This window comes from Corynebacterium sp. zg-331 (assembly GCF_014267345.1).
GTDB lineage: Bacteria > Actinomycetota > Actinomycetes > Mycobacteriales > Mycobacteriaceae > Corynebacterium.
In genome coordinates this window covers 1-57,060 of the sequence record NZ_JACMYD010000003.1, presented here as the reverse complement: position 1 = coordinate 57,060, position 57,060 = coordinate 1, and the positions used below count along the sequence as shown (strand labels likewise).

Sequence of the window (57,060 nt, the reverse complement as noted above, 5' to 3'; positions counted from 1 at the left end):
TGGTGGCCCACCAGGATCAGGTGCAGGCCTCGGCCCCCCAGGGATTCGATATTCCGCAGCGCCTGCGCACGTTCGTGGGCGAGGGGCAGGTTTCCACGCAGTTTCACGAGGTGGGGCGCAGCGACGGCACGCGCTACAACGCGCTCATCATCGGCAGCCCCACCAGCGCCGATATCCCCGGGCTCCAGGTGTACCTGGTGCTGTCGATGGAGGACGACGAGGAGACGATGGCGCTCATGCGCGGGCTGATCTCCGCGGCGGCCGTCATCGTGGTGGTGCTGCTCATCGGGATCGCCTGGCTGCTGGCCCAGCAGGTCATCACCCCGGTGCGCTCAGCCTCCCGGATCGCCGAGCGCCTCGCCTCCGGGCACCTGCGCGAGCGAATGTCGGTCGAGGGCGAGGACGAGATGGCGCGCCTGGCCATGAGCTTTAATTCCATGGCGGCGTCCCTGTCCAAGCAGATCCGGCAGCTCAAGGAGTATGGGGACCTGCAACGCCAGTTCACCTCGGACGTCTCCCACGAGCTGCGCACCCCCCTGACCACGGTGCGCATGGCGGCGGACATGATCGCCATGCACGCCGAGGAATTCGACCCCGGCACCCGACGGGCCACCGAGCTGATGACCACCGAGCTCGATCGCTTCGAGGACCTGCTGACCGACCTGCTGGAGATCTCCCGGCACGACGCCGGCGTGGCGGACCTGAGCGAATCGCGCCTAGACATCCGCATGTGCGTCGACGAGGCCTGGAAGCAGGTGGAGCACCTGGCCGCAGAGATCGGCGCGGAGGTCACTATCCACGCCCCGGGCGAGCCGCTGTATCTTACGGCGGATTCCCGCCGGGTGGAGCGGGTGCTGCGCAACCTGCTGGCTAATGCCATCGATCACTCGGAGGGCAACCCGGTGGAGGTGCGCCTGGCGGGCAACGAGGAGGCCGTGGCTGTGACCGTGACCGATCATGGGGTGGGCCTGCGCGAGGGGCAGGAGGAGCTGGTGTTTAACCGCTTCTGGCGGGCCGATCCCTCCCGGAAGCGCCACTCCGGTGGTACCGGGCTGGGGTTGGCGATCGCGCAAGAGGACGTCGCCCTGCATGGCGGGATCCTCGACGCCGCCGGTACCGAGGGTGTGGGCTCGCAGTTCCGGGTGGTGCTGCCGCGCACACCGAAGGCCTCGGTGGAGCACAGTCCCTTGGAATTGGAGGCCCCCACGCCATGAGAACCAGGAAACGCGCCGCCTGCGCGGCCCTAGGCGTCGTCTGCTCGGTGAGCCTGCTGGGCGCGTGCAGCACCTTGCCGCGCAACTCCGAGCCCCGCGCCCTGCGCGCCTTTAGTTCCGCCCCGCAGGAGCCGGAACAAACCATCGTTCCCGAACGCGACGCCGACCCCGGCGTGCTGCTGCGCGATTTCTTCCAGGCCTCCGCGAATCCCTCCCAGAACTACCAGTCCGCCCGGGCCTTTTTGTCCTCCGACCTGGCGGCCTCCTGGCCCAAGCAGCAGAGCATTCGCGTGATCGAGGGGATGGAGACTAGCACCGAACCCGGATCCACCAGCACCAAGCACACGCTGAGAATCCGGGCCAACGTGATCGGGGAGATGGACGCCGAGGGCGCCTTCGTGCCCCTCAACGAGCGCATGGAGACCTCCGTGGTATTCGAGCGCGACGAGGACGACCAGTGGCGCATGACCACCCTTCCCGGGGTGGTCATCATCGAGCGCACGGATCTGCGTAACCACTACGAGCCGCGCACCCTCTACTTCCCCGGCAAAAACGGCAAGACCCTCGTCAGCGACCGCCGCTGGGTCTACCGGGGTCAGGAGGACGTGCGCGATACCCTGCTGGGAATGCTGCTGCACGGTCCCAGCGAGACGGTGCGCCCTGCCGTGCGCAGCGATATTCCGCAGAGCGCCTCGCTCTCGGTGTCCACCAGCGGTGTGCTGCGCTTTGCCGGCATGAGCGGCCTGGATCGGGAACAGCGCATCGCCTTTGCCGCCCAGGTGGCGTGGACGCTGGCCGGGGCGAGCATCGGCGGGCCCTACGCCATCGAGGTCGATGGCGCGCCCGTGGCCGAGGGGCTTGAGGAGATCACCACCGACGACGTGGCCGACTATAACCCCCAGGTCGGCTCCACCACCGTGACCCCGCTCTACGCGGTCTCCGAGGACGGCGCGCTCGTCACGGTCTCCGCCACCACCGCCGAGCCGGTATCGGGTCCGCTCGGCTCCGCGGGGGCCATCGAGCAGGCGGACATCACCGCCGACGGGCACATCGCCTTGACCCGCAGCGCCGGGTCGCGCACCGGCCTGCTGCTGGGCAAGGTGGAGGGGGGAGTCGAGGAGGCCCTGGAGGCCGACCGGATCACCCGCCCCTCCTTCGAGCAGGGCACCTCGGCGGCCTGGGTCGTGATCGACGACTCGGAGGTCGTGCGCGTGGTGCGCTCGTCGAGCACGGGCAAGCTGGTGCACACCACGGTGAATACGGCGTCGCTCTCCGCGATGCGCCGCGCCGAGGCCGTCGGGGAGGCGGAGGCCTCGGAGCCGCCCAAGGCGGCGATGACGGAGTTGCGCCTTTCGCCCTCCGGGGCGCGTGCGGCCATGATTATCGACTCCCGCGTGTACGTGGGCATCGTGGACAAGGCCGAGGCGGGGGGCCGGGCCATCGTCAATCCGATGGAGGTCTCTCCTCAGCTCGCGGGGCGGGTCACCGCCGTGGATTGGAGCACCGACGGCTCGCTGCTGGTGGGCACCAACGAGCCGGGTAGCCCCCTGTTCAGGGTGGAGCAGGACGGCTCGGAGACCGCGCCGATCGCCTCGGCCACCGTCTCCGCCCCGGTGACCGCGGTGGCGGATTCCACGGACAAGCTCTATCTTACCGACGCCCTGGCGATCCGCGTGATGCCCGATGCCCCCTCGGGGGAGGAGGCCTACTGGCGGGAGGTTCCCGGCCTGCAGGGCACCCGCGCCACCCCCATCGTGGCGAGGTAGCCGTGGAGCTCGTGTTGCCGCGCCGCTGTGCCGGTTGCGGGCTGGCCGGGGAGGTACTGTGCGCCCGGTGCCGGTTGGCGTGGGCGAGTCCGCCGCAGCGGGTGACCACCTCCCTCGATCCGCTGGTGCCGGTGTGGTCGATGGGCCCCTACGGTGGGGCGCGCCAGCGGGTGATCCTTGAGCTCAAGGAGCGCGGCAACCGGGCGGTGCGCGGGTATGTGGGGGCGGCGCTGGCGGCCGCCCTCGAGCACCTGCGCGCCCGCGGCGAGCTGCCGGAGGAGGCCGTGGTGTTGCCCGCGCCCGTCAGGGCGCGCGCGGCCCGACTGCGCGGCGGGGATCACGTGGCCGCCTGTTGCCGGGCCGCCGGGATACCCCTGGCCCGCGGCGTGCTGCGTTATCGGGCCGGGGTGCGCGATTCCGTGGGACTGACCGCCGTGCAGCGACGCCGCAACGTCAGCGGTGCGGTGCGGGTACTCGGCCCGCTGCTGTCCCCGGTGGTGCTCGTCGATGACGTCGTGACCACCGGCGCCACCTTGCGCGCCGCGGCGGCCCGGCTGCTGGCCGAGGGCGTGGCGGTGACGGGGGCCGTGACGTGGGCGCACGCCTAAGGGGCGCGCTGGCCCCGGGCATGGCAAGAAAGAATACCCCCGCCTCGCCCCGGATCCGGGTATCATGAGTGGTGGACACATGACGTCCACCACCTACTTCTAGGGAGGTTAAGAAGATGTCCACTGCCGTTCATGGCCACGAATCCCTGAGCCCGGAAGCGCAGGTTTCCATCACCGGGCGCAACGTGGAGGTTCCCGAACACTTCGCCGAGCGGGTGCACGCCAAGCTCGCCAAGATAGAAAAGCTGGACCCCACGCTCACCTCGTTCCACGTGGAATTGCAGCACGAGCCCAATCCGCGCCGGGAGGCTCAGAGTGACCGCATTCAGATCACCGCCTCCGGCAAGGGGCACCTCGCCCGCGCGGAGGCCAAGGAAGATAGCTTCTACGCTGCCTTAGAGACCGCCATCGCCAGGATGCAGCGCTCTCTGCGCAAGGTGAAGGCGCGTCGTTCCATCTCCCGCTCCGGTCACCGCGCTCCCAAGGGCGTGGGGGAGGTGGCCGCGGATCTGGTGGCCGAGGCGGACAAGGCCAAGCAGGAGCAGCGGCGCTTCGACGTGGATCCCTACGCCGATTCCGTGGATGAGGTGCTGCCGGGGCAGGTGGTGCGCACCAAGGAGCACCCGGCCACGCCGATGTCGGTGGACGACGCGCTCTCGGAGATGGAGCTGGTGGGCCACGACTTCTATCTCTTCGTCGATGAGGAGACCGGCCGCCCCTCGGTGGTCTATCGCCGTCACGCCTTCGATTACGGTCTGATCTCGCTCACCCAGGACGAGCAGGATTAGGCGCCGAGCCGTACCGACACCGCCGCCGGCCGAGTGGTCGGCGGCGGTGTTACGCGTATGGGGGTCTCCCGCGTAGACTGTCGGAGGATATTTATCTGTCAACCGCCCTCATCAGAGTAAGGACCGTGGGAAGTGCTAGGACTGTCGAAGTTGCTCCGCGCCGGTGAAGGCCGCACCGTGAAGCGTCTGGCGAAGATCGCCGATGACGTTATTGCCCTGGAGGACACGTACGGCGCCCTCAGCGACGAGGAACTCAAGGCAAAGACCGTCGAGTTCCGGGATCGCCTGAACGAGGGGGCAAGCCTGGACGATATTCTGCTCGACGCCTTTGCCGTGGCGCGCGAGGCCTCCTGGCGGGTGCTGGGGCAGAAGCACTTCCGCGTGCAGATTATGGGCGGTACCGCCCTGCACTTTGGCAACGTGGCCGAGATGCGCACGGGCGAGGGAAAGACGCTGACCTGCGTGCTTCCGGCCTACCTCAACGCGCTTGCGGGCAAGGGAGTGCATGTGGTCACGGTGAACGATTACCTTGCCAAGCGTGACGCCGAGTGGATGGGCCGCGTGCACCGCTTCCTGGGCCTGGAGGTGGGCGTGATCCTCTCCGAGATGCGTCCGGAGGAGCGTCGTCAGGCCTACGCTGCGGACATCACCTACGGCACGAACAACGAATTCGGCTTCGACTACCTGCGCGATAACATGGTGCGCTCCCTCGACGAGGTGGTGCAGCGTGAGCACCATTACGCCATCGTGGACGAGGTGGACTCCATCCTCATCGATGAGGCCCGCACCCCGTTGATTATTTCCGGCCCCGTCACCGGCACCTCCCAGTACTTTAACGTCTTTGCGCAGCTCACCCCGCGCATGCGCGAGGGCATTCACTACGAGGTGGATCACCGCAAGCGCACCGTGGGCGTGCTGGAAGAGGGCGTGGAGTTCGTGGAGGATCAGCTGGGGATCGATAACCTCTATGCCCCCGAGCACTCCCAGCTGGTGAGCTATCTCAACAATGCCATCAAGGCCAAGGAGCTCTTCGAGCGCGATAAGGATTACATCGTGCGCGGTGGAGAGATCCTCATCGTGGACTCCTTCACCGGCCGCGTGCTGGGCGGGCGGCGCTATAACGAGGGTATGCATCAGGCCATCGAGGCCAAGGAAGGGGTGGAGATCAAAAACGAGAACCAGACCCTGGCCACGGTGACCCTGCAGAACTACTTCCGCCTCTACGAGAAGCTGGCGGGGATGACGGGTACCGCCGAGACGGAGGCCGCGGAGCTCAACCAGATCTACAAGCTCAACGTGGTGCCCATCCCCACCAACCGCGAGAATGCCCGCGTGGATCACTCGGATCGCATCTACAAGACCCAGGAGGCCAAGTTCGCCGCCGTGGCGGAGGATATCGGGCAGCGCCAGGCCGCGGGCCAGCCGGTGTTGGTGGGCACCACCTCGGTGGAGCGCTCCGAGTATCTTTCCCAGTTGCTCCAGGCCAAGGGCATCAAGCACAACGTGCTCAACGCCAAGCACCACGAGAAAGAGGCGGAGATCGTGGCCCAGGCGGGCCTGCCCGGCGCGGTGACGGTGGCGACGAATATGGCCGGCCGCGGCACGGATATCGTGCTCGGCGGTAACCCCGATATCCTGCTGGATATTCAGCTGCGCGAGCGCGGCCTGGATCCGGTGGACAACGAGGAGGAGTATCAGGAGGCCTGGGAGCGCGAACTGCCCAAGGTCAAGGAGCGTTCCCAGGAACTCGGCGATGCCGTGCGCGAGGCCGGGGGGCTCTACGTTCTGGGCACCGAGCGCCACGAGTCCCGCCGCATTGATAACCAGCTGCGCGGTCGCTCCGGCCGCCAGGGCGATCCGGGCGAGACGCGCTTTTATCTCTCGATGCGCGATGAGCTCATGGTGCGCTTCGTCGGGCAGACGATGGAGAACATGATGAATCGCCTCAACGTGCCCGACGACGTGCCCATCGAGGCCAAGATGGTGACCAACTCTATTAAGGGTGCCCAGGCGCAGGTGGAGAACCAGAACTTCGAGATGCGCAAGAACGTGCTCAAGTACGATGAGGTGCTCAACGAGCAGCGCAAGGTGATCTACCGCGAGCGCCACGACATCCTGGAGTCCACGGATATCAGCGAGCACATCCAGGCGATGATCGATGAGACGATCGGGGCCTACGTGGACGGGGCCACCGCCCAGGGGTACGTGGAGGACTGGGATCTCACGGCCCTGTGGCATGCCCTGGATGCCCTCTACGGGCCCACGGTCTCCGCCGAGGAGCTGGTGCAGGGCACCGATTATGGTTCCGCGGGGGAGTTGACCGCCGAACAGCTGCGCGAGGCCCTGTGCGCCGATGCCCACGCCCAGTACGCCGACCTGGAGGCCAAGGTGGCCGAGGTGGGCGGGGATAACCAGATGCGCGAGCTGGAGCGCATGGTGATCCTGCCGGTGATTGACCAGAAGTGGCGCGAGCACCTCTACGAGATGGATTACCTCAAGGAGGGCATCGGCCTGCGCGCCATGGCCCAGCGCGACCCCCTGGTGGAGTACCAGAAGGAGGGCGGCGAGATGTTCCAGGCCATGAACGACGCCATCAAGGAGGAGACCGTGCGCCAGCTGTTCATGCTGCGCAAGCAGTTCCTGGAGAGCCAGGAGGCGGCGCGGGAGCCGGAGGCGCAGGCCTAAACCGGGAGCGATTTAGCGCAACACCCGGAACTCGGCGATGCGCCCCCGGCGCAGCCAGCCGGCAAAGCCATAGCGCCGCCCGCCGACCTCGCAGGTGCCGTAGAACTCGGGATTGCCGCGGTCGTGCTCCCGCAGGTGGAGGGAGCGCAGCCGCACGGCCTGCGGCGCCCGGCGCCGTGCGCGGGCTCGGGCGATGACCCCGGGGGCATAGACGTTCGGGGTGAGCTGGCGCGGTGGACGCTGCCCGCAGAGCACTTCCAGGAGCACCAGGACGTGGGCGCGCAGCGGCGGCGGCGCCCCGAGATCGTCGGGCAGGAAGGGCGGTGGTGGGGTCGGGGTGGCGCGCGGCTGCTGTTCGGGCGCGTAGATCTTCAGGTGGCTGTATCCGGGAATGGGGATGAGCATGGGTGCACCGGCCTTCTTGGTCGAGGGCGCGGGACAGGCACGGGCGGGGCTGGGTATCATTGTGGCACGAAAGTGATACCGATAGAAGGGAAACGGCGTGCGAGGACTCATCGTTGATTACGCGGGCGTGCTCGACGGCTCGGAGGAGGATCAGCGCCGCTGGCGCAATCTCTTTGCGGCGGCTAAGAAGAACGGCGTGGCCACGGCCATTTTATCCAACGATCCCGGCGGCCCCGGCGCGGAGCCGATTCGGGAGTGGGAGTATCGCGGGATCGTGGATGCGGTCTTGCTTTCCGGGGAGATCGGGGCGGAAAAGCCCGACGAGCGCGCGCTGAGCATCGCCGCAGACACCCTGGAGCTCCCCATGCGCGATTGCGTGCTCATCGACGATTCCATCGTTCATGTCCGCGCCGCCGTGGAGGCGGGCCTGGTGGGGGTGCTGTATCAGTCCTTCGATCGCACGGTGGTGGAGATCGTGGGTCTCTTCGACATCGAGGGGGAGTTTTAGGTCCATGCGCGTGTATATCCCCGCCACGGTGAGTACCCTGCGCGGTCTCAACGAGTCCCGGGTGGTCACCGCGCGCTCGGGCTGGGCCTTCGCGGTGACGCCGGCGTTGCGGGCCTTTTACGAGCAGGGGGACGAGGAGGAGATCGCGCACGCGGCTTTCCAGGACGCGGCGGAGGCCTCCCTGCGCCTGCTGGCGGTGGGGGATGAGGAGGAGTTTCCCCACCGCCGCGTGGTGATCTCCGCCGATGTGCCGGAGGGCCACGTGACGCCGAGCCCGGAGAACGGGGAATCGGTGGTGCGGCTGAACCCGCCGCAGATCAACCTGGTGGACGTGGCAGCGATGCACGTGGACGTCCCGGAGTCCGAGGGGGCCACGGCCAGGGCCATCGCGGCCATCGACGCCGCCGACCTGGGCGATGAGGACGCCGGGCTGATTGTGGGCGATGCCCTGGATAACTTCCTAGCCTGGTACGATCCCAGCGAGCTGCCCGTCCTGGTGGAGCTGCTTTAATCCCAGTCCACGTTGGTGCGCAGCGCGGCGAGCAGCGAGCGCACCGCCCGGGCGCGCCGCGCGCTGGCCCCGTCGAGGCCGTCGAGGGCGCACTCGGGATCGGACGGCGGGCCCAGATGAGTGCAGCCGCGGGGGCAGTCTTGGGCCACCCGCGCGAGGTCGTCAAAGACGCCCACCACCGCGTCGGGCTCCACGTGGGCGAGGCCGAAGGAGCGGATGCCGGGGGTGTCGATGATCCAGCCGCCGTCGTGACCGGGCAGCCGCAGGGCCACCGACTGGGTGGAGGTGTGGCGCCCCTTGCCCACCTCGGAGACTGCCCCGGTGGCGCGGGCGGCGCGTGGCACCAGGCGATTGACCAGGGTGGATTTGCCCACCCCGGAGTGCCCGATGACGGCGCTGGTGCGGCCGCCGAGGGCGGCCAGGAGGTCGTCGAGGGGGTCGTCGATCCCGCAGGTGAGCACCGGAACCTGGAGGTCGGCGAACTCCGCGGCGAAGGCGCGATGATCCGCCAGATCGGTCTTGGTAAGGCACAGCACCGGGCGCAGCCCGCCGACGAAGGCGGCGATGAGGCTGCGCTCCACGAAGCCCGCGCGCGGCGGGGGGTCGGCCACGGCGCACACGATGAGCAGCAGCTCGGCGTTGGCGACCACGATGCGCTCGTAGGGGTCGGTGTCGTCGGCGGTGCGCCGCAGCACCGAGGAGCGCTCGGCGAGCCGGACGATGCGTGCCAGGCTGCCAAGGGCCCCGCTGGTATCGCCCACCACGCCCACGCGGTCGCCCACCTCGATGGGGGTGCGACCCAGCTCCCGGGCCCGCATGCACACCACTGGCTGCCGGGCGCCGTCGAGGATCACCCCCCACCGGCCGCGATCCTTGGTCACCACCATGCCGAAGAGGGCGTCGCGGTGGGCGGGGCGGTTCTTGGTGCGCGGGCGCGATCCCTTGCCGGGGCGCACGCGCACATCGGATTCGTCGTAACGACGCCTAGCCACGCACCATCGCCTCCCACATGTCGGCGAAGCCGGGCAGCGTCTTGGCGGTGGTGGCCACGTCGTCTACCGTCACTCCCGGCACTCGCAGCCCGATGATGGCCCCGGCGGTGGCCATGCGGTGATCGTCGTAGGCGCGCCATGCCCCGCCGCGTAGCCGCGATGCGGGGCGAATGCGCAGGCCGTCGTCCGTTTCGGTGCAATCGCCGCCGAGCCGGTTGATCTCCGCTGCCAGGGCGGCCAGCCGATCGGTCTCGTGGCCGCGCAGGTGGGCGATGCCGCGCAGGCGGGAGGGGCCCTCGGCCAGGGCGGCCAGGGCGGCCACGGTGGGAGCGAGCTCCCCGATCGCGGCCATGTCCAGGTCGATGCCGCGCAGGCGGCCGCCGCCCGGGCCGGTCACGCACAGCCCGCCGGCGCGGCGGTGGACCGCGCCGCCCATCCGGGTGGCGATGTCGCGGAAGGCGTTCCCGGCCTGGGTGGTGGCGTCGGGCCAGCCGGGGATGGTCACGGTGCCCCCGGTGACCAGCGCCGCGGCGAGAAACGGGGTGGCGTTGGAGAGATCTGGCTCGATTTGCCACGTTCCCCCGGCGATGGGACCGGGGTGCACCGTCCATTGCCCCGGAGCGGTTTCCACCGAGACCCCGGCCCGGCGCAGCATGTCCACGGTCATGTCGATGTGGGGAAGGCTGGGCAGCGCGCCGCCGCGGTGGATCACGGTGATACCGCGGTCAAAGCGGGGGGCGCTGAGCAGCAGCCCGGAGACAAACTGGGAGGAACCGGAGGCATCGACCTCCACGGTGCCGCCGGCGGGGGCGCCGCGGCCGTCCACCCGGAAGGGCAGGGCCTCGCCCTCGACGCCCACGCCGAGGTGGCGCAGCGCATCCAGCAGCGGGCGCATGGGGCGCTGCCGGGCGCGCGGATCGCCGTCGAAGGAGACCGGTTCGGTGGCCAGCGCCGCTACCGGGGGCAGGAAGCGCATGACGGTGCCCGCCAGCCCGCAGTCCACTCGGGCGCCGCGCAGGGCGGCGGGCTCCACGCGGATGGTGGTGGGATTCTCCTCGGCCGGGTGGATGCCGGTGCCCATCGCGCGCAGCGCGGCACACATGAGGTCGGCGTCACGGGAACGCAGCGCCCCATGCACGGTGGAGGGTCCCTCGGCGAGGGCGGCGAGGACGAGCGCCCGGTTGGTCATGGACTTGGAACCGGGAATGGTCTGCGTCCAGGCCACGGGGCCGGTGGCGGTGGGCGCGCTCCACGGGGTGGGCGGGGAGGGGTTGGTATCACGCACACTCCCATCATAGAGATGGCTGTGGCGTGCACAATGCTTACAATGGGCAGAGTTCTTCGGTGTCGCCGCGCGCGGCGGCGGTGCCGTACCACGACCTCTAAGGAAAGGCCGCACCCTGATTATGGCGGATGCCGAGCTGCGCGAGCTGCACCAGCGCTTCGAAGAGGAGGCCCTCCCGCTGTTGGATCAGCTCTACGGCGGCGCGCTGAAGATGACCCGGAACCCTGCGGACGCGGAGGACCTGGTGCAGGAAACGTACATGAAGGCCTTTCAGGCCTTCGAGCGCTTCCAACCCGGCACCAATCTCAAGGCGTGGCTGTACCGGATCATGACCAACACGTACATCAACTCCTACCGCAAGAAGCAGCGTCAGCCGGCTCAAACGCCCACCGAGGAGATCACCGACCACCAGCTGTACACCACCTCCTCGCACGACTCCACGGGGCTGCTCTCCGCCGAGGTGGAGGCGCTCAAGCGTATGCCCAATCAGCAGATCGTCGACGCCCTCGATGAGTTGCGGGAGGACTACCGCATGGTGGTGTACTACTCCGACGTGGAGGGGTTGGCGTACAAGGAGATCGCAGAGATCATGGGCACGCCGCTGGGCACGGTGATGAGCCGTCTGCATCGCGGAAGAAAACAGCTGCGGGGCTTGTTAAAGGAAGTGGCACAGGAGCAGGGGATCGGCCTCGACCACCCCGAGAACAGCACCGAGGCGCAGAAGGTGAACAAATGATGTCCGAGAAAGAACCATGCGGCTGTCAGCGCGAGTCCGTCGAGGAGGCGCTCGCCGCGCTTTTCGACGCCCCGCCCACCCCGCAGGAGTGCGAGCGTCTGCGCGAGCAGCTCTCCCGCTGCCCGGAGTGTTTTTCCCGGTTGGAGCGCGAGGAGGCCATGCGTGCCCTCATGCGTGGTTGTTGCGGTTCGGCCCCCGCCCCGATGGTGCTGCGTAGCAGGATCAGCGCGCAGATCCGCATCGTGCGCGGTGAGGGGCGCCGGGGATGAAGCACGCGGGGTGCCGGGGCGAAAAAGCGGTGCCCGGCGCAGCTCCCCGAGGGGCTGGCGGACACCGCTTGCGCGCGTAAGAGAACTACCGTTAGGAGTTCGGCCGCTTGCCGTGATTAGCGGACTTCTTGCGGCGATCCTTGCGCTTGCGACCACGCTTGCTCATGATGACTCCTTGGGGTCGTATCGGTGTATGGCGGACAACCCCGTCAATTTTAGTGATGGTGAGGCGGGGGAGGAAATTGACCGTGTTCCGCGGGCCTAGACGGTCATGCGCACGCGGCGGCCGCGGTTGTTACGGCGCTTGAGCGCGCGGCGCTCATCCTCGGAGAGTCCGCCCCATACGCCGGCGTCCTGGCCGGTTTCCAGGGCCCAGCGCAGGCACTGCGAGGTGACCGGGCATCGGTTGCAGACGAGCTTGGCCTTGGCGATCTGGGCCAGGGCCGGGCCGGAGTTACCCACGGGGAAGAAGAGCTCGGGGTCCTCATCGCGGCAAACGGCTTCGTGGCGCCAATCCATGGTGGTTCTCCTTATAACTACGTCGGTCGTTCGTTGTGCCTTGCGGGCCGGGGTGGGGCCGTCAGGGCGCACCGGAGGAACCCCACTGCAGGGTTCGGGAAAAGGGGTGTAGCGCCGCCGCCGGGCCGAGGGGCGGCTCGTGCGCTGCGTCCATCCGCGCCGGTGCCTGCGGATGGACGCTCCAGGAACGAACTGGGTCGTTGTGGCTACCAGGAGATCATGGCATGCATCAACAACCTTGGCTAGGGGTTCGGCAAAAAAGTAGTGTAAATCACATATTTTTGTGGATATTTTTCCGGGCCTCGGCGCGGAGGGGAGGGGTAATTTTAGTGAGCCTATCCTTATTCTTGCCGTTATGCTGCGGCGATGGGAGTGGAAGAGAAGGGCCTCGATGAGTCAAATCGGCGGCCTCGGTTCCCGCCTTGCGCGTCGGTGGGAACCGCCGCGATAGAATTGCTGCCGTGAGCATGACACCCCCTGCCCCCGTCCGCTGGGCCGCCTTCGTCGCCCTCGCGCAATCCCTCGTGGGAATCGGATATGCCCTCTTTCTCGTCGTGCGTCAGATTGGTGGTGCACGCGAGGAATCCATCGTCAGCCAGAGCGCGAACGCCTCCTGGGTGGGCCTGGGCACCGCGATCTTTTTCCTTCTCATCTTCGGCACCGTGTTTGCCGGGGCGGTGGCGGTGCTGCGTGCCCGGGGGAGGTGGGGGCGCGGCCCGGTCATCATGCTCAGCCTCATCCTGCTGCCGATCTCCTGCACCATGTGCGGGGCGGGAGCCTGGGTCCTGGGCCTGGCCACGGGGATGTCCGCGGTGGCGGTGCTGGCCATGATGCTGAGCCCCCGGGCCGTGGCCTGGGCCAGCCAGGTCTACGGGGGCTAGGACGTGGGGCGCAGCCCCACGAGCTGATCGTCGCGGCGTTCCACCACGGTCTCGCCCGCCACCGCTAGGGAGATGATCCCGGGGTGGCCCGGGCGCGACAGCCCCAGGGTGCGCTCCACGCGATCGCCCTCGGCGGTGGCCACCGCGATCCCGTCCTCGGTGGGATAGAGCAGGCGATCCGCCGCCGCAGCCCCGGTGCCCACCGCATCCTCGATGATCTGAGCCACGGAGAGATCGTTGGGGTGAAAGAGATAGAGACGTCGGCCGTCGAACCAGCTCATGCGTGAGGGGAGGTCCGCGGTGCGGGGGGAAAAGATATCCCCGGCTTCCTCGGCCAGGGGGGCGGGCTCCACCTCGCGGGAGACCAGCTCCGTGCCCGCGGTGTCAAAGGAAGCAAGGCGCGGCCGCCGCCCGGGGATGTACACCGCCGCGGCCGTCTCGCCCACCGCCACCAGGCGAGCGTGGCGCTCGGGCAGCAGCGCCTCCCCGGTGATCGTCGGTTCGCGGGAGGATTCCGGGGTGGCCTCCAGCATGCGTAGCCACGTGCCCTCGTCGTCGGGGCAGGTCTCGGTCACGGCCAGCACGTCCTTGCGGGTCAGCGCCGAGGTGATCGTGCAGTCCTCGTGGGGCTGCAGCTCGGGTTCCTGCTTGGCCTCCACGTCGCCGTACTCCACGGTGCGGACAAGATCCGAGCGCCACAGCTCTACTCGCTGCGGGCTGACGGTGCCGATTCGGTCGTTGGAGGCCACGGCGGCGGTCTCCGCGCTGCTGAGCGCGGAGCGGGTGTGCTTGTATGCACCGGTCTTGGCGTCCAAGGCCACCACGTCGCCGCAGCCCACACCGGTGCGATAGGTCACCACCACCGAACCCCAGGCCGCGCCCAGGGAACAGATCTCGGCGTCCTGACGCTCGTAGGTCCACAGCGCCTCGCCGCGCTGATCCCGGGCATAGACCGCGTGCGCGTCGCGGCTAAAGACCAGCCCGTAGGCATAAAGCGGCCGATTCACCCCCGGCGTGGGCACATCGGGGGCCGACCACGCCTCGGTCAGCGCGGCGGGGGCCGCCGCCAGCGAGGTGGGCACGGAGTATTCCCCCGCGTAGGGCTGCGGATGCGCGTCGCGGATCGGGGCGGTCAGCGCCACCCCGGCCACCGCCGCCGCGCCGAGGATGCCCAGGGCTGCCGTGGCCACGAGGTCGCGCCGGGTGCGGCGCAGGGGGGAAGGGCTCACCGTCTCCCGCGCCCCCCTTGCATGCCCCGCGCCACCCGGTGAGGCCTCCGGGAGGCGGTCCCACGGCGCATCCCGCTCCGGGAGGCCGTCGGCCCGCCGAAGACGCGGCGCGGTGGGCCGACGGAGTCGCCGGCGTCCGGGGGAAGATCGAAGGCCTCGCTCAGCTCCGGTGAGGTAGAAAACCATGCGGGTGGATCGGGGAAGCCCAGCGCGTGTTCCTCGTCGATGACGCGCCACTTGGCCGCCTCGTCGTAGCCCACCAGGGTCACGGCGACGCCGCTGTGCCCGGCACGCCCCGTGCGGCCGATCCGGTGGATGTAGGTCATGGGGTCGTCGGGGACCTGGTAGTTGAGGACGTGGGTGACGTCATCGACGTCGATGCCGCGCGCCGCCACGTCCGTGGCCACGAGGATCTCCACGCGCCGGTCCCGGAAGGCCTGGAGCGATTCCTCCCGCAGCTGCTGCGGAAGATCCCCGTGCACCGCGGCCACGGTGAATCCGGCCTGGGCGAGATCCTCGGCCAGGCCGGCGGCGGCGCGCTTGGTGCGGCTAAAAATGATGGTGCGCCCCCGGCCTGGGGCCTGGAGAATCCTGGCTACCACGGCGAGCTTGTCCATGCGGTGCGCCTGGAATACCACTTGGCGGATCCGATCGTGGGTGGGCTTGGTCTCGCCCATCTCCGCGCGGATATGCAAGGGGTGATCCATGAAGCCGCGCGCGAGCGCCAGGATCGCGCCGGGCATGGTGGCAGAAAAGAGCATGGTCTGGTGGGGGTGGGTGAGCGCGGCCATGATCTTTTCCACGGCGGGCAAGAACCCCAGATCGAGCATCTCATCGGCCTCATCGAGCACCAGGATGGCCACCTGGCCGAGGTCGAGGGAGCCGGAGGAATGGAGATCCAGCAGGCGTCCGGGGGTGCCCACCACCACGTCCGAGCCCGCGCGCAGGGCCGCGATCTGCTCCTCGTAGCCGCGCCCGCCCACGATGGTGGTCACGGAGAGCGGCAGGTTTGCGGCAGCCTGGCGCAGGTCCTCGCCCACCTGGTCGGCGAGCTCCCTGGTGGGGGCGACGACCAGGGCGCGGGGGGAGCCGTCGAGCTCGGGGATGTCCGCGGCGTCGAAAACGCGGTCGAGCAGGGGGATGCCGTATCCGTATGTTTTTCCCATGCCGGTGTGGGCCTGGCCGATAATGTCGCGGCCGTCGAGCGCCCGCGGCAGGGTGTATTCCTGGATGGCGAAGGTGCGCTCGATGCCCCTGCGCTTCAGGGCGTCCGTGATTTCCACGGCGACGCCGAGTTCCGCGAAGGTCGGGCTGTTATTTCCTGCAGACACACCTTAGATACTATCGACACCTGACTATGATGGTTCCATGACCGCCGGGCCGCCCGGCGCGAACCGTCACGGCATCAACGACGCAGGCACGCGAACGAGGAATATAAGGCAGGCGCTATGGACATCAAGATCGGTTTTCAGGATTCCCCGCGGGAACTGGTGGTGCACGTGGCCGAGGAGGATAACGCGGAACTCAAGGCGAGGATCGCGCAGAGCCTCGGCGGCGGCGAGGGCGTGCTGGAACTGCAGGACACCAAGGGCCGCACGTATCTGGTGCGCACCGCCGCGATCGCCTACGTAGACATGGGGGCCTCCGCGCCGCGCGCCGTGGGCTTTATCGGGGCCTAAATGGGCGCCTCGGAGAGCGCGCTGGTGCGCTTCGCCCGCGATTATGGCTGGCGCGCCTATGCCATCCCCGTGTTGGTGGTCATCACGGTGTGGGTGTTGTGGGATATGGTCGCGGCACCTACTGAGGACACCGGCCCGACGGGACAGGCCGCGACCAGCGGCGCCCATTCTGCCGAGGGTAAGCGCGGACCGCTGCCCTCCGACGAGGGGGAATTACGCGCCGCCACGGACGCGCTGCCGGCCGGCGGGCCCTACACGGAGCGAGGAAACGGCAGGTATCGGGTGATCGGCACCCCCGGCATGGCCGCCGGCGAGGGGCGGGACAAGGTGGTGCGCTACGTCATCGAGGTAGAGGGCGGGGTGGATACCGCCGGCCTGGGCGGCGACGATGCCCTGGCCGCCATGATTGACGCCACCCTGTCCAACCCCAAGGGTTGGACGCACGACCCGGCCTATCGCTTTGAGCACGTGGCCGCCTCCGATCAGCCCACGATGCGCATCCAACTGACCTCCGTGGGCACCACGCATGAGTTGTGCGGCACGGATTTGGCTATGGAGACCAGCTGCTTTTATTCCGATGGCAATCGCGTGGTGATCAACGAGTCGCGCTGGGTGCGCGGCGCGACCCCGTTCCAGGGGGATGTGGGTAGCTACCGCCAATACCTCATCAATCACGAGGTGGGCCACGGCCTGGGCTTTGCCATGCACGAGCCCTGCGGGGGCAACGGCGAGTTGGCCCCGGTGATGATGCAGCAGACGCTGAGCCTGAACAACTCCCAACTCGCTGGCTTCGACCCAGACGAGGTGTACTCGGACGATAACGCCACGTGCAAGTACAATCCGTGGCCCTACCCCAAGGTGACATCGTGAACAAGGTTGTCAAAACAGCACAGTCCGCTCCGCTCGCGCCGCGCCCGGAGCGCCTCCCCGAGCAGGTGGCCGCCGTTTTTCATGCCGCAGACGGCGAGCCGGTGCCCCTGGGCAGCGCCTGGGATCACGGTTGGCGTATCGGCGACGTGGTTCTTTCGCGCGCCGTGGGGCCGCACGTGGCGTGGTCGGCCCGGGTGCGCGACCGCCTGAGCGTTCCCGGGCTGACGGTGGCTCGCCCGGTGCGTTCCACCGACGGCCGCTTCGTGGCGGGGGGATGGCGCGCCTCCACCTTCGTGCCGGGTCACCTGGTGCAGCGCGTGGACGAGACCGTGGTGGCGGCGCTGCGCCTGGAGGCGGCCCTGGTTTCGGTGGAGGAACAGCCCGATACCAGCGGCGACGATATTTTCTCCGTGGCGGATCGCTGCGCCTGGTCCCCGGACGTGGGGGCGGTGGACATGGGGCTGAAGGACGCGCGCCTGCGGGAGGTTATCCAGGCGCTGCGCGCCGCGCGCGAGGAGGTTTCCTCCCCGGTGGGGATCGGGCACGCGGACATGCTGGGCACCACCGTGTACGCGGAGGGCGGGGGCCCGGCGCTCACTGACCTGGTGGGCGTGGTGCGACCGCACGGCTACACAGCTGCGCAGACGATGGTGGACGCCCTGCTCATCGGGGCGACCGATGCGGAGGTCTTCGAGAGGTTTAGCCACGTTCCCGATCTCGACCAGCTGGCGGTGCGCGCAGTGCTGTACCGGGCCTACGTGGACGCCCAGATGGAAGGGGTAAAGTCGAACATAGTTTCGAATCTGGAGGGGGTGGCGCGCCTGGTGCTGACTCGGCTGTCTGCCACACTGTGAGCATGGTGCATACACACGAACCCGCTCCCACCCCCGAGGTGGTACTGACCCGGAGGAACACCGCCTCGACGCAGCGACGCTGGGATGAGCTTGCCACGGGCCTGCCGCAGCGGGGGCGATGGCGGATCACCGGGCCCGCCGGTTCGGGGGTGAGCTCCCTTCTGGTGGATACCGCCGTGGCGGCCATCGAGCGCGAACAGGGCTCCTCGGGAGTCCTACTCATCACCGCGGCCAAGGATTCTGCGGCCCGGCTACGCCGGGAGATCCACGATCGCCTACTGGCCTCCGGACAACGCTACGCCACCGAGGAACCCGTGGCGCGATCCCTGCATTCCCTGGCCTTCGCGCTGCTGCGCCGGGTGAGCAAGGAAAAGATCCGGCTCATCACGGGAGCGGAGCAGGACGCCGTGATCCGGGAACTTCTGGCGGGTCACGCGGAAGAGGGGCGCGGCCCCTGGCCTCCCGAGCACGTTCCGGCGCTGGAGATGGTGGGTTTCGCGCGGCAATTGCGCGACTTCCTGCTGCGGGCCGCCGAGCGCGGGGTGGGCGCGGAGAGGCTAGAGGAACTGGGCCGGGCCCACGGGCGCCCCGCCTGGGCTGCGGCGGGCGGATTCCTGCGCGAGTACGAGCGCACCATGGCGCTCAGCGGCGCGCACTCCTACAGCGCCTCGGAGCTGGTGCACGTGGCGCTGGGCGCGCTGCGCCGGGATCCCTCGGTGCTCGACGGCCTATGGCACACGGTGCTGGTGGACGACGCCCAGCACCTCGACCCCCTTTCCGGGGAGCTGGTGGAGATGATCGCGCGGCGCGCCACGCTGGCGGTGGTAGGCGGCGACCCCGAGCAGTCCATCTTCCACTTCCGGGGTGCCTCCCCGGACTTCCTGCGCGGCTTTCCCGCGGAACGCGAGGTGGCGCTGGCGCGTTCTCGCCGCACCCCCCGGGCCGGCGCGTACATCGCGGATTCGGCGCTGGCGGAGCAGGCCCGGTACACGGACGTCATCCGCCGCGCCCACCTGCTCGACGGGGTGGCGTGGAGCCAGATCGCCGTGATCGTGCGCTCCGCGGGGATGATCGACCCGGTGCGGCGGGTGCTGCTGAGCACGGGGGTGCCCGTGCACATCGAGGCCACGGATACGGTGCTCGCTCAGCAGCCCCTGGTGGCCGGAATCGTCCTGGGCGTTCGGGCGCTGAGCGAGCAACTGCGTGCGCACGAGTGGGAGGCCCTGCTGCTGGGACCGGTGGGCGGGGCCGACCCGGTCACGCTGCGCCGTCTGCTGCGGGGCCTGCGCCGCAGCGACATGAGTACGCGGGCGATGGTCACGCTAGGCCGCCTGCTCGACCCCGCGCGCGTCCCGGACGAAGAACAGGAGGCGCGACTGCGCGAGATCCTCACCCAGCGCGAGTGGGACATCCTCACCCGCATGCGCGCGGTGTTAGACGCCGGGAATCGGGCCAAGGCGGCGGGCGGCTCGGTGGAGGAGGTGCTGTGGGAGCTGTGGGACGCCACGGGGCTGGCCGAACGCCTCTCCGTGGCGGCCCTGCGCGGCGGGGCCGCCGGCTCCCAGGCGGATCGGGACCTGGACGCCATGATGGCCCTTTTCGACGCCGCCGGCGATTACGTCGAGCGCCGACCCCACGCCAGCGTGGACTCCTTTATCCGCCACATCGAGGAACAGGAACTGCCCACCGGGGTGCGTGATCGCCGCTCGGCCCCGCCCGAGGCGGTCACGGTGCTCACCGCGCACGGCGCGGCGGGCCGCCAGTGGCACACGGTGGTGGTGGCCGGCGTTCAAGACGACGCCTGGCCCGCGCTGGGCGAGACCGGCACCCTCTTCGAGCAAGAGGAGTTCATCGACCTGGTGGATTCCGGGATCGACCCCGACCTCATCATCGGCCGGACGCAGGAAAAGATCGCCGAGGAGCGCCGCCTCTTTCACGTGGCCACCACCCGTGCCACCGGCCGCCTCCTGGTCACCGCCGTGGCGGAGGAGGCCGACGAGGTGCGCGAACCCTCGCGCTTTCTCGAACAGTGGGAGCAGGAACTGGGGGTGGAAACGGAAAACCCCGGCCCAGACGGGCAGGCGGCGGAATCCGTGGCAGCCGGGGCGGAGAGGCAAACGGATCGCCCGCGCTTTGCGGTGCTCTCGGCCCCGGCGGCGGTGGCGGAACTGCGCCGGGTGCTCTGCGCGGCGGACACCGCCGAGGCCACGCGAATCCAGGCGGCCCGACAGCTTGCCCGCCTGGCCCGCGCCGGGGTACCGGGGGCGCACCCCGATCAATGGTGGGGTGCGCGTGGTCCCTCCACGCGGGAGCCGCTGGTGGCGCAGTCGCATGTGAGCGTGTCTCCCTCGAACATCGAGAAGCTTCACCGGTGCCCCCTGCGGGCGGTGGCGGAGAAGTTCCTGAGCAGCGAGGAAAGCTCGCAGATGCTCAAGGGAACCCTCGTGCACGCCTACGCCGAGGCTCTTGAGCGCGGGGTGGCGGAGGAGACGGCCAGGGACATCGTGACCCGGGCGTGGCGGGAGCATCACGAGGTGCCCCGGTGGCGGCGGGAACAAGACGCCGCCGAGTGGGCGCGCGTGCTCGATCGCACCCGGGATTGGATCGGGGCCCGGGGCCCGGCCGTGGGCGTGGAGATGAAGATCACGGTACCCATCGGCGAGGAGGTGACCATCGCCGGGCGCCTGGATCGCCTGGATAGGGATGACGCCGGGGATCACTACGTCGTGGACTTTAAGACCGGCGCTCGGAGTGGCGCGGTCCAGGAGAACATGCAGCTGCGGGCTTACCAGCTGGCGCTGGCCCGGGGGGAGATCCGCGGGGATACCGTGGTAGCGGGCAAGGAGCACCCGCGCCTGGGCGGCGCGATGCTGGTGTATCCCGCCAGCGATAGGAAAAAGATCCCCGTCCTGGCGCAGGCCGCCCTGAGCCCGGAGGAACAGGAGGAGCTGGCCGCCCTGCTGCCCACCCTCGCCGCCGAGCTGCGAGGCCCGAGCCTGCTCGCGCGGGTCAATGACGGCTGCCGTACCTGCGTGCTCAAGACCGTGTGCCCGGTGCAACCGGAAGGGAAGTCCACCATTGAACGCTCATAGCGCAACCCAGATCAGCCCCAAGAAGCTTGCCGCCCTGCTGGGCAAGCCCGGCCCCACCCCCCAGCAGGCGGAGGTGATCGCCGCCCCGCCCGGCCCCATGCTGGTGGTGGCCGGGGCCGGGGCGGGCAAGACGGAGACGATGGCCTCGCGCGCCGTGTGGCTGGTGGTCAATGGGATCGCGCAGCCGGACGAGATTCTGGGCCTGACTTTTACCCGCAAGGCCGCTCAGCAGCTGCGCCAGCGGATCAGGGATCGCCTGCGCTATCTTGCGTCTACTCCCGCGCTGCGCGAGGTCGATCCGAGCGGTGAGCTGGCCCGTCGTTTGGGCAACGCCCAGCCCACGGTGCTCACCTACGATGCCTACGCCGGGCGCCTGGTGCAGGAGTACGGCCTGCTGGCTCCCGTGGAGCCGCACGCCCGGTGCATCACGGAGACGGAGGTCTATACCATCGCCACGCAGATCGTGGCGGACTATCAGGGCCGCCTTGGCGTGGATGACGCCCCTCATACGGTGGTGGACAACCTCCTTGCCCTGCACAACGACATGCTCAACCACCAGGTCTCCGCCTCGCAGATCGAGGAGGAAACACACCCCCTGGTGAGCCTCATACAGGACCTTCCACCGGCCAAGAGGCAAGGCAAGGAACTCAACAAGGAGATGAGGAAGTGGCTTAATACCCAGGAACATCGCCTGGAGTACCTGCCGCTGGTGGCCCAGCTGCGCGAGGAGCTCGCGCGCCGGGCGGTGGCGACCTTTGCCGATCACATGTCCGTGGCCGCGCGCCTGGCCGCCACCCACGCGGCGGTGGGGGCCGCCCAGCGGCGCAGGCACCGGGTGGTCATGCTCGACGAGTACCAGGACACCAGCCACTCTCAGCGCGTGCTGCTGCGCGAGCTCTACGGCAAGGGGCAGGATCCGGAGCTCACCGTCAATGCGGTGGGCGATCCCATGCAGGCCATCTACGGGTGGCGCGGGGCCACGGCGGCCAACCTTGAGGCCTTCCGCGAGGATTTCCCGCAGGGGGATACCCCCGCGCCCAAGAAGGAACTCACGGTGAGCTTCCGCAATCCCTCGGGCGTGTTGTCCCTGGCCAATGCCGTTTCCACCACGGTGTTGGGTTCCTCGGAGGACCCCCGGCGCACGGTGGCCCCCTTGAGCGCCTTCGGACAGGAGGAGGGATCGGTGGCGCTGTCCTGGTGGGCCACCATTGAGGAGGAACGCGCCTGGGTGGCCGATCAGATGGCGGGCTACTACGAGAAGGCGCGGCGAGAGCAGCGCCCTTTTACCGCCGCGATCCTCGTGCGCGCCAATAAGCACAGTGCCCCGTTCGCTGCGCAACTGGCCGAGCGGGGGGTTCCCTGCGAGATCGTGGGCTTGGGCGGGTTGGTCGATGTCCCCGAGGTGGCCGACGTCCTCGCCGCGGCGCGCCTGCTCATCCGCCCGGCGGAGGATAGGGCCGCGATGCGCCTGCTCGCCGGCCCCGCCGTGGGCCTGGGTTGGGCGGACGTGCGGGCGCTGTCTTACCGGGCGCGCAACCTCGCGGGGCGGGCACGCACCGATCACGCGGAATCGCAGGAGCCAAGCGACGCCGAGGAGAAACTGCGCCGCGTGGTGGCCGATGCCCTGCCGGTGGATCAAGAGCAGATCGCGGGCCTGGGCGATGCGGTGGCCGACCTCGGGGAGGGGGCCGGCCTGAGCGAGGAGGGGCGGCGTCGCGTCGAGGCCTTCGCCGGGAAGCTGCGCGCCCTGCGCACCCGCAGCCTGGGCAAGCCCCTGGTGGAGATCCTCAGCGACATCGAATGGGAGCTGGGGGTGCGCACCGAGGTGCTGGCGCGCCAGGATCCCTTCGCCGAGGGGGCCGCGGGTACGGTGCACCTGGATCGGCTGCTGGAGGAGGCCGCGAGCTTCGCCGCCGCGCCGGGGGCCACGCTGGGGAGCTTCTTGGACTACTGCGACCTCGCGCGTGCCCGGGATCGCGGCCTGGAGCCGGGGTCGGTGACGGTGCGCAGCGACCGCGTGCAGATCATGACCGTGCACAAGGCCAAGGGCCTGGAGTGGGAGCACGTGGCGGTGCCGCACGCGGATGCCCAGACCTGGAGCGTTAAGGCGGAGACCTTCCTCACCCAGGTCAAGAGGATTCCCCCCACGTTGCGCGGCGAGGTGCAGGAGGCCACGAGCGCTAGCGAGGGTACCCCGGTGTTCCTCCCGGAGGCGGAGGACCGCAGTCAATTTCAGAAGGCCGCTGAGGAATACAAAAAGCGGGTGCGTGAGGTGGAGGCAGAGGAGGCCACCCGCCTGTTCTACGTGGCGCTCACCCGCACGGAGCGGGTGCTCATGGTCAGCGGCAGCGCTCTGCGCGGCGGCACCACACTCGCGGATCCGTACGCGCACCTAGAGGCGCTGAGAACCCTAGCCCCCGGGGCCGTGGTGCGTTGGTACGGGGAGACCGGTGTGGGGGAAGAGTCCCCGGACGCTCCTCCCGTGAGCCCGACCCCGGCGCAGGCGCGCTTCCCCAAGGCCGAGGTGGCCGCCGACATTGCGGCCGGGGCGCGGCGGGTGCGCGCGGCCCTGAACGAGCTGCCCGCCCTGGCCGAGGGCGAGCTGTTGAGCCAGTGGGAGGCCGACGTGACGGCCCTGTGCGAGGAGCAGCGGGCGCTGAGCACCCCGGTGGTGCAGGTGGAGCTGCCCGGCGAACTCACCGCCAGCGATCTGGTCAATATCAAGAAGGATCCGGTGCAGTTCGCCCGCCGTCAGCGCCGCCCCGTGCCCTTCAAGCCCAATTCCTACGCCAAGCGCGGCACGGCCTTCCACGAATGGCTCGAAGAACGCTTCGGCGGTCAGGCCCTCCTGGGCGAGGACGAGCTGCCGGGCCTGGGGGAACCGAAGGTCAGCGCGGAGGATCTGGAGCGCCTCCAACGGGCCTTCTTAGAGAGCGACTGGGCCCATCGCACCCCCGTCTACGTGGAGCACCCCTTCGAGGTCACGCTGGGCTCCGCCGTGGTGCGCGGGAGGGTGGACGCGATCTTCCGCGACCCGGATACCGGCGGCTGGATCATCGTGGACTGGAAGACGGGTGCCCCACCCCTGGGGCCGGAGCGCCGCGCGGCGGAGATCCAGTTGGCGGTGTACCGGGTGGCCCTGACCGAGCTGCTGGGAGAGCACGACGTGCGCGCGGTGTTTCACTATGTGGCCTGGAACAGGACACTGGAACCGGAGCGCCTGCCGGATCGGGAGGAACTGGGGCGGTTGCTGGCCGGGGCCGCGCGGTCGCCGCGATGAGCGGCGGCGCGCTGGTTGTGGGGTGAGGGGATTAAGGTGTCAGGGGTCGGGAACGCGGGCGCGCGCGGAACGCACGAAGGAGGAGAGGCCGTGGCCAAGAGGTTTCGGGAGCGCTTTCGCGCCGAGGCGCAGCTCAATGCCATGCCGGTGCATGCGCTGCTCGGGGTGATCTCCATTCCGGGCAAGCCTCGCAGCAGCCCCTGGGTGCTCATCGGCACCCGGGTGGGCTACGCGTTGATGCTTCTGCTGCTGGTGGCGATCATCGTCTACCTCGACCGCGACGGCTACTCGGAATCGCTGACCTTCATCGACGCCCTTTATTACTCCGCGGTGTCCCTGTCCACCACGGGCTACGGGGATATCACCCCGGTGACCCAGGGGGCGCGCGTGGTCAATATCCTTCTCATCACGCCCATGCGCATCGCCTTCCTTATCATCTTGGTGGGTACCACGCTGTCGGTGCTCACCGAGGAATCCCGCAAATCCCTGCAAATACAGCGCTGGAGGAACCGAGTGCGCAATCACACCATCGTCGTAGGCTATGGCACCAAGGGGCGTTCGGCCGTGGCCGCCCTGCTTGCCGACGGCGTCCCCGCCCACCAGATCGTGGTGATTGACATGGACAAGGCGGCGCTCAGCCACGCGCAGCATCAGGGCCTGGTCACGGTGCACGGCTCCGCCACCAAGGCCGACGTGCTCAAGATCGCGGGGGTCAATCGTGCCCGCTCCGTGGTGGTGGCCCCCAACCTGGACGATACCGCGGTACTGGTCACGCTCTCGGTGCGCGAGCTAGCCCCCAGCGCCATGATCGTGGCGAGCGTGCGGGAATCGGAAAACCAGCATCTCCTGGAGCAATCCGGAGCGGATTCGGTGGTGATCTCCTCGGAGACGGCGGGGCGGATGCTGGGCCTGGCCACGGTGACGCCCTCGGTGGTGGAGATGATGGAGGACTTGCTCTCCCCGGACGAGGGGTTCTCGGTGGCGGAGCGCCCCGTGGCCGAGGACGAGGTGGGTGCGCACCCGCGCCACCTCGCGGACATCGTCCTGGGCGTGGTGCGCTCGGGCGAACTCTATCGCATCGACTCCCCGGAGGCGGAGGCCGTGGAGCCGGGCGACCGGCTCCTCTACGTGCGTCGGGTTACCCAGCAGGATGTGGATGCCCAGTGAACCGGCAACGGCTCAACCTCGCGGACCTCGACGACGATCAGCGGGTGGCCGCCGCCGCCCCGCGCGGGCCGGTGTGCATCCTGGCCGGGGCGGGCACGGGCAAGACCCGCACCATCACGTACCGCATCGCGCACCTCATCGACGGCGGGTTCGTCTCCCCGCAACGCGTCCTCGCGGTGACGTTTACGGCGCGGGCGGCGGGCGAGATGCGCGATCGCCTGCACCACATGGGCGTGGGCGGGGTGCAGGCCCTGACCTTTCACGCCGCCGCGCGCCGCCAGCTGCGGTATTTCTGGCCGCAGGTGGCGGGGAACCTGCCGTGGAAACTCGTGGATAATAAGTTCCCGCTGGTGGCCCGGGCGGCCCGGGCCGCCAAGGTGGAGCCGACCACGGAAATGCTGCGCGACCTGCTCGGGGAGATCGAGTGGGCCAAGGCCTCCTTGGTGAGCGCCGAACAATACGCCGAGCGGGTGATCGGTACGCACCGCACGCCACCGACCTCCCCGCAGAAGGTGGCGGAGGTGTATCGCCGCTACGAGGAGTCCAAGGCCACCGGCGAGGGGATGCTGTTGGACTTCGACGATCTGCTGCTGCATACCGCCGGGGCGCTGGAGAACTCGCGGGCGGTGGCCGAGGAGTTCCGGGCGCAATACCGCAGCTTCGTGGTGGATGAGTACCAGGACGTCACCCCGCTCCAGCAGCGGGTGCTCGACGCCTGGTTGGGGCAGCGCGACGATATCACGGTGGTGGGGGACGCTAACCAGACGATTTACTCCTTCACCGGGGCCAGCCCGGAGAATCTCCTGCGTTTCTCCCGCCGTTATCCCCATGCCACCGTGGTGAAACTCCAGCGCGACTACCGCTCCACCCCGCAGATCACGGACCTGGCCAACGCGGTGATCGATCGGGCTGCGGGGCGTCTCGCGGGCACCCGGCTGCGCCTGGAGGGCATGCGCCGCCCCGGCCCAGAGCCGGAATATCATTCCTACGCCGACGAACCCACGGAGGCCCGCGAGGTGGCCGGGCATATTCTTACCCTGCTCAACAGGGGGGTACCAGCCGCGGAGATCGCGGTGCTCTACCGGGTGAACTCCCAATCGGCGGCCTTTGAGCAGGCGCTCTCGGAGGCCGGGATCGTGTACCAGGTTCGCGGCGGCGAGGGATTTTTCCACCGCCCGGAGATCACCCAGGCCATCGGCCAGTTGGTGCGCGCAGATAATTCCTCCGACCTGCCCGACCTGCCCCTGGGCGCCCTGGTGCGCCATATCCTCGCACCGCTGGGGCTCACCGACGCCGAGCCCAGCGGTGCCCAGGCCAGGGAGCGCTGGCAGCTGCTGGGGGCGTTGGCCGACCTCGCCGAGGAACTGGCCCGCGATATTCCCGACCTCGACCTGCGCGGGCTGCTCGGGGAGCTGCGTCGGCGCGCCGATTCCAAGCAGCCTCCCACGGTGCAGGGGGTGACCCTGGCTAGCCTGCACGCGGCCAAGGGCCTGGAATGGGACGCGGTGTTCCTGGTGGGTGCCACGGATAACATGCTGCCGATCAGCCACGCGATCAAGGCCGGGGCGCACCAGATCGAGGAGGAGCGTCGCTTGTTCTACGTGGGCATCACCCGGGCCCGCCAACACCTGCACGTGTCGTGGTCGCTGGCCCGCCAGGAGGGCGGGCGCGCCTCGCGCAAGCGCACCCGCTTCCTCGACGGCATCACCCCGGAGCTGGACGTCCGCGAGGTGCCCCCGCGCGGCACCAGGTCCAAACGGTGCCGGGTGTGCGGCCGTCCGCTGCACGCGGCCACGGAAAAAACCCTGGGGCGCCACGAGGACTGCCCCGCGGAGCGGGACGCGGCGGTATTCGAGGGCCTGCGCGCCTGGCGCAGCGCGCTGGCCCAGGAGATGCAGGTGCCGGCCTACATCGTGTTCACGGACGCGACCCTGGTGGCTATCGCCGAGGCGCTGCCCGCCACGGAGCGCGAGCTCCTCGCCATCTCCGGGGTGGGGCCGGTGAAGGTGGAACGCTTCGGGGACTCGCTGCTCGCGGCGCTGGCGCGCTACCGCTGACCAGTACCCGCGCCGCACCAGGGACAGCGCGGGTGCGGCGGGATCGTCTCGCGGTGTTCCATGTCCCGGGCCGCGTGCGGGTCGAGGCGGAGAACCTCGCCTGGCGCGAGTTCCACGCCGGGGTGTCCGGGCGGCTGGTCCTGCCCACCGGCGAGCCAGGCGGCGCAGGAGCTCAACCGCGCGGCGGTGGTGTGCAGGGCGGCCGGCGGCGCGCCCGCGGCGGCCTGCGCCTGGGCGAGCACGCGAAACCACCGTGGGTCCTCCTCGTGGCGGTAGAGCACGTGGCACAGGGGGCAAGCACCCCGGCCGGATATCCGGGCCGGGCCGATCAGGCCGTGGCCGTCGATGAGCAGCGCCGGCAGGAAGGTGGGGCAGTGCTGCAACAACAGGGGCGTGAGCCGCCCGTAGTGGGCGGCGCAGTCCACCACGAGCACGGGACCGCGGGCCTGGCGCAGGTCGCCGGGCTCGGCGCAGGCCGAGCGGCGCACCCGCCAGCCCTCCTCGCGCAGCAAGGCGGCGCTCAGGCGCGCCAACGGGCTGTGCCCCACGACGGTGATCGGGGACTCGGTGCGCCGCGGGCGGCGCAGCACCCGGTAGGCCTCCAACTCCCGGATCAGGGCGGTGGCCGCCAGGGAGGGCATGCCCGCAGCGACCAGGCGGGCGACAAGTTCGGCCCTGGGGATGGGATTCCGGGCCGCCGAGAGTGCCGCGGCCACCGCGCCGGGCCGCGGCACCTCGATGATCCCGGCGCGCAGGGAATCCACCCCGCACTGCACGGCGGTGGCGTCGCGCACCACCACCGTGGCGGCCGCAGCGAGCACGAGCATGGTCATGCGGTAGATCCCTTCCCCCGAGCTGTCCCGTCCCCTACCCATTGCAGCATAGGTAGACTGCCGTGTCATGCCCGAAGATCGTTGCGCTACCCCCGAGGTGGAGGTCATCGCCTCCCCGCGGCGTCGTAAGTCCGTGCAGGCCCGCCTGGTGGGTGGGTGCATCCAGGTGCGGGTACCCGCGGCGATGAGCCCGCAGGAGCGGCAGCGTGCGGTGGCCCAGGTGGTGGCCTCCCTGCGCGCAAAGCTGAGCGCGGGTGGGAGCGATGCGCAACTGCGCGAGCGCGCCCGCCGCCTCAACGACGAGTACCTGGAGGGGCGCGCTGCGGCGGATTCGGTGCGGTGGGTGAGTAACCAGCGCTATCGCTGGGGCTCGTGCACGGTGGCCAGCGGCGATATTCGGATCAGCGATCGGCTCCGCGAGGTGCCCGCCTACGTGCTCGACGCCGTGCTGATCCACGAGCTGGTGCACACCTTCGTGCCCGGAGGACACAGCGCGGAGTTCTACCGCTGGGCCGATCGTGCGCCCCGGGCCGAGCGCGCCCGCGGTTTCCTCGAGGCCTACCAGCGCTACGGGCCGGACGGTTAGGATTGCCCCGTGAGCACCTTTCTCGATCGCCTGCGCGCCGCCCGCCCGGGCGCGCCACTGCTTCTCGACGGCGGCCTGGGCACCCACCTTGAGCGGCGCGGTCACGATATTACCGGGAAGCTGTGGTCCGCCGACGTCCTGCGCGACGATCCCGACGAGGTGCGCGCCGCCCACGCGGATTTCTTCGCCGCCGGCGCGCAGATCGCTACCACCTGCTCCTACCAGGTGACCTTCGAGGGGTGCGGGGCGCGCACCGAGGAGCTGCTCGGGCGCAGCGTGCGCCTGGCCCACCAGGCCGCCCGTGACTGCGAGGATGCCACCGGCAGCCCCCGGTGGGTGGCGGCCTCCGTGGGGCCCTACGGCGCGGGGCCGGGGGCGGGCACCGAATACGATGGCGCCTATGGCCTGGGGGTACCGGAGTTAATCCGCTGGCATCGACCCCGGGTGGCGGCCCTGGCGGCGGCGGAACCTGATCTCCTCCTGGCGGAGACGATTCCCTCGCTGCCGGAGGCGCAGGCCCTGGCCCAGGTGCTCGGGGTGGCGGCCCTGCCGGTGGCGGTGAGTTTCACGGTGGCGCAGGGATGCCTGCGCGATGGCTCCTCGTTGGCCCAAGCCGCCCGCGCCGTCGCCGAGATCCCCGGCCTGTGCGCGCTGGGGATCAATTGCTGCTCGGCGGGGCAGGCCCGGCAGGCCCTGTCCATCCTGCGGGAGCACGCGGAGGTCCCGCTGCTGGCCTACCCCAATTCCGGCGAGGAATGGGACGCCGTCGCCCGCCGCTGGCGAGCTCCCCCGCGGGACTCGCCGGCCAGCCTCATAACCGAGCCGGTGGCCCTTCTGGGTGGGTGTTGCCGGGTGGATCCGCCGGAGATCGCTCGGCTGGCGGCATTGCGGGCAGGAATCGGTACGCGATGAGGCACAGCAGGACGAAGGGAATGCCGAAGAGCAGCGCGGCGCGTTGTTGGGGATCGAAGGCCACCGCCACGAGGGAGGCACCGCAGGCCAGCAGCGCGCCCAGGGGCACCCAGGGATAGCCGGGGGTGTGGTAGGCCATGTCCGCGACCGACCCTCCGCTCGCGAGGTAGGCGCACCGGTAGCGCAGCTGCGCCACCACGATGACGATCCACACCGCCACCACGGCAAAGCCGGCCACGGAAACGAGGGCGAGGTAGACCACGCCGGGGGAGATCACGCTGCTGAGCAGGCAGAGCAGGCCGCCGGCCAGGCTCACCGTCACGGCGAGTAGCGGCACCCCGCGCCGGGTGGTGCGGCCGAAGGCGGCGGGCAGGTGGTGAGAGCAAGAGAGCGAATACAGCAGTCGGGAGCAGGCGTAGAGCCCGGAGTTGCCCGCGGATAACAGGGCCACGATGACGATGACGGCCATGAGATCGGCCGCGGCGGGGATGTCGGCGCGCTCGAAGACCATGACGAAGGAGCTGCCCTCCACGGTCTCGTCATTTCGCGGGGGATGGGGAACCAGGGCGGCGATCAGGAAGATCGCGCCGACGAAGAAGAGCACGAGGCGCAGCAGGGTCATGCGCAGGGCGCGGGGGATGGTGCGCCGGGGATCCACGGTTTCCCCGGCGGTGATGGCGATGAGCTCGGTGCCGGAGAAGGCGTAGAACACGGCCAGGATGGTGATGGCCACTCCGCCGACGCCGGTGGGGAAAGCCCCTCGGGGGTGGAGAAGTTGCCCAGCAGCGGGGCCTGTCCCGCGGGGGAGCGCCAGCCTAGGACCAGGGCTGCGCCCAGGAGAAGGAAGGCGACGATGGTGGCCACCTTGATGGTGGAAAACCACGTCTCCGCCTCCCCGAACCACCGCACGGAGTAGGAGTTGAGGCCAAAGAGCCCGGTGGCAAAGAGCAGGCACCATACCCAGGGCGCGGTGTCGGGAAACCACCGCTGCATCATCAGCGCGCTGGCGGTGAACTCCGAGGCCAGGGCGCCACCCAGCACAGCCAGTACAACCAGGCGGTGACGAAGCCGGTCGCGGGGCCGATGGTTCGGTAGGCGTAGGTATAAAAGCCGCCGGAGTCGGGGAAGGCCACCGCCAGTTCCCCCAGGCAGGCCATGACCATCCAGGCCACGATGGCCCCGAGGAGGTAAGCGACCACCGCGCCCAGGGGGCCTGCCTGGGCAATGGTGTAGCCGGAGCTGATAAAAAGCCCGGAGCCGATCACCCCGCCCAGGGCGATTATCATGAGGTGACGGGCGCGCAGGGCGCGCTGCACGCCGGGCGATCGGGGGTTGTCATATCCCGTGAGCGTAGCCCACGGGATACACGGGTTGCCCTTATATTTTCAGCCCCGGGTTGTTATTCCTGCGCGTCCTCGTCGGGGTTATCCGCCAGGTGCCTTTCTAGCTCCTCAATCTCGCTGATGGGATCAAAGCCATGCACCCCGCCCTCGTCGAGCAGGCCGTCGATGAACTTCGCGGAGTTATCTAGGTCCTCGGCGGTGGGCAGGAAGTCCGGGTGATCCCACACGGCGTCGCGGCGGGTGAGCCCCACGGCGGCGTCCACCCGCCGCCACAGCTCCCTCGCCTCGCTGACCTTGGGCGCGGCGAACTCGACGCCCACGACCTTGGCAAAGGCCTGCTCGGCGGAGCCGCCGGTGGCGCGGCGGCGGTGCCACGCCTCGTTCATGGCGGCGGTGGCGGGGACGCGCTCGCCCATGGCCTGAGTGACCACGTACTCCACCCAACCCTCCACCAGGGCCAGTAGCGTCTCCAGGCGGGAGACCGCGCCCGCGTTGCGGGAGCTGATCCTGGGGCTGAGATCCATCTCCTGGAGCTGGCGCATGGATTCCTGGATGGCCTGGGGGTCGCCGGAATCCAGGTTGAGGTCGCGGGCGGCCTCCTCGATGTGGGAGGTATCGATCACTAGTCCCTGGGCGTATTCCTCCACGGAGGAGACCAGGCGCTCCACCAGCCAGGGAACGTGCTGGAAGAGCCGCTGGCGGGCCACCTCGCGGGCGCAGATGTACATCAGGACCTCGCGCGGGGCGACGTTGAGATCCTTGGCCACGCGTTCGATCGTGGTGGGCAGCACCGCGGTGACCCCGGTGGGGGCCACCGGTAGGCCGAAGTCCGAGCCGGTCAGCGCCTGCCCGGCCAGGTCGCCCAGGGCGTGGCCAAGCTGCATGCCGAAGTTCATGCCGGACATCTGCTTCATCATCTGGCTGAGCGGACCCATCATCTGCCGGGCCTCCTCGGGCAGGGAGTCCAGCTGCGCTTGGCTCATGTTTTCCGCCACGGGGGTGACCATGCGCCTCCACATGGGCATGGTCTTGTCGAGCCATTCCTCCGGTGTCCAGGATTCCACCGTGCCCCGTGCGGTGGGTAGCACCGTGGCGTCGTCGAGCCATAGCTCGGCCAATCGCGCGGCCTCGCGCACCGCCTCGGCCTTCGTGGACGGAACGGATCGGGGCTGGTCGCCCAGCTGTTGTCGGGCGATGCGCTGGGCAAGGTCGTAATTGACAGGACCGGCCCCCTCGGGGGAGTTCATGGAGGAACCCATGCCGGAGAGCATGGAACCGAACTGGTTCAGGATGTCGCCCAGACTCCCGCCGCTAAAGCCGAAGGCCCCGAAGGGGTTATTGTCCCCCCGCCGCCTATCGTCGTTGTCATCGTCGTCGCCGTTGCCAAAGTGAAAACCGAAGCCGCCGTTATTCATAGCACCAACCTACCGGCGCGCACGGGCCCCGAGCCATCGAGTGTGCAACGCTGAGAGCGAACACGAGTAGCCTAAGGCGATGTGAATCGCCGAATCCGAACCATCGCGTGGGGGGCCCTGCCCGTGCTGGCGCTGACCGCGCTCGTTTCCACCGACCACATCCCCGGCACCGATATCGCCCTGACCGTTCCTTATGCCGCCGAGGGCACCGGTCCCAGCATCGACACCCTGGGCACGGCGGACGGAACCGAGGTGGTGGCGGTGGAGGGGGCGCGCACCTATCCCACCGCCGGTCGGCTGAACATGACCACGGTGTCGGTGCGCAGCAACATGACCCTGGCGCAGGCCACCGCGCGATGGTTGTTCACGGACGATACCCTCGTGCCCATCGAGCAGATCTTTCCCCCCGGTTCCACCCCGGAGCAGGTGCAGGAATCCAATCAGGCGGCTTTTAGCGCCTCCGAGGCCAACGCCACCGTGGCCGCGCTCAACCACCTGGGCTTGCCGCTCGAAGTGACAGCGGTGGGCGTGATCCCGCAGAGCCCCGCCAGCGGCTCGCTGCGCGAGGGAGACGTCATCGAGGCCGTGGACGATACCCCGGTGGATCGGCCCGGTCAGGTGCGCGACCTCATCGGGCGGCGTGCCCCCGGCGAGGAGGTGACGGTGGCGGTGCGCCGGGGCGACGAGCAGCTGCGGGTGCCGCTCGCGCTGGGGGAGGATCCACAGGAACCGGGACGGGCGCGCCTGGGCGTGCTCATGGGATCGGAGTCCACCGACGGGGTGAGCGTGGAGTACAACCTCAGCGACATCGGCGGCCCCTCGGCCGGCCTGATCTTCTCCCTGGCTGTGGTGGATAAGCTCAGCGAGGGGGAACTGACCGGCGGCAAGTTCGTAGCGGGCACCGGGACCATCGCCGAGGATGGCACGGTGGGACCCATCGGAGGCATCAAGCACAAGGTGCGGGCGGCCTCCCAGCTGGGCGCGGAGCTTTTCCTCGCGCCCACGTCCAATTGCCGGGAGGCGCTCTCCGGCAATGCCGGCGACACCGTGATCGCCGCGGTAGACACCCTCGACGACGCCATCGCGGCGATGTCCGACTTCGCCGCCGGGCGCGAGGTGCGCACCTGCGGCTAAAATGCTGCCCCGTGGTGAAAAATCTCTTCAGGACCAAGCATCGCCCCACCCGCTCTCAAACCGGGGCCCGGGTGCTCCTCGGTGCCCTCATGGCTTACGCGGGGGTATCTCACCTGTCCTTCCACCGTAAGGACTTCCAGGACCAGGTGCCGTCGTGGTTCCCCGCTGACCCGGACGCCGTGGTGATTGGCTCGGGCGTAGCGGAGATCGGCCTGGGGGCCGCGCTCTTGGGCCTGCCGCGGCATTTCCGGCTCACCGGCCTGGCCCTGGCGGTCTTCTACGTGTTGATCTTCCCCGGCAACGTGGCGCAGTACGTGGAGCGGCGCGACTCCTTTGGCCTGGACACGGATGCTAAGCGCCGTGCCCGGCTCTTTGGACAGATCCCACTCGTTGCCGCCGCGCTGTGGGCCGCGGGACTGCCGGAACGCCCGCGGCGCTAGCGGTTTTCTTCCGATTTCGCGGTCGTGCTCGGGGCGGCCTCGGTGGCCCGAGCGGCGGTGGGGGTCTCCTCCGCCTCGGCAAGGCCTAGCTCCACGATCCTTTTCTCCGGATCCACCTTGTCCGAGGACACCAGCTGTTGGAGCACCAGCCCCTCCTTGTTGTCCACCACCGTAATCACGGCGGAGGTGCCCAGGGTGGACCAGCCCACGACGATGTCACCGGTATCGCGCATGACGTGGGAGCTGCGCAGCTGGGTGAGCTGCTGGGTGCTGGACGTGGCCTTGGCGGAGGAGTCGTAGAACTGGAACTGCCCCACCTGCGAGCCGGAACACTCGTGGGAGCCCTCCAAGCCGTTGGGGGTGCAGGAGTCGAACTTCTCGAAGAGCTCCGCGGGTGCCAGGGAGGAGTAGGTGGCGGCTACCTGGGCTACGGCCTCCTTGCCGTCCTTTGCTTTGGCCTCCTTGGTGCCCCTGGCGGCCGTGGTCTGCGCGACCGGGCTCTCGGTGGGATCCGGGGACTGCGGCGCCGCGCTGGTCGTTGCGACGGGCGGGGTGGTGGTTTGTCCCGGTTCGTCGGGTTGGGAAGTGCAGGCGCTCAAGAGCAGCCCTGCGGCGATCGACAGGGGCAGTGCCTTCCACGGGCTGGTACTGCGCACGACTATTGTTCTCCTCTGGTGCTGGTGTGGCGGAACGATCCTTCATCTTAAACGTCAAAGGCTGCGGGGTCGTGGTCCAGGCCGTAGCGCAGGGCCGCGATCACCTCCGGGGCCACGTGGTCCCCGCCGCGCAGCTCCACCTCGTCGTGGGCGAAACGCCCCGCGGCCGCGAGTTCCTCCTCGCTGGGACGGCGTTGGATCAGGGTCAGCTCCTCCCCGCCGCGCAGCACCCCGGAGAACAGGCGTGCCGGGCGCACGGCGGCGTCGGGACCCTCGGCGGTGTCGCGGAAGCGGATCTCCTGGGCCAGGATCACGCCGACCACCTGGGGGGGCCAGGCGATGCGGGAAAGATAGTCCGCCAGTTCCGCCGAGCCGGGCGTGAGATCCGGCAGGTTATCCTGCACCACCAGAGTCAGCGGGGCGTCCTCGGCGTCATCGAAGTGATCCGGCAGGTATTGGTGGGGGACGAGCCCGAAGAGGGTGGGGGGAGCGTCCCAGCCCTCGGCGTGGATGAAGTCCACGGCCTCCATCATGGCGCGGTTCAGCGCCTGTTGAGTCGTATCCGCCATGGTGTCCTTTCCGCGTGGGGGTGGGGGTTCGTCGGCCGGAATAGCCGTGCGCTGGCGCAAGCCGGTGGCCAGGTTTCCTTCCGCTTCCGTATGGTAGGAGATGATGCGCCCATCGCGTAATGCGCGCGGGGCAAAAGGATATATACGGTTTAAGGAGCCCACGTTGGCGAACGCTTTTTCCCCACCGTCTGCCCCTCGGAGGAGACCCCCCAAGACCATCGGCTGGATTTTCGGCATCGTTGCCGCCCTGGTCATGCTCGCGCCCATCGCGGTGGGCGTGTACACGGATTGGCTGTGGTTCGGAGAGGTGGATTTCCGCGGAGTGTTTTCCACCGTGATGATCGCCCGCATCATCCTCTTCCTGCTTTTCGGCGTGGTGGCGGCGGCCATCACCTGGGCCGCCGGATATTTCACCTGGCGCAATCGTCCGCGGGACCTCTACGGCCACGACCTTAATTCCCCGGTGCACCAGTACCGCCGGGTCATCGAGCAGTCCGTGCGCGGGGTGCTGGTGATCGTCCCGATCGTGGTGGGCGTCCTGGCCGGATTCGTGGGGCAGAGCACCTGGCGCACGGTGCTGCTCTTTATCCACCGTTCCTCCTTCGGCGTCGCGGATCCGCAGTTCGGCAAGGACCTGGGTTTCTACGCCTTCGACCTGCCGCTGCTGGGCCTGGTCGCCTCCGCGCTCTCGCTGCTGCTGGTGGTGGCCTTCCTGGTGTCTGCGGTGGGCTTTTACCTGCTGGGCGGCATCCGCGTGGGCAATCAGGCCGCGGGAATGAAGGGCCAGATCAGCCGGCCGGCGCGGATTCAGTTGGCGACGATCGCCGGGCTGTGGATGCTGGTCAAGGTCGTGGGCTACTGGCTGGATCGCTACACCCTGATGTACAACGCGAACGAGACGTTTACCGGAGCGAGCTACACGGACATTAATGCGCATCTGCCTGCCAAGATCATCCTGATGATCATCTCGCTGGTGGTGGCCGCGGCGTTCTTCTCCGCGGTGGTCGTCAAGGACCTGCGCATCCCGGCCCTGGGGGCGGTGTTGCTGGTGATGTCCTCCCTGACCATCGGCACGGCCTGGCCGCTGTTGATGGAGCGCTTCTCGGTCAACCCTAACCGCGAGGCCAAGGAACGCGCCTACATCGCCCGCAACATCGAAGCCACCCGCCAGGCCTACGGGTTGACCGACGATAAGGTGACCTACCTCGACAACTGGGGGGCCAAGGGGGCCAGCGATGAGAAGGTAGCCGCCGACGAGGCCACCATTTCCAATATCCGCCTGCTCGACCCGGACGTGCTCAGCCCCACGTTCACCCAGCAGCAGCAACTGCGCAACTTCTATGGTTTCCCGGAGACCCTCTCCGTGGATCGCTACGCCGCGGACGGCCAGATGCGCGATTACGTGGTGGCCGCCCGCGAGCTCAATCCGAACTCCCTGCGGGAAAACCAGGCGGATTGGATCAACCGCCACACCGTGTACACCCACGGCAACGGCTTTATCGCTGCCCCCGCCAACAAGGTCGATGAGGTGGCCCGCGACGTCGGTTCCACTCGCGGCGGCTACCCGGTCTATACCGTCTCCGATCTGCAGAGCAACGCCTCCGGCAACGCCGAGGCGGAGAGGCTGGGTATGAAGGTCGATCAGCCGCGCATCTACTTTGGCCCGGTTATCGCCTCCGCGAAGGACGGTGCCGATTACGCCATCGTGGGCGATACTGGCAATGGGCCGGTGGAGTACGATACGGACGATCAGAGCTACACCTACTCCGGGCGCGGCGGGGTGGACGTGGGCAACTGGGCCAACCGCGCCGCCTTCGCCCTGAAGTACCAGGAGATGAAGCTCATCCTTTCTGATCGCGTGGGCGCGGACTCCAAGATCCTCTTCGACCGCGATCCCCGCCAGCGCGTGGAAAAGGTGGCCCCCTGGCTCACCACGGACTCCAAGACCTACCCGGCGGTGATCGACGGCCGCGTGAAGTGGATCGTGGACGGCTACACCACCTTAGACTCCCTGCCGTATTCCACCCGTACCTCGCTGCAAAACGTCACCGAGGATGCCCTCACCCCGGACGGCACCACCCAGCGCCTCATCAACAACGAGGTGGGTTACATCCGTAACTCCGTGAAGGCCACCGTGGACGCCTACGACGGCACCGTGGAGCTCTACGAGTTCGATACCCAGGATCCGGTGCTCAAGGCCTGGCGGGGCGTGTTCCCGGACGCGGTCAAGCCCAACTCCGAGATCAGCGACGAGCTGCGCGAGCACCTGCGCTACCCGGAGGATCTTTTTAAGGTTCAGCGTGAGTTGCTGGCGCGCTATCACGTGGACGATCCGCACGTGTTCTTCACCAATGACGCCTTCTGGTCCGTGCCCGCCGACCCCACCGACGATAGCGGCAAGGAGCTGCCCCAGCCCCCGTACCACATCGTTGCGGCCGACCCCCAGACCGGCGCGCCGGCCTTCCAGCTGATTACGCCCTTCCGGGGTCTGCAGCGCCACTTCCTTTCCGCGCACATGACGGCTACCTCCGACCCGGAAAATTACGGTCACATCACCGTGCGCGTGCTGCCCACGGATACGCTCACCCAGGGGCCGCGCCTGGTGCAGGACACGATGTCCTCCTCCGATCAGATTTCCCGCGACCGCACCCTGTGGGAGGGCACCAACGACCTTAAGGATGGCAACCTGCTCACCCTGCCCGTGGGCGGCGGCGAGATCCTCTACGTCGAGCCGCTGTATTCCCAGCGCAAGAACCAGGACTCCGCCTTCCCCAAGCTGCTGCGCGTGCTGGTCAGCTACAAGGGTTCCATCGGGTATGCCCCCACTATTTCCGAGGCGCTGAGCCAGGTGGGCATCGACCCGCACGCCGCCCAGGAGATCCGCGAGGTGGACGGTGACGCGGCAGGCAAACCGGAGGATACGCCACAGAAGGAGGATGCGGCCCCCGCGCCCCCCGCCCGCGCCTCCGGCTCCGAGGGGGAGGCCATCGGCAAGATCAACGACGCCCTGCGCAAGCTAGAGGGGGCTCGGGACGGTTCCTTCGAGGAATACGGCAAGGCTCTTGATGAGCTCGACCGTGCGGTGGAGAACTACCGTGCGGTGGAGGAGAAGAGCTAGGTTCGGTTCTCTTTGCCCCTGGTCGCCGCGATGTCGTGGTGACCAGGGGTTTTGTTTTTTTTGGGGGGGGCGGATTAATGGCTGTGGGGTGTGCTTCGGGCCGGGTGTTGGCGATGTGAACGTGTGTAGTTCTAGGCTTATCGGCAGCTTCGATCGGTGCTGTCCCTGCTGCCGGGTGGTGACGTTTTTATCTGGCCGTGTTTTTCAGTGTGGGTATTATTCTACCCAGCCCATGCGCAGCGCCTTGACCGCGAGTTCTAGGCGAGTCTTGGCCTTGCACATGTTTAAGGTATCATCAGCTAATTTATGTTGAACGAGTAGCTGCCGGTCAGTCCGTTGTGGATAACCACGGAGTAGCCCTGCCCGTTGGCCTCCACCCTCTCCACGAGGGACTTAACCTCCTGCGCTGTAATAACGGCTTAGCCCCATCACCACAATCGCGGCGATTATCATGGAGCCTGTGGCCTGTTCTTTCGTGGCTGTGTCTACTTCTGACATTCAAACCGGCACCTTAGCCGCGCCGGAATCAGTGGTTCCCTCTACGCCGACGGAGTCGCGGCTATCGATAATCGGTTTTCCGCCACTATCGGAGCATCGATTAACCAGGTTCTGTTTCTCTTCGTGTGAAGTATACATCGAGTAAAAGATCAACCCGCCGTCAGTGAGCATGCCCAGGATGGCCACTCCACCCCAGATGATCGCGACCACGCCTTGACTGTGGCGCCGTCGCTCAATACCTCCGCCTAGAGGAATTCTCACCAAAGACCCTTATTCCGCACCCCATCCAGTGTTGGCCAAAGATCGACACTGGATCCCTAGTCGAACAATGCCGCACAGCCGCCGGATCTTCGATAGGTTACGCGACGAACATGGCTATCCAGCAGCTATTCATGAGTTCGGTGGAACGCCAAAAGGGTACCAAACACACTGCGCCCCGGTAGTGGTTCGCGCCGTTGACATGGCGGTCTGGTACGGCTTGGTCATTGTGGGTCGGATCGTACTGATCGGCTGCGGCACGGAAATCGCCGCGCGCACGCTCGTGGCGACCTTACTGGTATCGAATTGCCGGTGGGCCAGGCTCTGTCGTGCCCGCCACTGCACTGGGGCGGCATTGATAACCCTTACTCGGCAAGCCGGAAAAAATCGGTGGAAAACGTGCTTGGTTTCCTGCGGTGCAACTCTTCCGCCTCGATGAAGCAAATGCTGCCCTTGAAAGGTTTTTTAAAAAAGCCAACGCCCAACCTCACTACTTGCGGGTAGCCCCATGGGTAGCTAGAGGAGGGCGTAAGTCATAGGACCTTCTTTTGGTTTAGCTGCGGGTGTCGATCTCGATGCCAATGAAGTAGCCCGTGACTCCCAGGCTGGCCGCTAGAGCGGACGCCATTGTAGTGTTATCTGTGGCGTATCCGATGACTACGCCGAGGATGGTGCCGAGGAAGGTGCAAATCCATGTGGTGTGGGAATTGTTGGTGGTAGAAAAGTTGCTCATAATTTTCCTTTCTGGAATGGCGGGGCGTGCGACCCTACTGATTGCTCGCAGCCAGTAGGGGTTGGTGACAAAGACTTCGCGCATCTAGTGGTCGGGTGGAACGCTGTGGTGACGAGGTTCGGGTGAGTGTCACCGGCTGGTGTGTTGTCCTCGTTGATGATGAGGTGGAGCTCGTCAGTTAGAGAGTGCCAACGGCCTTGGTTGCCGAGAAATTTGCCTAGATCCATCTGGATCAAGTTCATCAAGGGTAGTGTTCAGGGCCCGTATATCCTGATCCTCTCTTGTACTGGTGGAATTGATAGTCGTAAATCTTACGAGGTTCTAGGCTGTATGTCTATAGCTGTCAGTCATTCCGGTACCGATGGCTACCGATTGTGTCCTTTCATACCGTTAAAGGTCTCGGTTTGGTAAAAGTCATTGACCAATGGTGCGCAGATGACTTGGGGCGGTGTGGTGGTAGCGCTCGGCATGCTGTGGATGGTCAGATGTGCGATTGCGTGGTGTCTCGTGTCGGTTGCTTCGAGGGATACGGCGGGCCGTCGGTGAGCTTGACCGTGCGGTGGGGGAGGTGTGGATATCCCATGCTCCTGGTTGCCGCAATGCCTCGGTGACCGGGCATTTTGGTCTTTTGGGGGATCGTGCGTATAGTTCTTACACGTCGCCACGGCGGCGGGATGCCGAAAGGTATTCGACGCGGGGTGGAGCAGCTCGGTAGCTCGCTGGGCTCATAACCCAGAGGTCGCAAGTTCGAATCTTGTCCCCGCTACGAGATAAAACCCCTGATCGGAAGGAAACAACCGGTCAGGGGTTTTGCTGTGTCCGCAAGCGCCGCACGGAGGATTCATAAAGTTCATAAGCATTCATAGGCACCGTCCACTACGCTATGGGCATGCGGAATCCTTTTAAGGCCACCCTCGGCGCTACGCCTCCCGAGCTGGTGGGGCGCGACGAGGTGGTGGAAAACTTCGGCTACGCCTTGGACGACGGCCCCGGTGCCCACGAGCGGATATCTCTGGTGGTCGGGCCGCGGGGGATCGGGAAAACGGTGCTGCTCAACGCCTTCGAGGACGAAGCCGCCTCTAAGCGGGGTTGGCTTGTCCTGAGCGAGACCGCCACCCCGGGTTTTGTGGAACGGCTGCGCAATCGCGTCGTGCGCCTACTGGCACCGACGAGAAAGCGGACGCTGCGGGGAATCCAGGGCGCGATTTTTGGTGTTGGAGGCGGTGTGAGCTGGGAATCCACGGCCCTGGCGGATTCCTCCTATACCTTGCGCGAGGCCCTTAAGGATCTTTTTACCGATCGGAGGGAGGCGGACGAGCGGGTGGGGCAGGAACACACGGGCGTGCTTATCACGCTCGACGAGATGCACCACCAGCGCGGCGAGGAGATCGTGGAGTTTGGCGCGATGATCCAGCACTTGGTGCGCGAGGGGGAGGAGATCGCTGTGGCGATGGCCGGGATTCCGTCTGCGATCAAGCCGCTGCTCGCGGATGGGACCAGCGCGAACCCTGTGACGTTCCTGCGCCGGGCCGAGCGCATCGAGCTCGATCGAGTGGCGGACTCCGAGGCGCGCACGGCGCTTGTGCAACCCTTGCGCGATCTGGGTATTGAGTGGGAGGATGCGGCGATGGACGCGGCGGTCTCGGCGTGCCAGGGGTACCCCTTCATGATCCAGTTGGTGGGGCAGTATGCCTTCCGTAAGCGGACAGGTGACCTTATTTCATTTGAGGCGGCACGCGACGGGGTGGAGCTTGCCCGCAGGAAGCTGGGCCAGCTAGTCCACGATCCCGCACTTGCGGATCTCTCCGACGTGGATCGCACTTTTTTGCTCCTGATGGCGCGAGACGATGGCCCCTCCACAACCGCCGAGATCGCGCAGCGCCTGGGCAAGGGGGACTCGTATGCCTGGAACTATCGCCGCAGACTCCTCGATGCGGAGATGATCGTGGAATCCGGGCCCGGTGAGGTGGATTTTGCGCTGCCCTATCTGCGCGAACATGCCATGAGCGCGGTGGTGAGGCCGCGTTCATAGCGTCGTCGAGTGTTCCTAGCCCATCAGCCTGGTGGTCTTACCCGCCCGCAGCAGGGCGCTCATGATGGCGGCATAGGCGCTTCGCGGTAGCCACCGCGGCCCTTGGAGGCGCATGATCCGCTGCTCGGAAATCGTCTGGGCGTCGGTGTACTTGGTCAGGCCCTCGTCGCCGTGTCGGTGGGCCATGCCGGATTCCTTCATACCGCCCAGGGGGGAGTCGTAGGAGCCCCAGCTGGCGGAGAAGCCGTCGTTGATGTTCACGGAGCCGGCCTCGATCCTGGGGGCGACGGCCCAGGCGGTGGCGGGGGCGGCGAGCACGCTGGAGTTGAGTCCGTAGTCGGTGTCGTTGCACAGTTCAATGGCTTTGTCCACGCTGGGTACCCGCTCGATGTAGATCACCGGGCCAAAGACTTCCTCGCAGCGCAACCGGGCGGCCTCGGGGACGTCGGCGAGCACGGTGGGTTCGTAGAAGTAGGGGCCGAGGTCGGGGCGGGGCTGACCGCCGGTGAGCACGGTGGCGCCGAGGTCGCGGGCGTCCTCGACGTAGGCGCGCACGGTGTCGAGTTGTTGCCGGGAGGCCAGGGATCCCATCTCGATGTCCCAACCGAAGCCCGCTCCGAGCTTGGTGGCCGCCACGCGCTGGGCGAAGGCCTTGGTGAATTCCTCGTAGATGGCGTCCTCGACGTAGATGCGTTCGATGGAGACGCACAGCTGCCCGGAGTTGGCGAGGCAGCCCAGCACGGCGGAGTCGAGGCACCTGCGGATGTCCGCGTCGCGGGCCACGATCATGGGGTTCTTGCCGCCGAGCTCGGCGGAGTATCCGATGAGCCGTTTTCCGCAGATCTCCCCGAGGATCTTGCCGGTGGCGGTCGAGCCGGTGAACATGAGGTAATCGCAGCGCTGGGCGATCGCGGTGCCCACCACGCGCCCGGAGCCGGTGACCACCTGGAGGACGTCCTCCGGCAGCCCGGCCTCCAGGAGTAAGCGCAGGCAGGCGAGCAGCGAGAAGGGGGTGGCGGAGTCGGGCTTGGCCACCACCGCGTTGCCCGCTGCGATCGCGGCGAGGGCGTCGGAGATGCCGAGGGTCAGCGGGTAGTTCCAGGGGCTGATCTGGCCCACGACCCCCTTGGGCCGGTGATAGGTGTAGGTCTTGGTGAGCAGGGGGACGGCCCCTCGTCGGCGCTGTGGGGAGAGGAGTCGTGCGGCGCTCGTGGCGTAGTGGCGGGCGTTGATGGCGATGTCGAGCACCTCGTCGAGGGCCGAGGCGCGGTTCTTACCGGTTTCTAACTGGGCGATGTCGAGCAGAAAGTCGCGGTTTTTGAGCACGAGGTCGTGGAATCGCCGCAGGATCGCGCTGCGCTCCTTGATAGGGGTGTGTGCCCAGTGCTTTTGCGCCCTGCGGGCCCGCTCGAAGGCGACGTCCACGTCTTCTTCCGTGGCGGAGGGAACCCAGCCCAGGTCGGCGCCGGTGAAGGGGTTTTCTACCGTGATACGGTCGCGCTCGGCGGTGGTGCCGGTGCGGTCGTTGAAGCACAGCCCGCGCAGCTGAGCTGCGAGCTCGTCGGGAAGGGGCCGATCGAAGCGCAAAATATGTTCCATGCCTCAAAAAACTACACTATGTGATTTACATCCGCTATGGTCTGTTTTATGTCAAAGAGTATCTTTATTTCGGGTGGTGCCGCCGGTATCGGGCGCCAGGTGGCGTTGCGTTTCCACCGTGAGGGGTGGATCGTGGGCGTGTACGACCGCGACGAGCAGGCGCTCGCCGCGCTGAGGGGGGAGTACCCGGAGATCGTCACCGGGCCGCTCGACGTCACGGACGCCCAGCAATGGGAGGAGGCCCTGGCGGACTTTACCTCGCACACCGGCGGCAGGCTCGATGTGCTGGATAACAACGCTGGCATCATCGGTGACGGGGACATCGTGGATCAGGACCCGGGGTTGATCGCCGCGCAGAATAACGTCAACTGCACCGGTGCGGTCCTGGGAGCGCGGGCGGCGCACCGCTACCTCAAAGCCACCAAGGGCTCTCATCTGGTGAACATGGGCTCGGCCTCGGCCATCTACGGCCAGCCGCACATCATCCCCTATTCCGCTTCCAAGTTCTACCTCACGGGCTTAAGCGAGGCCCTGGATCTGGAGTGGCGCCGCGACGGCATCCGCGTGGTGTGCCTGATGCCGCTGTGGGTCAAGACCACGCTGGCGGACGTGGAGGCGGCCTCCACCAAGCGGCTGGGGGTACGGATCACCCCGGAGCGAGTGTCCGAGACCGTGTGGAAGGCGGTGAACCCCCGCACCATCATCGAGCGTCAGCGCCGCTTCTACTCGGTGTCCACCGCCGACCTGGTGCTGCGCTACCTGCGGCGCATCGCACCGCAGCCGCTGGCTCGGTTGGCCAATCTGGTGATCGCGGGATAGCTCATCGCATCTCGCGCTGCGATCTGGGTTTCTGGTTGCGCCTTAGAAGATGGCCTCCAGGACGATCACCCCGACGGCGCCGATGCCGGCGGCGGCCGGGATGGTGATGATCCAGGCCAGGCCGATGGGGCGCATGAGGCGCCAATTGGCGGAGCGATTGACCACGCCCACGCCGAGCACCGCTCCGATGAGGATGTGGGTGGAGGAGACGGGCAACCCGAACAGGGAGGCCGCCATGACCACGGTGGCGGCGGCGAGTTCGGCGGCGAAGCCGGAGGCCGGATGCATCTTGGTCAGACCGGTGCCGACGGTGACGATGACGGTGCGCCCGATGAACCACAGCCCGCAGACCAGGGCGATGCCGCAGCCCAGGAGGACGGGGGCGGGCACCTCGGCCTTGGCGTTGATGCTGTCGGTTTTGAGCACGTCGAGGACCGCGGCGAAGGGACCCACGGCGTTGGCGATGTCGTTGGAGCCGTGGGAGAAGGCAAAGGCCGCGGCGGTGAACACCTGGAGCCAAGAGAAGAGCAGGAACGTGGAGCGATCCAGGTCGTGGCGCTTAACCGTGCGGGCAAAAACGAACACGGCCATCCACACCGCCGCCCCGATCATGCCCATGATGAGGAGGTTGCCCATGTTATCGATGTTGAGGTGGAGGTTTTTGAGCCCCTTGAACAGCATCATCGCCGTGATGATGATGGCTCCCAGGGCGGCCAGGAGCGGCACCCAGCGCTCCAGGGCGCGATGGGAGTCCACCTCCTTGGCCCTGGCCTCGATGTCGTAGAGCCCCCGGTAGTACTCAGATTCCAGGTCTTCCCGGCGGTATCCCTCGCGCTGGGCGGTCACGGCGTCGCGGGCCATGGCGTTGTTATAGGCGATCTGCTCAGCTTCGCTGAGCCTCTCGAAGGATTCCTTGTGCCGATTCTTCAGCGCAAAGCGCTCCTCCTGCAGGGCCTGGAGCTTGGCGGAGGCGGCCTCGTTGTACACCAGGATGTTGCGTTTGATGGTCCCGTAGAGCAGGTAGGCGGCCGCCATGCCCAGGACGGGGGAGAGGAACCAGGAGATAACGATCTGTCCGATCTGATCCCACTGCACCATTTCCCAGCCGCCGCTGTGGTTGCGGAAGCCCACGCAGAGGGCGGCGCCGACGATGCCGCCGATGATGGCGTGCGTGGTGGACACCGGCCAGCCCATGCGGGTGGCCACCAGGAGCCAGATCGCCGCCCCCAACAGGGAGGACATCATGATGTAAACGAAGGTCATGGGCTCCATGGAGCTGTCGAGATCCACGATCCCGGAGCGCACCGTTTCGGTGACGTCGCCGCCAGCGAGGATCGCCCCGCCCACCTCGAACACGGCGGCGATCATGAGGGCCTGCTTCATAGTCAGCGTCCCGGCGCCCACGGAGGTGCCAAAGGAGTTGGCTACGTCGTTGCCGCCGATGTTGAAGGCCATAAAGAAGCCAAAGATGATGGTGAGAATCAGCACCCCATAATGGGCGGATTGGTCAACCTCTCCGATTGCCCACAGGGTGAAAGTGCCGAAGGTCAGTGCCAGGAGGAGGCCGAAGGAAGCGTGCCACCATCGATCGCTGGTGGCCTGCCCGGAGGGGATCGCCGATTCAGGCATGGAGGGTCCTCAACTAGAAACGAAGCGTACGTGGGTCGGTCGGTTCGGCTGTTTTTCAGGAAAACATCGAGCCAATCACATACTTATAGCGGCTTAAGGTGAACGCGGAGTGAACGGATGCAAAATATCAGGTCGTTAGAAGAAAACCACCGCGTGGGAGGTCAGGGGAACCAGGCGCTCGATGAAGCGCAGAACGTCGTCCGCCGGGGATCCCGCGGTGGGATGCGGGGTGCCGGCCTCCTCGGCGGCGTGGGCGGGGGCTAAGGCCGGGCCGAGGGCCAGGGCGGCGGAGGCGAGCGCCGCGACGATGCTCGTGCGGGAGATCTTCATGATGCGTCTTTCGCTGCGTGGTGCGTGACAGTTCGTTCCTGTGATGTCGTACCGAGTTTAGGGTGGCCTCGGGGAGCCGTTCAACGCCCAAGGGGTAATGAGGGGGTAGTGAGGAACGAAGTAATACCCCTGTGCGGGGGTGAGGTGCCGCGGGAGGGGCGGCGAGCTGTGAGGCGTGGTGCATAAGTGTATTGGAGGGACGGATCGGGCGATATTAGGATTAGCCGCGTGATAAGACTTTTTTCTCGAAGCGCAGCTCCCCGTGGTCATGGCCGAGGCCGCAGGCGGTTGGTCGGTGCGGTCGTCAGCGTCGCGGCGGTGGTACCAGCCCTGGCGTCACCCGTAGTCCAGGCGGCCCCGGCGGGCAACATCGTGACGCTGGGCGATTCTTTTACCGCTAATCCCTCGGCGTTGTACAAGAATTTTGGCGGCGTGGTGCCCGGTCTCGTGCCCGCTGATTATCCCAACCAGGAAGGCTGCCTGCAGGCCCCCGACAACTGGCCCCGCCTGCTCGGGGCCAAGGTGGGCGCCCCGGTGGCCGACTGGTCCTGCACGGCGCAGACCTCACGAACCATGCTGGATCGTCTGGATCGAGCCATTGCCACGGGGGATCTCCACCCCGGCACCCGCGCTGTGGTCATGGCCGTCGGCATGAATAACTTTGGCCCCTTTGGGGTCAAAGATGGCACTAATCCACTGGACGGACCGAGCCATAGGCAGGCCTTTCTTAACGATATGCGCGTCGCCGCCGAGCGCATCCGTGCGGTGGCCCCCGAGGCCACGATCGTGCTCTCCGGCATGCCTTCGGTGTCCACGGGACCCTCGTTCTGCGCGGTGAACATTCACCCGAATAACCCCGGGCTCCTGCCGGAGGGCCTGCATATCCCGCTGCTGGGGCAGGTGGAAGATGAGAACTCCGCGCGCCAGGCGCAGGCGGCGGCGGATAACGGCATGGTTTTTGTCAACATGCGCGACATTACCCGCGATAACGGTACCTGCGCCCCCAAGGACGAGGAACGCATGGTGGCGGGCATCGTGGACGTTACCAGTCCGCAGTGGAACATTGTTTTCCACCCCACGATCGTGGGGTCGCGGTTCATGGCGGAGCAGATCGCCCCGCACGTCTAATGGTGCTCCGTGAGAGGCGAATCCCCCAGCGCCGCGAGGACCTCCTCGTGCAGCAGGCCGTTGGTGGCCACCGCGTCGCCCCCGTGTGGACCATCCTGACCGGATAGTGAGCTGAACCGGCCCCCAGCCTCCGTGACCAGGCACGACAGTGCGGCGAGGTCCCACAGGGAGACCTCCGGCTCGGCGGCGATGTCCACCGCGCCCTCGGCCACCAGGCAGTAGGAAAAGAAGTCGCCGTAGCCGCGCAGTCGCCAGGTGCGTTCGGTCAGAGCGAGGAAGGGATCGCGCAGCCCGCGCTCCGTCCATCCCGACAGCGAGGAAAAGGACAGGGAGGCGTCGCCCAGGGAGCTCACCTGTGAGGCGCGCAGTCGGGTCGGCTCGCCCCCGGCGAAGGTGCGCCACGCGCCGCGGCCCTCGGCGGCGTACCAGCGGCGCGCCAGCGCCGGTGCGGAGATCACGCCGAGGACAGGGCGGCCATCGACGAGCAGGCTGATGAGCGTGGCCCATACGGGAACCCCGCGCACGTAATTCTTGGTGCCGTCGATAGGATCGATCACCCACTGACGTCCGTGCAGGACGGGCTCGCCGCCGAACTCCTCCCCGAGTACCGCGTCCTGTGGGCGCCGCGCGGCGAGAAGGGCGCGCAGCTCGCGTTCGCAGGCGAGATCCGCGTCGCTGACGGGGGTCATATCCGGCTTGGCGTTGACGCTGAGGTCACTGGCCTCGAAGCGATCGAGGGTCAGCGCGTCGCCGGCATCGGCTAGCCGCAGCGCGAGGTCGAGGTCACTCATGGGACTCCTCCAATAGTTCTGCGATTGCGTCTACGGCGGTGGCGTTGCCGGCGATGCACCAGGTCACCCCACCGGCGGCGACCTCGCGTGTGCTGCCCCCGGCCCCCGCCACGAGGGCCTTTCCGGGCAGCCAGTCCCAGGCGGGGACGCTGTGCTGCATCCATGCCCCTAGGCTGCCGTCGGCCACCCCGGCGAGGTCCACCGACCCGGCGCCCAGCATGCGCACGGTGGCGGCCCGCCGGGCCACGGCGGCCCACGGCCCCTGCACCTCGGGGTGGGCCATCCAGGTGGGGTGCAGGTAGGTGGCCAGGCTGATCTCGCCTAGTGCTGCGGGGGCGAGGGCGGGGACCGGCTGCTGATCGCGGGTGGTGGGGAGGTCCGGCCCGCCGCACCAGGTATAGCCCATCGCGGGGCGATGCACCGCGCCCAAGAGCACCCGCCTTGGGGCGCGCGGATCGCCCTCCACCAACGCCAGGGCGGAGCACCAGTAATCCGAGCCGGAGGCGAAGTTATAGGTGCCGTCCACGGGGTCGATCACCCAGGCGCGTCCGCTCGTGCCTTGTCGCTCGGCGCCTTCTTCTCCCAGCAGTCCGTCCTCGGGGCGCAGCAGCCCCAGGGCGGCGGTGATGAAGCGCTCGGCGGCGCGATCGGCGTCGGTGACCACGTCGGTGCGGGAGGTCTTGTATTCGGTGGCGATCCCGCCCTCGCGCATCCGCCAGGCCAGGCGGCCCGCGTTGAAGACGAGCGCGGTGGCCAGGCGGTCGTCGGGGTCTTCGGCGTGGGCCACCGCAAAGGTCTTGGCGAGGGCGGCCACCATCTCCGCCAGGCGTTCCTCGGACGGAGCTTGTTCCGTGCTGTCGGTCATGGGTCTTATTGTGCCTTAATGGTGTTCGAGCTGGGGCGTCGCGGGTGGCGATCCGCGGTTGGTGGGCATGCTTGCCGCGCACCGTCGTGGGGGAGGAGCGCGGCGCAGCCGGTAGAATAAGCAACCATGCGACCGGAGATTACGTCAGACCTTCAGGACCTTGATGCCACGCTCACCACCATCGAGCGGGTGATGGACCCCGAGGAGATGGCGACGCGCGCGCGCGAGTTAGAGGCTCAGGCCGCCGACCCCGCCTTGTGGGACGATCCCGAGCACGCCCAGACCGTGACCACGGAGTTATCCAACGTGCAGGCGCAACTGCGCCGGCTGAAGGATCTGCGCGGGCGCCTGGACGACCTGCCGGTGATGTATGAGCTGGCCGAGGAGGAAGAAGGCGGCCTGGCCCTGGCGGAGCAAGAACGCGCCGAGTTGCGCGAGGCCATCGAGTCGCTGGAGGTCAAGACCATGCTCTCCGGGGAGTACGATGCCCGCGAGGCCGTGATCAACATTCGCTCCGGCGCGGGTGGGGTGGACGCGGCGGACTGGGCGGAGATGCTCATGCGCATGTATATCCGCTGGGCGGAGAAGAACTCCCACTCCGTGGACGTCTACGACATCTCCTACGCGGAGGAGGCAGGAATCAAGTCCGCGACCTTCGTGGTGCACGGCGATTACATGTACGGCCAGCTCTCCGTGGAGCAGGGCGCGCATCGCCTGGTGCGCATCAGTCCCTTCGATAACCAGGGACGTCGGCAGACCTCCTTCGCAGAGGTCGAGGTGCTGCCGGTGGTGGAGCAAACCGATCACATCGACGTTCCCGAGGCCGAGGTCCGCGTGGACGTGTATCGCTCCTCCGGGCCCGGCGGGCAGTCGGTTAATACCACCGACTCCGCGGTGCGCCTCACCCACATCCCCACGGGAATCGTGGTGACCTGTCAGAACGAGAAGTCGCAGATCCAAAACCGCGCCTCGGCCATGCGGGTGCTCCAGGCCAAGCTCCTGGAGCGTAAGCGCCAGGAGGAGCGCGCCGAGCTCGACGCCCTGGGGGCGGGTGGCAACGCCTCGTGGGGCAACCAGATGCGTTCCTACGTGCTGCACCCTTACCAGATGGTCAAGGACTTGCGCACCGGCTACGAGGTGGGTGACCCGGCCAAGGTGCTCGATGGGGATATCGACGGCCTGTTGGAGTCCGGCATCCGGTGGCGCATGGCCCAGCAGCAGGAAGAGGGGGGCTCGCCGCTGTCACAGCGATAAACAATTTTCGCAGGCGTTTCCTCTGGCCTGGGTATTGGCTAGACTCATCAAGCGTGATTACGTTCGACTCCGTCACCAAGGTCTACAAGACCTCCACCCGGCCCGCGCTCAATAACATCTCCCTGGAGATCAAGCCGGGGGAGTTCGTATTCCTCATTGGCCCTTCCGGCTCGGGCAAGTCCACCTTTCTTGAGCTGCTGATCAGGGAGGAGACGCTCACCTCCGGCAACATTCACGTGGATTCCTTCCACGTCAATAAGCTTCGCGGCAAGCAGGTCAACGAGCTACGCCGCAGCATCGGATACGTGTTCCAGGATTTCCGCCTGCTGCCCAAGATGACGGTGTATGACAACGTGGCCTTCGCCCTCGAAGTCATTGGCACCAAGCGCCGCGAGATCGAAAAATCTGTACCCGAGACCCTCGAGCTCGTGGGGCTTGAGGCCAAGGCGAACCGCATGCCCGGCGAGCTCTCCGGCGGCGAGCAGCAACGCGTGGCCATCGCTCGCGCCTTCGTGAACCGCCCAAAGGTGCTGCTTGCCGACGAACCCACCGGCAATCTCGACCCCGACACCTCGGACGGGATCATGAACCTGCTGACCCTGATTAACCGCACCGGTACCACGGTGATCGCCTCCACACACAACGCTCGCGCCGTCAATGACATGCGCCGCCGCGTGATCGAACTCAAGCTCGGCGACCTGGTGCGCGATGACGCCCACGGCGTCTACGGCGAGTCCCACTAGCGCGAGAAGAAAGGTTAGAGCCACGATGAACATCGGATTCGTGCTGCGCGAGGCCGCCAAAGGCCTCGCGCGCAACATCACCATGACCATCGCGCTGGTGATCACCACCGCGATCTCCCTGGCCCTGCTGGCCACCGGTTTTCTGGTCACCAACATGACGGCGGAGACCAAGCAGATCTACCTCGACCGGGTGGAGGTGATGATCCAACTCGACGAGGAGATCTCCGCCGGGGACGAGGACTGCTCCTCCACGGAGTGCCAGGAAGTCTACGAGGCCCTCGACGGCGCCGACGGCGTGGAGAGCATAACGTTCCGCTCCCGGGAGCAATCCTACGAGCGCTTCGTGGAGGTCTTCCAGAACACCGACCCCGAGCTGGTGAAGGACACCGACAAGGACGCCCTGCCCGCGGCCCTCCACGTGCGCCTGACCGATCCACTGGATACCACGCCGCTGGAGGCCGTGGAGGACATGCCCCAGGTGGCCGAGGTCGTCGATCAGGTCGATGACCTGCGCGGGGCCACGGACAACCTGGATTCTGTGCGCAATGCCACCTTCCTGCTGGCCGCCGTCCAGGCCCTGGCCGCGGTGTTCCTCATCGCCAATATGGTGCAGATCGCCGCCTATAATCGCCGCGACGAGATGGCCATCATGCGCATGGTGGGCGCTTCCCGGTGGTACACCCAGGCCCCCTTCATCCTGGAGGCCGTGGCCGCCACCCTCATCGGTGCGGTCTTTTCCACCCTGGGTCTCTTCCTCGGCAAGGCCTTCGTGGTGGACAAGGCGCTCTCCGGCCTCTACGAGGCCCGGCTCATCGCCCCGGTGACCAGCTCCGATATCTGGCTCGTGGTACCCGGCGTGGTGCTCGTGGGCATAATCTTTGCCGCCTTGACCGCAGAAATCACCCTGCGGGCGTATGTGCGCAAGTAACCCACCGGGGTAGCATGGCTATCACTATGGCCAAAAAGAAGAAAAAAAAGGTGGTTGGTGGCGCCGGGGTCATCGCCACCAACCGCAAGGCCCGCCACGACTACACCATCCTCGACACCTATGAATGCGGCATTGCGCTCGTGGGCACGGAGGTGAAGTCCCTGCGCGAGGGCAAGGCCTCCCTGGTGGAGGCCTTCGCCACCATCGACGACGGCGAGGTCTGGCTGCGCCACCTTCACATCCCCGAATACTCCCGGGGGTCCTGGACCAACCACTCCCCGCGCCGCGTGCGCAAGCTCCTCCTGCATCGCCGGGAGATCGATTCCCTCATGGGCAAGGTGCGCGACGGGCGCAAGACCCTCGTACCGCTTTCCCTCTATTTCAAGGGCGGCCGCCTCAAGGTGGAACTCGGCCTGGCGGAGGGCAAGCAGGCTCACGACAAGCGGCAGAGCATCAAACGACGCACCGAGGAACGCGAGATCGTGCGCGACCTCGGCCGCAAGATCAAGGGGATCCACGCGTGAGTATTACCCCGATCAAGGTACACGACCTGCTCGCCGGGCGGGTCCAATCGAGCGGCACCGCCGTGCTCGTGGATCGCCTGTGGCCTCGCGGTGTGGCCAAGAAGGACCTTTCCTATGACCTCTGGTTGCCCGAGGCCGCGCCCAGCGTCGAGCTGCGCCGCTGGTTTGGGCACGATCCGAACCGCTTCGACGAGTTTGCCCGCCGGTACCGGGCGGAGCTGGCCGAACCAAACCCGGACGTCGATCGCCTCCTTTTCCTCGCGGATGAGGGGGACGTGAGCCTTCTCTATGCCGCGCGCGATCGGGAGTGCAACCACGCCGTGGTGCTGGCCCGGTGGCTGAGGGAGGCCGGTGCCGGGCTTGCGTGAGAGGCATGGGGGCGGTAGGGTAGGCAAAAACGCAAAGAAGAGCACAACCCGCTTTGCGCGTATGGGGCCGATCTTTGGTTTCGACTCCGTGAATGTCACCAGGGGAAGCGTGCCGGTGCAGGCTAGAGACCACCGTTAAGCGTCGTAGCAATCTGATAAGCGCCGAGAACACTCAGCGCGACTACGCCCTCGCTGCCTAATTAGCGAGCGCGTGTCTGTCAGCCCGGGATGTGTCCCTGTCCCGGAATCTGGCATCGACTAAGGGACTAGCTGTAACGCCGGGCCAGCGGGGTGTTACGGGACTCCCACCGTTGGCTGGGCTCATCGTCTGGACGTGTTTGCCCGATCCAGAGAGCCGAGGAGGGATTCCGCGCGAACTGCGCACGGAGAAGCCCTGGTGAGGTCACGGAGGACCCGGGTTCGATTCCCGGCGGCTCCACATAGCCCCTGGACAGCGTTGCTGTTCAGGGGGCTTTTTGTGTCTTTATACCTCTGGCCAGCGGAGATAGTCAGTGGGGGATAGCGTGTAATAGGGTACATTCACGCCTCATATTTACCCCATAGCCCCACGATAGCCCCCCATGTGCCCCATCGCTCCCCACACCACCGGCTCGCCGCTACCTGGGGCAACGCAGATCTTGAACTCGAGACGGGAACCGCATGGCTCGGCGAGGTTTTCTTCGGCGAGATCGCTAAGCTGCCTCTCGGTCGCACCGTAGACACCACCACCGCGGGTGAGGTGCAGCTTGATGAAACTCGCAGTAGTCGCTGAAGCTGGCGCGGGTACGGCCTTTCGATGCCGAAGGAGCGCGGAACCAGGCGAGAGTCCGCCTCCACCAGCGAAGAGCTCTGCACTCTTCATCGCCATTGTCGAGGAACTCCAGTCCATCTGTACTAAATGTGGTCTGGAGGCCAGGACTGCCCATCGCTCAAGACAGCGCCATGCTGCCATCCCAGTCGGAAAGGTAGGACATACAGCTTAGGGCTATTATTTTCCGCCCAGCGGTTTTTGGCTTGAGTAGCTGAATGTGCTTCCTCAAGCGTGGTATATATTCCGTGACACATCGGATCAAACACGCTTTCATTTTTCCCAATTCTGCATTGCCGGAAAAACTGCGTAGAGGGCTGCGTCTAAGGTGGGTACGTCGACTGAAAATTCCTCCCAGCGCCCGGTGATTCCCTTTCCTAAAACTTGGAGCGATCGGTTTATTTCCCGTGCCTCTTGTGGTGAAGCCGCGAAGGCTAATAATGGCCACTTCCGTCGGGGTATTGTGCGTAAACGATGCAGCAGGTAATGCTCTTCATGGGGGCTGGATCCTTATGGTCAAAATGCTCTGGTCTTTACGTCGTGGCCGCTTTTCTTCCGCGAATAGTACTTCTATCGGAGATCGCCGCTGTGGGTAATTTTAGCGACAATAACTTTTTCGCATGTGGTGTGAATTTTACCCCAGATAGACGACTATTGTTCGCTCTTCCTGGGATGGATTATAATCTAGGGAAAGTGTGTGTGGCCGTAGGTCTCTCCACTAGCGGAGTAGTCGTGAGATCCCGGCGGTACCGCATCTTCATCTTCTTTTTGGGGAGGCGGGGGACGCGGTCGCTGAGCTGACTTCACATGTTCCTGCTGTCGCGAGTGGGGAGAAGGTGATGGTCGGTATTGAGGTGACTGAGGTGAGTGTCAAGCGTTTTTTCGCTGTGCAATAAGAATATTCTGATGAGGGTGCCTATACAAGGGTGTGCAATATGGTAAAGATCATGAAAATTGCGAAGCGGCGGGGGTGAGGTGCTGGGTACAATGAAGATTTTTAAGTTCAGGCCGATCTTGGGGGTGGGGTTAAGCGCTGGACTCGCTGTGGTAGCGGCTGTGTCATAGATTAAGTCATATACTTCGGTGCCGGGGAGTTTTCGCTCAATCCTGTCGCCTCCGCGCAGAGGCGGTGTTGGTTTATCCCCATGCGGAGAGCGTATCGCTACGCGGCGCAAGGGGCGGCGCGGTTTCCGAGAGTATCGTGAGTAAAAGCCGAAGGGGGCCAAAGGGCATCGGGAATAGCGCCGATGTTTCCTGTGTTGTGCCCCGTATGACCTCACTTTTCGAGCCCCTAACCCTAGGCCGCTATGCCCTCAAGAACCGCGTCACGATGGCCGCCCTGACCCGCCAACGAGCTGGTCGCAGCGGGGTGCCCACGTCGCTGCACGCGGAGTATTATGCGCAGCGCGCTTCGGCCGGGCTGGTGGTCACGGAGGGCACGTTCCCCACGGTGAAGAGCCGCGCTTTCCCGGGGCAGGCGGGCGTCGAAACGCCCGAGCAGCGCGAGGGGTGGGCCGCCGTGGCCCGCGCCGTGCACGAGCGCGGCGGCGTGTTGTTCATGCAGGTCATGCACGGTGGACGCATGTCCCACCCGGATCTGCTGGAGGGAAGGGAACCGCAGGCGCCGAGCGCGGTGGCCTCGGGCACGCAGGTGCACACTTTTGACGGGAAGGTGGACGCCCCCGTGCCGCGCCCCCTGCTCGTGGAGGAGATGCTGAGGATCGTCGAGGAGTTCCGGGCCGCCGCGCGTGCAGCGACCGATGCGGGCCTGGACGGCGTAGAGATCCACGGGGCGAACGGCTACCTGCTGCACGAGTTCCTGGCTCCCTCCTCTAATCGCCGCGAGGACGAGTTCGGCGGCAGCCCCGAGAACAGGCGCCGCTTACCCGAGATGGTGATCCGTGCGGTGGCGGACGAGATCGGGGCCGATCGGGTGGGCCTGCGGCTCTCGCCGGAGCATAACATCCAGGGGGTGCTGGAGGAGGACCCGGAGGAAACGCTGGCGACCTATCGGGGCCTGTTGGAGGCGGTGGGGGATCTGGGCCTGGCCTACGTGTCCCTGCTGCACAAGGACGCTGCGTCGAGCGGCTTGATCGCGGAGCTGGCGGAGGCCGCCCGCGCCAACGGCACCACCAGGGTGATTCTCAATACCGGCTTTGCCACGGTCACGGATGAGCGGGAGGCTCAAGGGCTCTTGGAGGGTGGGCGTGCCGACGCCGTGGCGGTGGGCAGGCAGCTGATCGCCAACCCGGACCTTGTGCGTCGCTGGGAGGAGGGCCTGGGGCTGAATGCTCCCGACCCCGCGACCTTCTACTCTGCGGGGGAGAAAGGGTACGTGGACTATCCCTTTGCCTGATCTCGCCCCCTGTCCGGTGGGAGGGGTACTTACACGATAGCGAGGGTTGCGGCGATGGGGCAGGAGTTTGCCGGTGTCATTACCCAGGTGGGTCGGGGAGTCACGGGCTCCGCGGCGGGGGATGCGGTGTTTGGTCGCCCCTCGATCCACCGGATCGGGACCTTCGCGGAATATCTCGCCGTGGACGTGGCGGACATAGCCCCCCTGCTCCAGGGAATGTCGTTCCGAGAGGCCGCTGCCCTCCCGCTCGTATTGCTCACCGCCATCCAGGCCTTCGCGGAGAAGGCTCAGGTTAAACCCAGTGACGAAGGTGTTTATCCAAGGCGGCAGCGGCGGTCTTGGCTCCGTGGTGATTCAGGTGGCCAAACACTTTGGGGCCACCGTGGCGACCACCGTGAGCACCCCCAATGTGGAGGTGGCTCGCCGGTTGGGGGGCCAACGTTGTGGACTATCGCACGCAGCGCTGCGAAGATTCACGTGCAGGATTATGACTTCGTGCTGGACACCCTCGGCGGCGAGGAAACGCTGTGCTCCATGCAGGTTCTGCGCCCCGGCGGGAGGACGGTGTCCGTGGTGGGCGCACCCGACGTTGATTTTGCCCGTGAACTGGGTAAGCCGTTCCTCGCTCCGGTCATGTGGGTACTGGGCGCCACGGTGCGGCGGGCTGCCAGGAAGCGCGGCATCGAGGACACGGTCCTCTTGATGTGGGCGAGCGGGATCCAGCTTTCCGACGCCGCCTCGGCGATCGACGTGGGACAAGGCGATGGAGTTCATGGTCTCGGGTGAGGGCGGGTTGGGTGGGATCGTGGTGGAGATGGGAGGTGAGTGTGGGTGGGACGTGAGGTGAACAAGGGTGGAAAAACGTGGTGTGGCCTGGGTGTTTGTGTGTGTGGTGGTGGGTGTGTAGGTTATGGGGAGTCGCCGCGGCACCAACCCGGATGGTGTAAGTAGAGTCTTGGGTGTGGGTTGTGGTTGTGTTGTGTGAGAACTCGATAG

Annotated in this window: 53 protein-coding genes, 1 tRNA gene and 1 other RNA gene (1 of these 55 only partly in view); 34 read left to right on the top strand and 21 right to left on the bottom strand. The window is 67.2% G+C overall.

The window, feature by feature from the left end; all coding sequences use genetic code 11:
- The 5 genes from mtrB to secA form a co-directional block, all read left to right on the top strand.
- A protein-coding gene (gene mtrB / locus H7347_RS04820) for an MtrAB system histidine kinase MtrB (protein ID WP_255476842.1) crosses the window boundary here: on the top strand, nt 1–1,214 show its 3' portion. 334 nt of this gene lie to the left of the window's left edge; the window shows 1,214 of its 1,548 coding nt (coding positions 335–1,548); the start codon falls outside the window, past its left edge; it ends in the stop codon at nt 1,212–1,214.
- The gene (locus tag H7347_RS04815; protein ID WP_152821846.1) at nt 1,211–2,980 is read left to right on the top strand and encodes an LpqB family beta-propeller domain-containing protein; all 1,770 of its coding nucleotides are present in this window, start codon (nt 1,211–1,213) and stop codon (nt 2,978–2,980) included. The genes mtrB and H7347_RS04815 overlap by 4 nt, the downstream gene beginning before the upstream one ends.
- Before the next feature lie 2 nt (nt 2,981–2,982).
- Entirely contained in the window at nt 2,983–3,588 is a 606-nt protein-coding gene (locus H7347_RS04810) for a ComF family protein (RefSeq protein WP_186337260.1), read from the top strand.
- A 116-nt stretch (nt 3,589–3,704) separates the two neighbouring features.
- The gene (gene hpf / locus H7347_RS04805) at nt 3,705–4,376 is read left to right on the top strand and encodes a ribosome hibernation-promoting factor, HPF/YfiA family (protein ID WP_152821844.1); all 672 of its coding nucleotides are present in this window, start codon (nt 3,705–3,707) and stop codon (nt 4,374–4,376) included.
- 132 nt (nt 4,377–4,508) lie between these two features.
- Nucleotides 4,509–7,061 carry a preprotein translocase subunit SecA gene (secA, locus tag H7347_RS04800; protein ID WP_186337259.1) on the top strand — a complete coding sequence of 851 codons (2,553 nt, stop codon included), beginning with the start codon at nt 4,509–4,511 and terminating at the stop codon, nt 7,059–7,061.
- A 12-nt stretch (nt 7,062–7,073) separates the two neighbouring features.
- Here secA and H7347_RS04795 read toward each other — a convergent pair whose 3' ends face one another.
- Nucleotides 7,074–7,466 carry an Rv3235 family protein gene (locus H7347_RS04795; RefSeq protein WP_152821842.1) on the bottom strand — a complete coding sequence of 131 codons (393 nt, stop codon included), beginning with the start codon at nt 7,464–7,466 and terminating at the stop codon, nt 7,074–7,076.
- A gap of 97 nt (nt 7,467–7,563) precedes the next feature.
- Here H7347_RS04795 and H7347_RS04790 point away from each other — a divergent pair, with 97 nt between their 5' ends.
- Nucleotides 7,564–7,974 (top strand): HAD-IA family hydrolase, encoded by a 411-nt coding sequence (locus H7347_RS04790; RefSeq protein WP_186337258.1) that lies wholly within the window; start codon nt 7,564–7,566, stop codon nt 7,972–7,974.
- Between the two features lie 4 nt (nt 7,975–7,978).
- Nucleotides 7,979–8,485 carry a hypothetical protein gene (locus H7347_RS04785; RefSeq protein ID WP_152821840.1) on the top strand — a complete coding sequence of 169 codons (507 nt, stop codon included), beginning with the start codon at nt 7,979–7,981 and terminating at the stop codon, nt 8,483–8,485.
- Here H7347_RS04785 and rsgA read toward each other — a convergent pair.
- Nucleotides 8,482–9,477: a ribosome small subunit-dependent GTPase A gene (gene rsgA, locus H7347_RS04780; RefSeq protein ID WP_186337257.1), complete on the bottom strand. Its 996-nt coding sequence runs from the start codon at nt 9,475–9,477 to the stop codon at nt 8,482–8,484. The two genes, H7347_RS04785 and rsgA, sit on opposite strands and share 4 nt — an antisense overlap.
- Nucleotides 9,470–10,762, bottom strand: coding sequence for a 3-phosphoshikimate 1-carboxyvinyltransferase (gene aroA / locus H7347_RS04775; RefSeq protein ID WP_370513916.1), 1,293 nt, complete (start codon nt 10,760–10,762; stop codon nt 9,470–9,472). The genes rsgA and aroA overlap by 8 nt, the downstream gene beginning before the upstream one ends.
- Before the next feature lie 121 nt (nt 10,763–10,883).
- Here aroA and H7347_RS04770 point away from each other — a divergent pair, with 121 nt between their 5' ends.
- Together H7347_RS04770 and H7347_RS04765 are read left to right on the top strand one after the other, a co-directional pair.
- Nucleotides 10,884–11,498 carry a sigma-70 family RNA polymerase sigma factor gene (locus H7347_RS04770; RefSeq protein WP_152821838.1) on the top strand — a complete coding sequence of 205 codons (615 nt, stop codon included), beginning with the start codon at nt 10,884–10,886 and terminating at the stop codon, nt 11,496–11,498.
- Entirely contained in the window at nt 11,495–11,767 is a 273-nt protein-coding gene (locus tag H7347_RS04765) for a zf-HC2 domain-containing protein (RefSeq protein ID WP_152821836.1), read from the top strand. Before H7347_RS04770 ends, H7347_RS04765 begins: the two co-directional genes overlap by 4 nt.
- Before the next feature lie 91 nt (nt 11,768–11,858).
- Here the strand turns inward: H7347_RS04765 and H7347_RS10935 are convergent, their stop codons facing one another.
- Both H7347_RS10935 and H7347_RS04760 read right to left on the bottom strand, forming a co-directional pair.
- Nucleotides 11,859–11,933 carry a 50S ribosomal protein bL37 gene (locus H7347_RS10935; RefSeq protein ID WP_370513925.1) on the bottom strand — a complete coding sequence of 25 codons (75 nt, stop codon included), beginning with the start codon at nt 11,931–11,933 and terminating at the stop codon, nt 11,859–11,861.
- A 95-nt stretch (nt 11,934–12,028) separates the two neighbouring features.
- On the bottom strand, nt 12,029–12,286 hold the full coding sequence (locus H7347_RS04760; protein WP_152821834.1) for a WhiB family transcriptional regulator: 258 nt from the start codon (nt 12,284–12,286) through the stop codon (nt 12,029–12,031).
- Between the two features lie 467 nt (nt 12,287–12,753).
- Here H7347_RS04760 and H7347_RS04755 point away from each other — a divergent pair, with 467 nt between their 5' ends.
- The gene (locus H7347_RS04755; protein ID WP_152822142.1) at nt 12,754–13,167 is read left to right on the top strand and encodes a hypothetical protein; all 414 of its coding nucleotides are present in this window, start codon (nt 12,754–12,756) and stop codon (nt 13,165–13,167) included.
- Here the strand turns inward: H7347_RS04755 and H7347_RS04750 are convergent.
- Entirely contained in the window at nt 13,164–14,396 is a 1,233-nt protein-coding gene (locus H7347_RS04750; RefSeq protein WP_186337256.1) for a hypothetical protein, read from the bottom strand. The genes H7347_RS04755 and H7347_RS04750 overlap by 4 nt on opposite strands.
- On the bottom strand, nt 14,393–15,727 hold the full coding sequence (locus H7347_RS04745; protein WP_186337255.1) for a DEAD/DEAH box helicase: 1,335 nt from the start codon (nt 15,725–15,727) through the stop codon (nt 14,393–14,395). The genes H7347_RS04750 and H7347_RS04745 overlap by 4 nt, the downstream gene beginning before the upstream one ends.
- 117 nt (nt 15,728–15,844) lie before the next feature.
- Between H7347_RS04745 and H7347_RS04740 the strand changes: the two genes are divergently transcribed.
- The 7 genes from H7347_RS04740 to H7347_RS04710 all read left to right on the top strand — a co-directional run bounded on the left by H7347_RS04740 (nt 15,845) and on the right by H7347_RS04710 (nt 27,395).
- Entirely contained in the window at nt 15,845–16,075 is a 231-nt protein-coding gene (locus H7347_RS04740) for a DUF3107 domain-containing protein (RefSeq protein ID WP_152821832.1), read from the top strand.
- A complete protein-coding gene (locus H7347_RS04735; RefSeq protein ID WP_152821830.1) occupies nt 16,076–16,945 on the top strand; it encodes a DUF3152 domain-containing protein in 870 nt (289 codons plus the stop codon).
- Nucleotides 16,942–17,799 (top strand): TIGR02569 family protein, encoded by an 858-nt coding sequence (locus H7347_RS04730; protein WP_152821828.1) that lies wholly within the window; start codon nt 16,942–16,944, stop codon nt 17,797–17,799. The genes H7347_RS04735 and H7347_RS04730 overlap by 4 nt, the downstream gene beginning before the upstream one ends.
- A gap of 2 nt (nt 17,800–17,801) precedes the next feature.
- The gene (locus H7347_RS04725; RefSeq protein WP_152821826.1) at nt 17,802–20,891 is read left to right on the top strand and encodes an ATP-dependent DNA helicase; all 3,090 of its coding nucleotides are present in this window, start codon (nt 17,802–17,804) and stop codon (nt 20,889–20,891) included.
- Nucleotides 20,878–24,171 (top strand): ATP-dependent helicase, encoded by a 3,294-nt coding sequence (locus tag H7347_RS04720; RefSeq protein WP_152821824.1) that lies wholly within the window; start codon nt 20,878–20,880, stop codon nt 24,169–24,171. Before H7347_RS04725 ends, H7347_RS04720 begins: the two co-directional genes overlap by 14 nt.
- A 141-nt stretch (nt 24,172–24,312) precedes the next feature.
- Complete coding sequence (locus tag H7347_RS04715; RefSeq protein WP_152822138.1) at nt 24,313–25,338, top strand: TrkA family potassium uptake protein; 1,026 nt, start codon at nt 24,313–24,315, stop codon at nt 25,336–25,338.
- Complete coding sequence (locus tag H7347_RS04710) at nt 25,335–27,395, top strand: ATP-dependent DNA helicase UvrD2 (protein ID WP_186337253.1); 2,061 nt, start codon at nt 25,335–25,337, stop codon at nt 27,393–27,395. Before H7347_RS04715 ends, H7347_RS04710 begins: the two co-directional genes overlap by 4 nt.
- Here H7347_RS04710 and H7347_RS04705 read toward each other — a convergent pair.
- Nucleotides 27,386–28,228, bottom strand: a complete 843-nt coding sequence (locus tag H7347_RS04705; protein ID WP_152821822.1) for a hypothetical protein — start codon at nt 28,226–28,228, stop codon at nt 27,386–27,388. The genes H7347_RS04710 and H7347_RS04705 overlap by 10 nt on opposite strands.
- A gap of 67 nt (nt 28,229–28,295) precedes the next feature.
- On the opposite strand from H7347_RS04705, the gene H7347_RS04700 reads away from it, so the two are divergent.
- The gene (locus tag H7347_RS04700) at nt 28,296–28,814 is read left to right on the top strand and encodes a M48 family metallopeptidase (protein ID WP_152821820.1); all 519 of its coding nucleotides are present in this window, start codon (nt 28,296–28,298) and stop codon (nt 28,812–28,814) included.
- 9 nt (nt 28,815–28,823) lie between these two features.
- Nucleotides 28,824–29,726 (top strand): homocysteine S-methyltransferase, encoded by a 903-nt coding sequence (mmuM, locus tag H7347_RS04695; protein WP_370513915.1) that lies wholly within the window; start codon nt 28,824–28,826, stop codon nt 29,724–29,726.
- Here the strand turns inward: mmuM and H7347_RS10580 are convergent.
- The 4 genes from H7347_RS10580 to H7347_RS04685 form a co-directional block, all read right to left on the bottom strand.
- A complete protein-coding gene (locus H7347_RS10580) occupies nt 29,626–30,459 on the bottom strand; it encodes an amino acid permease (RefSeq protein WP_222129911.1) in 834 nt (277 codons plus the stop codon). The two genes, mmuM and H7347_RS10580, sit on opposite strands and share 101 nt — an antisense overlap.
- Entirely contained in the window at nt 30,345–30,767 is a 423-nt protein-coding gene (locus H7347_RS10575; protein WP_222129910.1) for a hypothetical protein, read from the bottom strand. Before H7347_RS10575 ends, H7347_RS10580 begins: the two co-directional genes overlap by 115 nt.
- Entirely contained in the window at nt 30,722–31,042 is a 321-nt protein-coding gene (locus tag H7347_RS10570; RefSeq protein ID WP_222129909.1) for an amino acid permease, read from the bottom strand. Before H7347_RS10570 ends, H7347_RS10575 begins: the two co-directional genes overlap by 46 nt.
- An 83-nt stretch (nt 31,043–31,125) precedes the next feature.
- The gene (locus tag H7347_RS04685; protein ID WP_152821818.1) at nt 31,126–32,484 is read right to left on the bottom strand and encodes a zinc-dependent metalloprotease; all 1,359 of its coding nucleotides are present in this window, start codon (nt 32,482–32,484) and stop codon (nt 31,126–31,128) included.
- 81 nt (nt 32,485–32,565) lie between these two features.
- Here H7347_RS04685 and H7347_RS04680 point away from each other — a divergent pair, with 81 nt between their 5' ends.
- Together H7347_RS04680 and H7347_RS04675 are read left to right on the top strand one after the other, a co-directional pair.
- Entirely contained in the window at nt 32,566–33,618 is a 1,053-nt protein-coding gene (locus tag H7347_RS04680) for a PDZ domain-containing protein (RefSeq protein ID WP_186337252.1), read from the top strand.
- A gap of 11 nt (nt 33,619–33,629) precedes the next feature.
- On the top strand, nt 33,630–34,058 hold the full coding sequence (locus H7347_RS04675; protein WP_370513914.1) for a MauE/DoxX family redox-associated membrane protein: 429 nt from the start codon (nt 33,630–33,632) through the stop codon (nt 34,056–34,058).
- On the opposite strand, the gene H7347_RS04670 is transcribed toward H7347_RS04675, so the two are convergent.
- Nucleotides 34,055–34,714 carry a hypothetical protein gene (locus tag H7347_RS04670; RefSeq protein ID WP_370513913.1) on the bottom strand — a complete coding sequence of 220 codons (660 nt, stop codon included), beginning with the start codon at nt 34,712–34,714 and terminating at the stop codon, nt 34,055–34,057. The genes H7347_RS04675 and H7347_RS04670 overlap by 4 nt on opposite strands.
- A 47-nt stretch (nt 34,715–34,761) precedes the next feature.
- Complete coding sequence (locus tag H7347_RS04665; protein ID WP_152821816.1) at nt 34,762–35,283, bottom strand: PPA1309 family protein; 522 nt, start codon at nt 35,281–35,283, stop codon at nt 34,762–34,764.
- Between the two features lie 163 nt (nt 35,284–35,446).
- Between H7347_RS04665 and H7347_RS04660 the strand changes: the two genes are divergently transcribed.
- Nucleotides 35,447–38,401 carry a UPF0182 family protein gene (locus tag H7347_RS04660; protein ID WP_152821815.1) on the top strand — a complete coding sequence of 985 codons (2,955 nt, stop codon included), beginning with the start codon at nt 35,447–35,449 and terminating at the stop codon, nt 38,399–38,401.
- A 498-nt stretch (nt 38,402–38,899) separates the two neighbouring features.
- Here H7347_RS04660 and H7347_RS04655 read toward each other — a convergent pair whose 3' ends face one another.
- Together H7347_RS04655 and H7347_RS04650 are read right to left on the bottom strand one after the other, a co-directional pair.
- On the bottom strand, nt 38,900–39,109 hold the full coding sequence (locus tag H7347_RS04655; protein WP_227659016.1) for a hypothetical protein: 210 nt from the start codon (nt 39,107–39,109) through the stop codon (nt 38,900–38,902).
- Nucleotides 39,110–39,710: 601 nt separating this feature from the next.
- Nucleotides 39,711–39,890, bottom strand: coding sequence for a hypothetical protein (locus H7347_RS04650; protein WP_152821813.1), 180 nt, complete (start codon nt 39,888–39,890; stop codon nt 39,711–39,713).
- A 692-nt stretch (nt 39,891–40,582) separates the two neighbouring features.
- Between H7347_RS04650 and H7347_RS04645 the strand changes: the two genes are divergently transcribed.
- Nucleotides 40,583–40,656, top strand: a tRNA-Met gene (locus H7347_RS04645).
- A 123-nt stretch (nt 40,657–40,779) separates the two neighbouring features.
- Nucleotides 40,780–41,922 (top strand): ATP-binding protein, encoded by a 1,143-nt coding sequence (locus H7347_RS04640; protein WP_227659015.1) that lies wholly within the window; start codon nt 40,780–40,782, stop codon nt 41,920–41,922.
- Nucleotides 41,923–41,937: 15 nt separating this feature from the next.
- Here the strand turns inward: H7347_RS04640 and H7347_RS04635 are convergent, their stop codons facing one another.
- The gene (locus H7347_RS04635; RefSeq protein WP_152821809.1) at nt 41,938–43,521 is read right to left on the bottom strand and encodes a succinic semialdehyde dehydrogenase; all 1,584 of its coding nucleotides are present in this window, start codon (nt 43,519–43,521) and stop codon (nt 41,938–41,940) included.
- A 48-nt stretch (nt 43,522–43,569) separates the two neighbouring features.
- On the opposite strand from H7347_RS04635, the gene H7347_RS04630 reads away from it, so the two are divergent.
- Nucleotides 43,570–44,340 (top strand): SDR family oxidoreductase, encoded by a 771-nt coding sequence (locus tag H7347_RS04630; RefSeq protein WP_227659014.1) that lies wholly within the window; start codon nt 43,570–43,572, stop codon nt 44,338–44,340.
- Nucleotides 44,341–44,382: 42 nt separating this feature from the next.
- On the opposite strand, the gene H7347_RS04625 is transcribed toward H7347_RS04630, so the two are convergent.
- Nucleotides 44,383–45,969: an inorganic phosphate transporter gene (locus tag H7347_RS04625; protein ID WP_152821806.1), complete on the bottom strand. Its 1,587-nt coding sequence runs from the start codon at nt 45,967–45,969 to the stop codon at nt 44,383–44,385.
- Nucleotides 45,970–46,104: 135 nt separating this feature from the next.
- Nucleotides 46,105–46,299 carry a hypothetical protein gene (locus H7347_RS04620; RefSeq protein WP_152821804.1) on the bottom strand — a complete coding sequence of 65 codons (195 nt, stop codon included), beginning with the start codon at nt 46,297–46,299 and terminating at the stop codon, nt 46,105–46,107.
- A 288-nt stretch (nt 46,300–46,587) separates the two neighbouring features.
- On the opposite strand from H7347_RS04620, the gene H7347_RS04615 reads away from it, so the two are divergent.
- The gene (locus tag H7347_RS04615; RefSeq protein WP_152821803.1) at nt 46,588–47,427 is read left to right on the top strand and encodes a GDSL-type esterase/lipase family protein; all 840 of its coding nucleotides are present in this window, start codon (nt 46,588–46,590) and stop codon (nt 47,425–47,427) included.
- Here the strand turns inward: H7347_RS04615 and hisN are convergent.
- A complete protein-coding gene (gene hisN / locus H7347_RS04610; RefSeq protein ID WP_152821801.1) occupies nt 47,424–48,218 on the bottom strand; it encodes a histidinol-phosphatase in 795 nt (264 codons plus the stop codon). The two genes, H7347_RS04615 and hisN, sit on opposite strands and share 4 nt — an antisense overlap.
- Nucleotides 48,211–49,083 carry an inositol monophosphatase family protein gene (locus H7347_RS04605; RefSeq protein ID WP_152821799.1) on the bottom strand — a complete coding sequence of 291 codons (873 nt, stop codon included), beginning with the start codon at nt 49,081–49,083 and terminating at the stop codon, nt 48,211–48,213. The genes hisN and H7347_RS04605 overlap by 8 nt, the downstream gene beginning before the upstream one ends.
- Before the next feature lie 126 nt (nt 49,084–49,209).
- On the opposite strand from H7347_RS04605, the gene prfB reads away from it, so the two are divergent.
- The 8 genes from prfB to H7347_RS04565 all read left to right on the top strand — a co-directional run bounded on the left by prfB (nt 49,210) and on the right by H7347_RS04565 (nt 56,850).
- Entirely contained in the window at nt 49,210–50,337 is a 1,128-nt protein-coding gene (prfB, locus tag H7347_RS04600; RefSeq protein ID WP_152821798.1) for a peptide chain release factor 2, read from the top strand.
- 53 nt (nt 50,338–50,390) lie between these two features.
- Nucleotides 50,391–51,080, top strand: a complete 690-nt coding sequence (ftsE, locus tag H7347_RS04595; protein ID WP_186337251.1) for a cell division ATP-binding protein FtsE — start codon at nt 50,391–50,393, stop codon at nt 51,078–51,080.
- A 25-nt stretch (nt 51,081–51,105) separates the two neighbouring features.
- Nucleotides 51,106–52,008 carry a permease-like cell division protein FtsX gene (gene ftsX, locus H7347_RS04590; protein WP_152821796.1) on the top strand — a complete coding sequence of 301 codons (903 nt, stop codon included), beginning with the start codon at nt 51,106–51,108 and terminating at the stop codon, nt 52,006–52,008.
- Between the two features lie 26 nt (nt 52,009–52,034).
- Nucleotides 52,035–52,532: an SsrA-binding protein SmpB gene (gene smpB / locus H7347_RS04585; protein ID WP_152822128.1), complete on the top strand. Its 498-nt coding sequence runs from the start codon at nt 52,035–52,037 to the stop codon at nt 52,530–52,532.
- The gene (locus H7347_RS04580) at nt 52,529–52,900 is read left to right on the top strand and encodes a DUF488 family protein (RefSeq protein ID WP_186337250.1); all 372 of its coding nucleotides are present in this window, start codon (nt 52,529–52,531) and stop codon (nt 52,898–52,900) included. The genes smpB and H7347_RS04580 overlap by 4 nt, the downstream gene beginning before the upstream one ends.
- 63 nt (nt 52,901–52,963) lie before the next feature.
- Nucleotides 52,964–53,342, top strand: a transfer-messenger RNA (tmRNA) gene (gene ssrA, locus H7347_RS04575).
- Between the two features lie 1,636 nt (nt 53,343–54,978).
- Nucleotides 54,979–56,064, top strand: a complete 1,086-nt coding sequence (locus H7347_RS04570; protein ID WP_152821794.1) for an alkene reductase — start codon at nt 54,979–54,981, stop codon at nt 56,062–56,064.
- A gap of 441 nt (nt 56,065–56,505) precedes the next feature.
- On the top strand, nt 56,506–56,850 hold the full coding sequence (locus H7347_RS04565; protein ID WP_152821792.1) for a hypothetical protein: 345 nt from the start codon (nt 56,506–56,508) through the stop codon (nt 56,848–56,850).
- The last annotated feature ends 210 nt before the right edge of the window (nt 56,851–57,060 follow it).

What these genes read in the sequence shown, in the direction of transcription:
- H7347_RS04815 (WP_152821846.1), top strand. Translation starts at nt 1,211, where the DNA reads ATGAGAACCAGGAAACGCGCCGCCTGCGCGGCCCTAGGCGTCGTCTGC.
- hpf (WP_152821844.1), top strand. Translation starts at nt 3,705, where the DNA reads ATGTCCACTGCCGTTCATGGCCACGAATCCCTGAGCCCGGAAGCGCAG.
- H7347_RS04795 (WP_152821842.1), bottom strand. Translation starts at nt 7,466, where the DNA reads ATGCTCATCCCCATTCCCGGATACAGCCACCTGAAGATCTACGCGCCC.
- H7347_RS04785 (WP_152821840.1), top strand. Translation starts at nt 7,979, where the DNA reads ATGCGCGTGTATATCCCCGCCACGGTGAGTACCCTGCGCGGTCTCAAC.
- H7347_RS04770 (WP_152821838.1), top strand. Translation starts at nt 10,884, where the DNA reads ATGGCGGATGCCGAGCTGCGCGAGCTGCACCAGCGCTTCGAAGAGGAG.
- H7347_RS04765 (WP_152821836.1), top strand. Translation starts at nt 11,495, where the DNA reads ATGATGTCCGAGAAAGAACCATGCGGCTGTCAGCGCGAGTCCGTCGAG.
- H7347_RS04760 (WP_152821834.1), bottom strand. Translation starts at nt 12,286, where the DNA reads ATGGATTGGCGCCACGAAGCCGTTTGCCGCGATGAGGACCCCGAGCTC.
- H7347_RS04755 (WP_152822142.1), top strand. Translation starts at nt 12,754, where the DNA reads ATGACACCCCCTGCCCCCGTCCGCTGGGCCGCCTTCGTCGCCCTCGCG.
- H7347_RS04740 (WP_152821832.1), top strand. Translation starts at nt 15,845, where the DNA reads ATGGACATCAAGATCGGTTTTCAGGATTCCCCGCGGGAACTGGTGGTG.
- H7347_RS04735 (WP_152821830.1), top strand. Translation starts at nt 16,076, where the DNA reads ATGGGCGCCTCGGAGAGCGCGCTGGTGCGCTTCGCCCGCGATTATGGC.
- H7347_RS04725 (WP_152821826.1), top strand. Translation starts at nt 17,802, where the DNA reads ATGGTGCATACACACGAACCCGCTCCCACCCCCGAGGTGGTACTGACC.
- H7347_RS04715 (WP_152822138.1), top strand. Translation starts at nt 24,313, where the DNA reads ATGCCGGTGCATGCGCTGCTCGGGGTGATCTCCATTCCGGGCAAGCCT.
- H7347_RS04705 (WP_152821822.1), bottom strand. Translation starts at nt 28,228, where the DNA reads ATGACCATGCTCGTGCTCGCTGCGGCCGCCACGGTGGTGGTGCGCGAC.
- H7347_RS04700 (WP_152821820.1), top strand. Translation starts at nt 28,296, where the DNA reads ATGCCCGAAGATCGTTGCGCTACCCCCGAGGTGGAGGTCATCGCCTCC.
- H7347_RS04685 (WP_152821818.1), bottom strand. Translation starts at nt 32,484, where the DNA reads ATGAATAACGGCGGCTTCGGTTTTCACTTTGGCAACGGCGACGACGAT.
- H7347_RS04665 (WP_152821816.1), bottom strand. Translation starts at nt 35,283, where the DNA reads ATGGCGGATACGACTCAACAGGCGCTGAACCGCGCCATGATGGAGGCC.
- H7347_RS04650 (WP_152821813.1), bottom strand. Translation starts at nt 39,890, where the DNA reads ATGAGCAACTTTTCTACCACCAACAATTCCCACACCACATGGATTTGC.
- H7347_RS04640 (WP_227659015.1), top strand. Translation starts at nt 40,780, where the DNA reads ATGCGGAATCCTTTTAAGGCCACCCTCGGCGCTACGCCTCCCGAGCTG.
- H7347_RS04635 (WP_152821809.1), bottom strand. Translation starts at nt 43,521, where the DNA reads ATGGAACATATTTTGCGCTTCGATCGGCCCCTTCCCGACGAGCTCGCA.
- H7347_RS04630 (WP_227659014.1), top strand. Translation starts at nt 43,570, where the DNA reads ATGTCAAAGAGTATCTTTATTTCGGGTGGTGCCGCCGGTATCGGGCGC.
- H7347_RS04625 (WP_152821806.1), bottom strand. Translation starts at nt 45,969, where the DNA reads ATGCCTGAATCGGCGATCCCCTCCGGGCAGGCCACCAGCGATCGATGG.
- H7347_RS04620 (WP_152821804.1), bottom strand. Translation starts at nt 46,299, where the DNA reads ATGAAGATCTCCCGCACGAGCATCGTCGCGGCGCTCGCCTCCGCCGCC.
- hisN (WP_152821801.1), bottom strand. Translation starts at nt 48,218, where the DNA reads ATGAGTGACCTCGACCTCGCGCTGCGGCTAGCCGATGCCGGCGACGCG.
- H7347_RS04605 (WP_152821799.1), bottom strand. Translation starts at nt 49,083, where the DNA reads ATGACCGACAGCACGGAACAAGCTCCGTCCGAGGAACGCCTGGCGGAG.
- prfB (WP_152821798.1), top strand. Translation starts at nt 49,210, where the DNA reads ATGCGACCGGAGATTACGTCAGACCTTCAGGACCTTGATGCCACGCTC.
- ftsX (WP_152821796.1), top strand. Translation starts at nt 51,106, where the DNA reads ATGAACATCGGATTCGTGCTGCGCGAGGCCGCCAAAGGCCTCGCGCGC.
- smpB (WP_152822128.1), top strand. Translation starts at nt 52,035, where the DNA reads ATGGCCAAAAAGAAGAAAAAAAAGGTGGTTGGTGGCGCCGGGGTCATC.
- H7347_RS04570 (WP_152821794.1), top strand. Translation starts at nt 54,979, where the DNA reads ATGACCTCACTTTTCGAGCCCCTAACCCTAGGCCGCTATGCCCTCAAG.